We start from the raw sequence: 56,333 nt of genomic DNA, 5'->3' as shown, positions 1-56,333 counted from the left end.
CGCATCAGCCGTACCCAGTTCCAGTTCACCCTGGAGTCGCCTGACAGCCAGTTGCTGGAAACCTGGACGCCGCGTCTGGTCGAGGCGCTGCGCGAGCAGCCGGAGCTGACCGACGTGGCCAGCGACCTGCAGAACCGCGGCTTGCAGGTTTACCTGGATATCGACCGCGACGCAGCGGCGCGCTTGGGTATCAATGTCGGCACCATCGACGATGCCTTGTACGACGCCTTCGGCCAGCGCCAGATCAGCACCATCTACACCCAGGCCAGTCAGTACCGCGTGGTGCTGGAAAGCCGCGATGGCGGGCGTATCGGCCTGGCTGCCCTGCGCCAGATCCACGTCGCCACCGGCGACGGCCAGCAGGTGCCGCTGTCGTCCCTGGCGCATATCGAAGAGCGGCCCGCCAGTCTGCTGATCAACCATATCGGTCAGTTCCCGGCGGTGACGCTGTCGTTCAACCTGGCCTCTGGCGTGTCGCTGGGCGAGGCAGTGGCGGTAATCGAGCGGGTCGAGCAGGAAATCGGCCTTCCGGGTGGCATCAATACCCAGTTCCAGGGTGCTGCAGAGGCGTTCCGTGCGTCGTTGTCATCGACCTTGCTGCTGATTCTGGCGGCCATCGTCACCATGTACATCGTGCTGGGCGTGCTCTACGAGAGCTATATCCATCCGATCACCATTTTGTCCACGCTGCCGTCGGCGGGCGTTGGTGCACTGCTGGCGCTGCTGCTCACGGGCAACGACCTGGGCCTGATCGCCATCATCGGCATCATCCTGTTGATCGGCATCGTCAAGAAGAACGCGATCATGATGATCGACTTCGCCCTCGAGGCCGAGCGCAACCAGGGCATGGCGCCTGAGGCGGCGATCTATCAGGCGGCGCTGCTGCGCTTTCGGCCGATCCTGATGACCACCCTGGCGGCGCTGTTCGGTGCCATTCCGCTGATGCTCGCCTCGGGCTCCGGCGCCGAGCTGCGCCAGCCGCTGGGCCTGGTGATGGTCGGCGGCCTGCTGGTCAGCCAGGTGCTGACGCTGTTCACCACACCGGTGATCTACCTGTACTTCGATCGCCTGTCGCGCCGTTTCAGTGGGCGTAGCGCGGCAGGAGTAGCGGTATGACTGGTGTGTGGCTTTTCCTCCCCTCTCCCGCTTGCGGGAGAGGGGCCGGGGGAGAGGGCGGGTGTCGTGCTGTGCCATCGGCCCTCTCCCCAACCCTCTCCCATAAATGGGAGAGGGAGCAGGGCAATCGCGCATGAACCTCTCGGCCCCCTTCATTCGCCGTCCGGTCGCCACGCTGCTGCTGAGCCTGGCGATCATGCTGCTCGGCGGCGTCAGCTTCGGCCTGCTGCCGGTGGCGCCGCTGCCACAGATGGATTTCCCCACCATCACCGTGCAGGCCAGCCTGCCTGGCGCCAGTCCGCAGATCATGGCCTCGACCGTGGCCACGCCGCTGGAACGCTCGCTCGGCTCGATCGCCGGGGTCAGCCAGATGAACAGCCGCAGCAGCCAGGGCAGCACGCGGATCATGATCCAGTTCGACCTGGACAAGGACATCAACACCGCGGCGCGCGAGGTACAGGCGGCGATCAATGCGGCGCGCGAACTGCTGCCCAGCGGCATGCGCACCATGCCCAGCTATCGCAAGATCAACCCGTCGCAGGCACCGATCATGGTGCTGTCGCTGACCAGTGCCACGCTGAACAAGGGCCAGCTGTACGACGTGGCTTCGACCATCCTGGCGCAAAAGCTGTCCCAGGTTGGCGGTGTGGGCGAGGTGCAGGTCGGTGGTAGTTCGCTGCCGGCTGTAAGGGTTTCCCTCGAGCCGCGTCTGCTCGATCACTATGGCATTGCGCTTGACGAAGTGCGCCAGACCATCGCAGCCAGCAACGCCCTGCGTCCCAAGGGCGCGGTCGAGGACGAGCAGCGCCGCTGGCAGGTGCAGGCCAGCGACCAGCTGGCCAAGGCCGCCGATTACCTGCCGATGATCATCCGCTACCAGGACGGCGCTGCCGTGCGCCTGGGCGACGTAGCCACGGTTACCGATGGCGTCGAGGACCGCTACAACAGCGGCTTCTACAACGACAAGGAAGCGGTGCTGCTGGTGATCAATCGGCAGAGCGGGGCGAACATCCTGCAGACCATCAGCGACATCCGCGCCGAGCTGCCGGCGCTGCGTGAGGTGATTCCAGCCAGCGTCGAATTGGAAGTGGCGATGGATCGCTCGCCGGTAATCCGCGCCACCCTGCACGAGGCCGAGCAGACCCTGCTGATCGCCGTGGGCCTGGTGATTCTGGTGGTGCTGGCGTTTCTCGGGCGTTGGCGCGCAGCGCTGATTCCGGCACTGGCGGTGCCGGTGTCGCTGATCGGCAGTTTCGCCGCCATGTACCTGCTGGGTTTCTCGCTGAACAACCTGTCGCTGATGGCGCTGATCATCGCCACCGGCCTGGTGGTGGACGATGCCATCGTGGTGCTGGAGAACATCGCCCGGCACATCCATAACGGCGAGAAGCCAATGGCTGCGGCGTTCAAAGGCACGCGCGAGGTGGGCTTTACCTTACTGTCGATGAACCTGTCGCTGGTGGCGGTGTTCATCTCCATTCTGTTCATGGGTGGCATCGTCGAGCGGCTGTTTCGCGAGTTTTCCATCACCCTGGCCGTGGCGGTGGTGATTTCCCTGCTGGTGTCGTTGACGTTGACGCCGATGCTCTGCGCGCGCTGGCTCAAGGCCGAGGACGAGCAGCCGCGCGGCCGCCTGCAGCAATGGGGTGATCGCCTGCAGACGCGGGTGCTGGCCATCTACGGGCGTTCGCTGGACTGGGCACTGCGCCATTCGTTGCTGATGGTCATCAGTCTGCTGGCGACCATCGCGCTGAACGTTTATCTATTCGTCAGCATTCCAAAGACCTTCATGCCGCAACAGGACACCGGCCAACTGATCGGTTTTATCCGCGGCGACGATGGCCTGTCGTTCCAGGTCATGCAGCCGAAGATGGAGATTTTCCGCAGGGCGGTGCTGGCCGATCCGGCGGTGGACAGCGTCGCGGGCTTCATCGGCGGTTCCGGCGGCATCAACAACGCTTTCATGATCGTGCGCCTGAAGCCCATCAGCGAGCGCAGCGTGTCATCGCAACAGGTGATCAACCGCCTGCGCGCCACGGTGCCGAAGGTGCCCGGTGGGCGTATGTTCCTCATGCCGGATCAGGACCTGCAGATCGGTGGGCGCGAGGGGCGCAGTTCGGAAAACGAGTACATGCTGCTCTCGGGCGACCTCGATGCCCTGCGTGAGTGGCTGCCCAAGGTGCGTGAAGCGCTGCGCGCGTTGCCCGAACTGACCGATATCGACGCCCGCGAGAACAGTGGTGCCCAGCAGATTCGCCTGGTGGTGGATCGCGAAGCCGCGCAGCGCCTGGGTGTGGAGATGAGCATGATCACCGCGGTGCTCAACAACGCCTTCAGTCAGCGCCAGGTTTCCACCATCTATGAAGCGCTGAACCAGTACAGCGTGGTGATGGAAATCAACCCGCTCTATGCCCAGCATCCCGAGGCGCTGGACCAGATTCAGCTGATCACCGCCGATGGCGCACGGGTGCCGCTGTCCACCTTCGCCCATTGGGAGCGCAGCCTGGAGGAAGATCGAGTCAACCATCAGGGCCAGTTCGCCGCCGAGAACATCGGTTTCTCCCTGGCCGAAGGAGTCAGCCTGGATCAGGCCAGCCGCGCCATCGACAACGCCGTGGCGCGGGTCGGCCTGCCCACCGAAGTGCAGGGCATGCTGGGCGGCACCGGTGCGGCCTTCCAGCAGACCCAGGGCAATCAGCCGCTGATGATCCTGCTGGCACTGGTGGTGGTGTATATCGTGTTGGGCGTGCTCTACGAGAGCTACGTACATCCGCTGACCATCCTTTCGACCTTGCCGTCGGCCGGCGTTGGCGCCTTGCTGGCGCTGCAGCTGGTAGGCATGGAGTTCAGCCTGATCTCGCTGCTGGGCCTGTTCCTGCTGATCGGTATCGTCAAGAAGAACGCCATTTTGATGGTCGATCTGGCGCTGCAACTGGAGCGCGGTGAGCGCCTGAGTCCGCAGGAGTCCATCCGCCAGGCGTGCCTGCTGCGTTTCCGACCGATCATGATGACCACCCTGGCTGCGATCCTTGGCGCCTTGCCGCTGGTACTGGGCAGTGCCGAAGGTTCGGAGATGCGTCAACCGCTGGGTATCACCATCGTCGGTGGTCTGGTGTTGAGCCAGATGCTGACGCTCTACACCACTCCTGTGGTCTACCTCTATTTCGACCGCCTGCGCCATCGCGTCAACCGCTGGCGCGGCGTGCGCACCGATGCTTCGTTGGAAAATCCGTTATGAATCGAGCTCCTTTCGCCCGAACTCTTGTTTCCTTGCTGCTGGCCGGCGTGCTGGGCGGCTGCGCCCTGGGGCCTGACTATCAGCGCCCCGAACTGGCGGCACCTGCACAGTTCAAACAGGTCGCGGGCTGGAAAGCCGCCGCGCCGGCAGATGTTCTCGAGCGTGGCAACTGGTGGGCGCTGTACGGCGACGCCGAGCTCAACGCACTGGCCGAGCGCCTGCAGCCATCCAACCAGAACCTGGCCGCCGCCGAGGCCCAGTACCGCCAGGCAAGGGCACTGGTTCGCGGTGCGCGTGCCAGCTTCTATCCCACGCTGTCCGGCAGCGCCGGGGTGACTCGGGCCGGGCAGGGTGGCGGTGACAGCACCACCGTCAGTGGTTCTGGAGCGTCAAGCATTTCCAAGAGTTATGACCTCAGCCTCAATGCAGCCTGGGAGCTGGATCTCTGGGGCAAGCTGCGCCGGGGCCTGGAGGCCAGCCGCGCCGAATTCGAGGCCAGCGCCGCCGACCTTGCCGCTGCGCGCCTGAGCCTGCAGAGCGAACTGGTGCAGAACTACCTGCAACTGCGCATTCTCGACGAACAGAAGCGCCTGCTCGACGCGACAGTGGCCGCTTACGCGCGCTCGCTGCGCCTGACCGAGAACCAGTATCGAGCCGGCATCGTGCCCAAGTCCGACGTGACCCAGGCCACCACTCAGCTCAAGAGCACCCAGGCGCAGGCAATTGATCTCGAGTGGCAGCGCGCGCAGCTCGAACATGCCATTGCCGTGCTGGTCGGCGTCAGCCCGGCCGAACTGTCCATCGCGCCACGCGAAAGCTTGCCGGCATTGCCCCAGATGCCCATGGCGCTGCCTTCGCAGTTGCTCGAGCGCCGCCCTGACGTCGCCGCGGCCGAGCGCCGGGTGATGGCGGCCAACGCGCAGATCGGCGTAGCCGAAGCGGCGTGGTTCCCCGATCTGACGATTTCGGCGACCGGTGGTTATAGGGGCAGCAGCTTCGCCGACTGGATCGAGGTACCCAACCGCTTCTGGTCGCTGGGCCCGCAACTGGCACTGACCCTGTTCGACGGCGGTGCGCGCCGCGCGGAGGTGGAGCGCAGCGAAGCCGCCTATGATCAGACTGTGGCGCAATACCGCCAGGCGGTGCTGGACAGCTTCCGCGAAGTGGAGGACTACCTGGTGCAGCTGCGCGTGCTGGAGCAGGAGAGCGGGGTGCAGCAGGAGGCGCTGGATGCGGCGCGCGAGTCGCTGCGTCTGATCGAGAACCAGTACCGCGCCGGTACCGTCGACTACAACAGCGTGGTTACCGTGCAGGCCACCGCGCTGAACAACGAACGCACCAATCTCACCCTGCTGGGTAGCCGGCTGACTGCCAGTGTGCAGCTGATCGCTGCTCTCGGCGGCGGCTGGCAGGTGGAGCGACTACAGCAGCAGGCGCCCCAGTAGGTGAAGGAAGTAAGCAGTCGGCGTGGCGGAAAACCGCCATGCCGGCTGTGAGTCATTCGCGATGCTTGCGGTTCACCGTCTGCGCCGCCTTGATCACGTCACTGCCAATCTGCCCTTGGAACTGTTCCCATACCGGACGCATCGCATCGCGCCAGGCCTGGCGCTGCTCGGCGGTCAGGTTGATGACCTGGCTGCGACCAGAATCCACGATGCGTTGGCGGTCAGCCTGGTTGGCGGCTTCGGCCTGTTTGTTCACCGCATAGGTGACTTCATCGATGATGGCTTCCAACTCCACACGGATCTGATGCGGGATGCCGTACCAGAAGCGTGAGTTGCTCACCAGCATGTAGTCCAGCACGCCATGGTTGGTTTCGCTGATGAAAGGTTGTACTTCGTGCAATTTCTGGCTGTAGATGTTCGACCAGGGGTTCTCCGCACCTTGCACCTGGCCGCTCTGCAGCGCCTTGAACACTTCTGCGAAGGGCAGCTTCTGGGTGCTGGCGCCAACCTGGCCGAATTGCGCCTCCAGCACCGCCGAGGGCTGAATGCGGAAGCTCAGGCCATTGGCGTCACCGGGCGTATGCAGCGCACGCGTTGCGGAAAGCTGCTTCATGCCGTTGTGCCAATAGGCCAGGCCGACGATGTTCTGGTCTTCCATCGAGCGCAGCAGTTGGCGGCCTTTGGAGCGCTTCTGGAAGCGATTGACCGCTTCGATGTCGTCGAACAGAAAGGGCAGGTCGAACACTTGCAGTTGCTTGGTGTACTGCTCGAATTTGGCCAGGGAGGGTGCCAGCAGCTGCACCTCATCGTTGCGCAGTGCCTCCAGCTCGTTGGCGTCACCGTAAAGACTGGAGTTCGGGTAGACCTCGACCTTGACCTTGCCGGCCAGGCGCTCCTCGACCAGTTGCTTGAACATCAGTGCGCCCTGGCCCTTGGGCGTGCCATCGGCGACGACGTGGGAAAACTTGATCAGGATAGGTTCATCGGCCAGTGCCGTATTGGCACCAAGAGAGGCTAACGCCAAGGCGCATGCGGCCAGGGCGCGGACTGGATTGAACATACTGCTTCCTTTTCTTCTTGTCGGTTGCGACGCCTTTATGGCGGCCTCGTGTTGGTCGCTCCACTGTTCTGCTATGGGGATATAGGCAGCATCCCAGACAGTTCAGAGCTGATCCGTGCATGGCAAGGGTTATGCCAGTGTGGCGAATTTACGCCAGCCTGCCAGGGCTGGTAAAAAGCCTGTGATCTGGCGCACATGAGGTGGCGGATAACCGCCATGTGCCAGCAGCTTTACAGCGGAAAACTGCCGGTGGCGGAGCGCGGCGCGTGGCCTGTTATCCTCTGCCGGTCGAATGAAGCCAGGAGTTTTCTCATGAGTTGGTCCGCCCAGCAATATTCGCTGTTCGAACGTCAGCGTACCCGCCCGGTGCATGACCTGCTGGCGGCGGCTCCCCGCGACGGTATCGAGTTGGCCGTCGACCTGGGGTGCGGCCCCGGTAACTCCACTGCCGTGTTGCAGGCGCATGCGCCCGAGGCACGGGTGATCGGCATCGACAGCAGCGAGGACATGTTGCGTGCGGCGCGCGAACGGTTGCCGCAGGTGACTTTCCAGTTGGCGGATATCCAGCACTGGCAGGCCGAGTGCGCGCCGCAGCTGATCCTGGCCAACGCCTCGCTGCAATGGCTGCCCGATCACGCCCAGCTATACCCGAGATTGCTCGCGCAGTTGGCGCCCGGTGGCTGGTTGGCGATCCAGACGCCGGACAACCTGCAGGAACCCGCGCATCGTCTGGCCCGCGAAGTGGCGGCAAAAGGGCCGTGGGCTGAACTGATTGGTGACGTGCGTCATGCCGAGCGGCACAGTGCACAGACTTACTACGACATCCTCAGGACTCAGGCCAGTGAGCTGGATATCTGGCGTACCACCTACTTCCATGTGCTGGACGATGCGGCTGCGGTGGTGGAGTGGTTCAAATCCACTGCGTTGCTGCCATTCCTGCAGCCGTTGGATGCCGAGCAGCAGGCAGCTTTTCTTGAACGCTATCAGGCGGCGATCAGTGAAGCCTACCCGGCGCAGGTCGATGGTCGAGTATTGTTGCCGTTTCCGCGTCTGTTTTTGGTCGCTCGGCGCTAGCGCAACACGCCGTCGCGGCTAAAGCCTCTCCCAAAAGTCACCATGAATCTGTGTGGGAGGGGCTTTAGCCGCGACCCTTAAAAGAAAGCCCCCGCATCTGCGGGGGCTCTTCGTTTGCGGGGCTTCGCTTACTGCGCCAGGGCGACCAGTCCTGCCTGCTGCACCAGCTCCAGCAACGGCTGCGGGTAAACGCCGAGGAAGAAGGCGAGCAGTGCCACCACCAGCAGCATGATGCCGCCAGCACGCTGGCCCCAGTCGAAGGGCGCGTCGTGGCGATGCAGGTTGGGTTCGCGCATGAACAGGGTGACCATCACCCGCAGGTAATAGAACACGCCGATGGCGCTACCCAGCACCATGGCACCGAGCAGCCACCACAGTTGCGCCTCGACGCCGGCAGCGATCACGTAGAACTTGCCGATGAAGCCTGCGGTCAGCGGAATGCCGGCCAGCGACAGCATCATCACCGTGAGCACGGCGGTCAGGTACGGGCGGCGCCAGAACAGGCCGCGGTATTCGTACAGCGCATCGGCATCACGGCCACTGTAAGGGGTGGACATCAGGGTGATCACGCCGAAGGCGCCCAGGCTGGTCAGTACGTAGGTGGCCAGGTACACGCCGACGGCTTCCACCGCAAGCCCCTTGCTGGCGATCAGCGCCACCAACAGGTAACCGAAGTGGGCGATAGAGGAGTAACCCAGCAGGCGCTTGAGATTGTTCTGCAGCAGGGCCAGCAGGTTGCCGACGAGGATCGAGGCGATGGCGATCAGGGTCAGCAGCTCGCTCAGCCAGCCGCCGCTCATGGCCGGGGATATCTGGTACAGGCGCAGCAACACAGCGAACACCGCCACCTTGCTGGCCGTGGCCAGGAAGGCCGCCACCGGTGCAGGAGCACCTTCGTAAACGTCCGGCGTCCACAGGTGGAAGGGAACCAGCGACAGCTTGAAGGCCAGGCCAATGAGCATCATGCCGATGCCGATCTGCACCAACTGGCTGCTCTCGCGCATCAGGCTGGCGCCGATATCGGCGAAGGCCAGGTTGCCGGACTCGGCATACAGCAGCGCCATGCCGAACAACAGGAAGGCCGAACCAGCGGCCGACAGCACCATGTACTTGATGCCGGCTTCCAGCGAGCGCTTGTTGAAGAAGGCATAGGCGATCATGCCGTAGGTCGGTACCGACAGCAGTTCCAGGCCAATGAACAGGCTGGCCAGGTGCTGCGCGCTGACCAGTACCAGGCCACCAGCGGCGGACAGCAGTACCAGCAGGTACAGCTCCTCGCGGTTGCCCGGATAGCCCTTGCCCGAATCACCGCCCAGGTAAGCATGGATCAGCGTGATGCAGGCCAGGCTGGCCGCTAGTACCAGGGCCATGTAGTAGCAGGCGAAGGTGTCAATCAGCAGCAGCGGGGTAACCTCTAGCGGCGCCACCTCCAGCGTCGGAATCAGCGACAGCAGCGCCAGGTTCAGGCCCACCACCGAGAGGATGAATGTCACCGTGTGATTGCGCTTGGCAGCGATGGCCAGCATCACCACGACAGCGGCGAGGCTGGTCACCAGCAGCGGCAGCAGGGCGATCAGGTGTTGCAGGGTGAAGTCGACAGCGTGATGTTCCATGAGTCTCTAATCCTTACCCTTACCGGCCCGAGGCGAGTTGATCGAGGGCGCCAGCCATCCACTGCTGCACGCCGTGCATGCTGGCAGCGGAGGTATCGAGCACCGGTTGCGGGTAAACGCCAAGCAGAATCAGCAGCACGCCGAGGCCGAGCACCATGGCCAGCTCGCGTGGTTTGAGGCCGGGCAGGGGTGCTTCCTGTTGCACCGGGCCGAAGTAGGCGCGGTGAATCATCGCCAGGGCGTAAACCGAGCCGAGCACCAGGCCGCAGGCGGCCAGTACCACGACCCAGGGCGCAGCGGGGAAGCTGCCGATCAGGATCAGGAACTCACCGACGAAGTTGCCGGTGCCCGGCAGGCCCAGTGCGGCGGCAGCGAAGAACAGGCTGATGGCCGGCAGCCAGGGCATGCGCGCCCAGATCCCGCCCATCTGGCGCAGGTCACGGGTATGCACGCGCTCGTAGAGCTGGCCGCAGAGGATGAATAGCGCGGCGGCCGACAGGCCGTGGGCGACCATCTGTACCACCGCACCTTGCAGGGCGATCTGGCTGCCCGAATAGATGGCGATCAGCACGAAGCCCATGTGCGAGACGCTGGAGTAGGCCACCAGGCGCTTGATATCGGTCTGGGCGAACGACAGCAGCGCGCCGTAGACGATGGCGAACACACCGAGCCATTGGGCGATGGGCGCGAACTCCGCCGAGGCGTTGGGGAACAGCGGCAGGGCGAAGCGCAGCAAACCGTAGGCGGCGGTTTTCAGCAGGATACCCGCCAAGTCAACGGAGCCAGCGGTCGGCGCCTGGGCGTGGGCATCCGGTAGCCAGGAGTGCACCGGCACCACCGGAAACTTCACCGCGAAGGCGACGAAGAAACCGAGCATCAGCAGGTATTCGGTGCCCGGCGCCAGTTCGGTCTTCAGCAGGTCGGCGTAGTTGAAGCTGAGCACGCCAGTCTGGTTGAAGTGCACGAACACCAGAGCCAGGATCGACACCAGCATGATCAGGCCGCTGGCCTGGGTGAAGATGAAGAACTTGGTGGCAGCGGTGATGCGGGTGCGACCGTCGCTGCCGCTATGACCCCAGAGCGCGATGAGGAAGTACATCGGCACCAGCATCATTTCCCAGAAGAAGAAGAACAGGAACAGGTCGACGGCGAGGAACACGCCGACCACACCGCCGAGAATCCACATCAGGTTGAGGTGGAAGAAGCCGACGCGGTGCTGGATCTCGTTCCACGAACAGAGTACCGACAGCACACCGAGCAGGCCGGTAAGCACCACCATCAGCACCGACAGGCCGTCCATCGCCAGGTGGATGGTGATGCCCAGACGCGGGATCCAGTCGATGACGAACTCGTGGGCCCAGCGCGGACCGCCGTCCGGGGCAGGGGCCAGGGTGAAGTCGCCGCTGACCCACAGCCACAGGCTCAGGACGAACAGCAGACCCATGGTGATCAGGGCGATCCAGCGCGGCAGGGCGTGGCCGAAGCGCTCGCCTTGCCAGCACAGCAGGCCGCCGATGAAGGGAATCAGGATTAGCCAGGGCAGAATCATGACAGGCTGTTTTCCTTAACTCAGAAAGAGGATGGCGGCGAGCACCAGCACGGCGCCCCCGGCGATCGAAGCGGCATACCAGCGCACCTGGCCGGTTTCGCTGCGCACCAGTGCGGCGTTGCCGCCACGCGCGAGCAGCGGAATCAGGCCGATGCTGCGGTCGATGGGGTCGCGGCGCAGCAGGTGGCAGAGCGCAAGGTAGGGGCGTACGAACAGCTTGTCGTAGAGCCAATCGAAGCCCCAGGCGGCGAACCACAGGGCGCTCAATAGACGGCCTGGTGCGCTCTGCGCCACGGCAGAGGCAACGCGGCGCCGGCCGAGGAAGAGCAGGGCGGCGATGACGATACCGCTCACCGCGATCAGACCCGAGAGCAGTTCCAGGCTGTGCTTGGCCTCGCCACCGGCATGGCCGACGCTTTGCGGCAGCACTCCAGCCAGCGGCGGGGTGATCCAGGCGCCGATAAAGGTCGACAGCACGATCAGCACCATCAGCGGCAGGTTGTGGGCGATGCCATGGCCGGCATGAGCCTCGGTCTTCTGCTCGCCATGGAAGGCGATGAAGATCAGGCGGAAGGTGTAGATCGAGGTCAGGAAGGCACCGACCAGGCCAGCGTAGAGCAGCTCGCTATGGCCGCTGGCGAAGGCTTCCCAGAGGATCTCGTCCTTGGAGTAGAAGCCGGCGGTCAGCAGTGGCAGGGCGGCCAGCGCAGCGCCACCGACAACGAAGCTGGCGTAGGCCAGTGGCAGCTTCTTCCACAGACCGCCCATCTTGAAGATGTTCTGCTCGTGGTGGCAGGCGTGGATCACTGCACCGGAGGCGAGGAACAGCAGGGCTTTGAAGAAGGCGTGGGTCATCAGGTGGAAGATCGCCGCATCCCAGGCGCCAACGCCGAGGGCGAGGAACATGTAGCCGATCTGGCTCATGGTCGAGTAGGCGAGGATGCGCTTGATGTCGGTCTGCACCAGCGCGGCGAAGCCGGCCAGCACCAGAGTCACGCCGCCAACGACGCCGACCAGTTCGAGAATCTCCGGGGTCAGCAGGAACAAGCCATGGGTACGGGCGATCAGGTAGACGCCAGCGGTGACCATGGTCGCCGCGTGGATCAGCGCCGACACCGGGGTCGGGCCGGCCATGGCGTCGGCCAGCCAGGTCTGCAGCGGCAACTGGGCGGACTTGCCCACCGCGCCGCCCAGCAGCATCAGGGTGGCGACCCACAGCCAGGCGTCACCGGCCACGTACTGCTGCTGCGCCCGTACCATCAGCTCCTGGATGTTCAGGGTGTCGAGGTTGATGAACAGCAGGAACATGCCGATCATCAGGAACACATCGCCGATGCGGGTGACGATGAAGGCCTTGAGCGCCGCGTTACCGTTGGGCACGTGCTTGTAGTAGAAGCCGATCAGCAGGTACGAGCACAGGCCCACGCCTTCCCAGCCGAAGAACAGCACCAGCAGGTTATCGCCGAGCACCAGCAGCAACATGCTGAAGATGAACAGGTTGGTGTAGGCGAAGAAGCGCGAATAACCCTCTTCACCGCGCATGTACCAACTGGCGAACAGATGGATCAGAAAACCCACGCCAGTGACCACGCCGAGCATGGTGGCCGACAGACCATCCAGATGCAGGGTGAAGCTCGGCGCCAGGCCTTCGACGCTCATCCACTGCCACAGGGTCAGGCTGTAAGAGCCGCCAACCGGGACTTCAGTAAGAAAACGCGCGATCACGCAGACCGCACTGGCCGCAGCGAGGCCGATGGAGCCGACACCAATGACGGCGCTGGCGTTTTCCGAGAAGTGTCCGCGCGAGAAGGCCAGCAGCAGCCAGCCGAGCAGCGGGAAGAATAGAGTCAGGGCTAGAAGGTTCATCCGCGCATCTCGCTGGCAGCGTCGATATCCAAGGTGTTGAAGCGGCGATACAGCTGCAGCAGGATCGCCAGGCCGATGCTGGCCTCGGCGGCTGCCAGGGTGATCACCAGAATGAACATCACCTGGCCGTCAGCCGCGCCCCAGCGGGCACCAGCCACGACGAAGGCCAGTGCAGCTGCGTTCATCATGACTTCCAGGCTCATCAGGATGAACAGGATGTTGCGCCGCACCATCAGGCCGACCAGGCCGATGCAGAACAGCACGCCGGCCAGGGCCAGGCCGTGTTCGAGTGGGATGCCGGTCATACGGTAGGCTCCTTGGCGTCGTGGCGGCCCAGGTGGTAGGCAGCGACCAGTGCGGCGAGCAGCAGCATGGAGGCCAGCTCTACGGCCAGCAGATAAGGCCCGAACAGGCTGATACCGACGGCCTTGGCTTCCACTGTGGTGTGGCCGATATGGGCGTCGCTGACGTGGTTCAGCAGCACATAGAGCAACTGACCGAGCAGCAAGGTGCTGAGGATTGCCGGGCCGACCCAGATACCGGGCGTCAGCCACTTGCGCTCCTGCTCGGCAGCCGCCGGGCCAAGGTTGAGCATCATCACCACGAAGACGAACAGCACCATGATGGCGCCGGCGTAGACGATGATTTCCAGCGCCCCGGCAAAGGGTGCGCCAAGGGCGAAGAACACCATCGACACCGCCAAGAGCGAGACGATGAGGTAGAGCAGGGCATGCACCGGGTTGGTATTGGTGACCACCCCGACCGTTGCTGCCACCGCCACACCGGCGGCGAAGTAGAACGCGAATTCCATCAGAAGCTCCTCAAGGCAGCAGGCTCTTCACGTTGATCGGCTCGGCCTCGTTCTGCGCGGCGCCCTTGGGCTTGCCGGCGATGGCCATACCGGCAACGCGGTAGAAGTTGTAGTCCGGGTTCTTCCCGGGGCCGCTGATCAGCAGGTCTTCCTTCTCGTACACCAGATCCTGGCGCTTGAACTCGCCCATCTCGAAGTCGGGGGTGAGCTGGATCGCGGTGGTCGGGCAGGCTTCCTCGCACAGGCCGCAGAAAATGCAGCGCGAGAAGTTGATGCGGAAGAACTCCGGGTACCAGCGCCCGTCATCGGTCTCGGCCTTCTGCAGCGAGATGCAGCCCACCGGGCAGGCCACGGCGCACAGGTTGCAGGCGACGCAGCGTTCCTCGCCGTCGGGGTCGCGGGTCAGGACGATGCGGCCACGGTAGCGCGGCGGCAGGTAGACCGGTTCTTCCGGGTATTGCAGGGTGTCGCGCTTGCGAAAGCCATGGCTGAATACCATGACCAGGCTGCGCAGTTGGGTGCCGGTACCGACCAGCACGTCCCAGATGTACTTGAACATGGTTCTCTCCTTACTGGGCCGTGGCCAGCACGACGGCGCCGGTCACCAGCAGGTTGATCAGGGTCAGCGGCAGGCAGAACTTCCAGCTGAAGGCCATGACCTGGTCATAGCGCGGGCGTGGGATCGACGCGCGCAGCAGGATGAAGATCATGATGAAGAAGGCCGTTTTCAGCGCGAACCAGAAGAACGGAATCTGCGGCAGGATGCCGAATGGGCCGTGCCAGCCACCGAAGAACAGGGTTACCAGCAGTGCCGACACGGTGACGATGGCCACGTACTCGCCAACGAAGAACATGCCCCATTTCATCCCGGCGTATTCGATGTGGTAACCGTCGGCCAGCTCCTGCTCGGCTTCCGGCTGGTCGAACGGGTGACGGTGGGTCACGGCGACAGCAGCGATGAAGAAGGTACAGAAACCGAAGAACTGCGGAATGATGAACCACAGGTTCTGCGCCTGGTAGTCGACGATGTCGCGCATGTTGAACGAGCCAACCTGCGCCACTACGCCCATCAGCGCCAGGGCCAGGAACACTTCGTAAGACACCGTTTGCGCCGAAGCACGCAGGGCACCGAGCAGGGCGAACTTGTTGTTGCTCGACCAGCCGGCGAACAGCACCGCGTAGACCGACAAACCCGCCATGGCGAAGAAGAACAGGATGCCGATGTTCAGATCCGCCACGCCCCAGGTCGGGGTGATGGGGATGATGGCGAAGGCCATCAGCATCGCCGAAAAGGCGATCATCGGTGCCAGGATGAAAATGAACTCGTCGGCGAACGGCGGCGTCCAGTCCTCCTTGAAGAACATCTTGATCATGTCGGCGGCGATCTGAAACATGCCGAACGGCCCCACACGGTTGGGGCCGTAACGATCCTGCCACCAGCCGAGCAGACGGCGCTCGATGAAGCTCAGCAGCGCGCCGCAGACCACCACCACCAGCAGGATGACGATGGCCTTGAGTACAGCGATGACGATCTCGATCAGTTCGGGCGTCAACCAATTCATTGCGCGGCCTCCTGCAACAGGGTCACGCTGGCACCGGCGACTGCTGCCGGAATGCCCGGCAAGCCAACCGGCAGACCGACCAGACCGACTGCCAGATCATCACGCACCTGCAGCGGCAGGCGCAGTGCCTGGCCGTTGACGCGCAGCGCCAGCAGCGCGCCGTCGCTCACACCCAGACGGGCCGCTTCATCGCGGGCCAGGGCCACATAGGGCTCGGGCATGCGTTCCTGGATCGGCTTGGCGCGCGCGGAGTTTTCCTCGCTGCCGAACAGGTGGTGCAGTGGCGCCACCTGCCAGGTGCCGGCTGCCGGGTTGAACGCAGCATTGACGGCGAACCAGGGTAGGGCGTTGCCGGCGGCTTCGAGCAGGCGCACGCCGGGGTCGCCGGCACGCAGATGACCACCGACCTCGTCCTGGAACTTGTTCCAGGCTTGCGGCGAGTTCCAGCCCGGCGACCAGGCGAACGGAATCTGCTGCCGATCTTCCTTGCTGCCGGCGTAGCCTTCCATGGAGAAGGCGAAGGCGGTGTCCTGATCCTGCGGCTGACGCGGCTCGTGCACGCTGATATTGGCGCGCATGGCGGTACGACCACTGTAGCGGTGCGGTTCGCGGGCGAGCTTGAGGCCTTTGATGCGGAACGAGGCGCTAGGCGCGGCGTCCTTGATCCCGGCCAGCAGCGGGTTGCTGGCGGCGCAGGCCTCGGTGACCTGATCCAGTTGCGTCCAGTCCACGGCCTTGCCCTGCAGGGTGCTGTGCAGCGCGTGCAGCCAGCGCCAGCCTTCGCGGATCAGAATATTGCTGTCGTAGTAGCTCGGCTCATAGACCTGGAAGAAGCGCTGGGCGCGGCCTTCGAGGCTGACCAGGGTGCCGTCGCCTTCGGCGAAGCTCGCCGCCGGCAGCAGCAGATGGGCGCGCTCGCTGGTGGCGGTGCGCTGGTGATCGGCGACGATCACCACCTGCGCGGCGCTGAGCGCTGCATCGACCTTGGCTGCATCGGCGCGGCGGTACAGATCGTTCTCCAGCACGATGACGGCATCGGCCTGGCCGCCACTCAAGGCTTCCAGCGCGGCATCGACGGACTCGCCGCCCTGCTCTTTATCCAGAAGCAGTGCCAGGCCCAGGCTGTTGGCTTCCGGTACCACCAGGCTCAGCGAGCCGTTCTTCTCGCGGTTCTTCAGCGCGCTGGCGATATTGGCAGCAGCTTCGATCAGGGCTTTGTCGCCCAGCGAGGCGCCGGAGACGATCAGCGGGCGTTGGGCTGCCAGCAGGGCCTCGGCGATGCGCTGTACCAGCGCCTGCGCCTCGGCTTCCAGGCCGTCGACGGCCGGTGCGCTCGGGTCGATGGCATGAGCCACGGCGAAACCGATGCGAGCCAGATCGGCCGGCGCGGCGTGCACGCTTTCGGCCGCCACGTCGTCCAAACGGGTTTCACCGACGCTGGCGATAAACAGCGGGTGACGAGCATGCTGCGCAACGTTCTGCACGGCCGCCATGTGCCAATCCTGAATCCGCGCACCGGCAGCGATCTCGGTGGCCTTGCCCTTGACCGCCTGGCGCAGGGCCAGGGCCATGCGTGCGGCGGTCTGGGTCAGGTCTTCGCCGAGGACGAAGATGGCGTCGTGCAGCTCGACATCGCGCAGGGTCGGCGTTGGCAGCGGGCCGTTCTGCAGGATGTCGCGGATCAGGCGGATATTGGTCAGCTCGCCAGCGGCGATGCCGCTATAGAAGTTATTGGCACCCACCAGTTCGCGCAGGGCGAAGTTGGCTTCGAGGCTGGCGCGCGGCGAGCCAATGCCGATCACGCGCTTGCCCTTGAGCAGCTCGGCGGCCTTGTCCAGCGCGGCATCGATGCCGATGGCCTGGCCAGCCAGCAACGGCTGACGCGGGCGATCCGCATTGTTGACGTAGCCATAGCCGAAGCGGCCACGGTCGCAGAGGAAGTACTGGTTCACCGAGCCGTTAAAGCGGTTCTCGATGCGGCGCAGCTCGCCGTAGCGCTCACCGGGGCTGATGTTGCAGCCGCTGGAGCAGCCATGGCAGATGCTTGGGGCGAATTGCATGTCCCACTTGCGGTTGTAGCGCTCGGAGTGGGTCTTGTCGGTGAACACGCCGGTAGGGCAGACCTCGACCAGGTTGCCGGAGAACTCGCTTTCCAGCGTGCCGTCCTCGACGCGGCCGAAGTACACGTTGTCATGCGCGCCGTAGACGCCGAGGTCGGTGCCGCCGGCGTAGTCCTTGTAGTAGCGCACGCAGCGATAGCAGGCGATGCAGCGGTTCATCTCGTGGGAAATGAACGGGCCGAGTTCCTGGTTCTGGTGGGTGCGTTTGGTAAAGCGGTAGCGGCGGGCGTTGTGCCCGGTCATTACCGTCATGTCCTGCAGGTGGCAGTGGCCACCTTCCTCGCACACCGGGCAGTCGTGCGGGTGGTTGGTCATCAGCCATTCGACGACGCTGGCGCGGAACGCCTTGGACTCCTCGTCGTCGATGCTGATCCAGGTGTTGTCGGTGGCAGGCGTCATGCAGGACATGACGATACGACCACGGGTGTCGTTCTCGTCGTTGTACTGCTTGACCGCGCACTGGCGGCACGCCCCGACGCTGCCAAGCGCCGGGTGCCAGCAGAAGTAGGGGATGTCGAGTCCGAGGGACAGGCAGGCCTGCAGGAGGTTGTCTGCTCCATCGACTTCGAAATCTTTGCCGTCTACGTGGATAGTGGCCATTTCTTTAAGTCTTCGTTTACCCGCTGGTTAAAGCGGCTGGCTAAGGGAATTCGTCTGTTCAGTTCGCGGTTGCCGGCGTGCGGGGCGTACTCGCCACCTGGGCCACACCAGCCTCGAACTCTTCACGGAAATACTTGATGGCACTGCCCAACGGCTCCACGGCGCCTGGCGCATGCGCGCAGAAGGTCTTGCCCGGGCCGAGGAAGTTGACCAGGCCGAGCAGGGTCTGGATGTCTTCGGCGGTACCTTGCTTGCGTTCCAGGGCGCGGAGGATCTTCACGCTCCACGGCAGGCCGTCGCGGCACGGCGTGCACCAGCCACAGGACTCGCGGGCGAAGAACTCTTCCATGTTGCGCAGCAGGGAAACCATGTTGATCGAGTCGTCGACCGCCAGCGCCAGGCCGGTGCCCATGCGCGTGCCGACCTTGGCGATACCGCCGGCGTACATCTGCGCCTCCAGATGCTCGGGCAGCAGGAATCCGGTACCGGCGCCGCCGGGCTGCCAGCATTTGAGCGTGTAGCCATCGCGCATGCCGCCGGCGTAATCCTCGAACAGCTCGCGCGCCGTGACGCCGAACGGCAGTTCCCACAGGCCGGGGTTCTTCACCTTGCCGGAGAAGCCCATCAGCTTGGTGCCGTGGTCTTCGCTGCCCGGACGGGCGAGGCCCTTGTACCACTCGACGCCCTGGCCAATGATGGCCGGCACGTTGCACAGGGTTTCCACGTTATTCACGCAGGTGGGCTTGCCCCACACGCCGACAGCAGCGGGGAAGGGCGGCTTGGCGCGAGGGTTGGCGCGGCGGCCTTCCAGCGAGTTGATCAGCGCGGTTTCTTCGCCGCAGATGTAGCGCCCAGCGCCTGTGTGGACGAACAGCTCGAAATCGAAGCCGCTGCCAAAGATGTTCTTGCCCAGCAGGCCGGCAGCCTTGGCTTCATCGATGGCGCGGTTGAGGTTGGCCGCGGCATCGACGTATTCGCCGCGCAGGAAGATGTAGCCGCGATAAGCCTTGAGCGCGCGCGCGGAGATCAGCATGCCTTCCACCAGCAGGTGGGGTAGCTGTTCCATGAGCATTCGGTCTTTCCAGGTGTTGGGCTCCATTTCGTCCGCGTTGCACAGCAGGTAGCGGATGTTCATGGATTCGTCAGCCGGCATCAGGCCCCACTTCACCCCCGTGGGGAAGCCTGCACCACCGCGCCCCTTGAGGCCGGATTCCTTGACCGTCTGCACGATGTCGGCCTGGGCCATCTCGGTCAGTGCCTTGCGTGCGGCCGTGTAGCCGTTCTTCTGCTGGTATTCCTCCAGCCATACCGGCTGGGCGTCGTCACGCAGGCGCCAGGTCAGCGGATGGGTTTCTTCGCTACGAGTGATGCGGTTGGCTGGGCCGATGGAGGTCAGCGTTTTCATTTGTAGGCCTCCAGCAGCTTGGCGACGCCGTCAGGTTGAACATCGCCGAAGGTGTCGTCGTCGATCATCACCGCCGGAGCCTTGTCGCAGTTGCCCAGGCAGCACACCGGCAACAGGGTGAAACGCTCATCGCTGGTGGTCTGGCCAAGGCCGATGCCGAGCTGCTTCTGCATTTCACTGACCACCGATTCATGGCCGCCGATGTAGCAGGTCATGCTGTCGCACACGCGAATCACGTGGCGGCCCACCGGCTGACGGAATATCTGGCTATAGAAGGTGGCCACGCCCTCGACGTCGCTGGCGGGAATGCCGAGGATCGCGCCAATGGCGTCAGCAGCGCCGTCCGGCACCCAGCCGCGCTGCTTCTGCACGATCTTCAGCGCCTCGATGCTGGCGGCGCGCGGGTCTTCGTAGTGATGCATCTCGTGCTCGATGGCCGAGCGCTCGGTTTCGCTGAGGGTGAAACGGTCGGTCTGAATTAGCGTATTCATGATCAGCGGTCCACGTCGGCCATGACGAAGTCGATACTGCCCAGATAGGCGATCAGATCCGCCACCATGCTGCCGCGAATCACCGAAGGGATCTGCTGCAGGTGGGCGAAGCTGGGGGTGCGAATCCGGGTGCGGTAGCTCATGGTGCTGCCGTCGCTCGTCAGGTAGTAGCTGTTGATGCCCTTGGTCGCCTCGATCATCTGGAAGGCTTCGTTGGCCGGCATGACCGGGCCCCAGGAAACCTGCAGGAAGTGGGTGATCAGGGTTTCGATGTGCTGCAGCGTGCGTTCTTTCGGCGGCGGCGTGGTCAGCGGGTGATCGGCCTTGTACGGGCCTTCCGGCATGTTCTTCAGGCACTGGTCGATGATGCGGATGCTCTGGCGCATCTCCTCTACGCGCACCATGCAGCGGTCGTAGGCGTCACCATTGGCCGCCAGCGGTACCTCAAACTCGAAGTGCTCGTAGCCGGAATAGGGGCGAGCCTTGCGCAGGTCGAAGTCGCAACCGGTGGCGCGCAGGCCGGCACCGGTGGTGCCCCATTCCAGCGCTTCCTTGGTGTTGTACTGCGCTACACCGATGGTACGGGCCTTGAGGATGCTGTTCTTCAGCGCCGCTTTTTCGTATTCGTCGAGGCGCTTGGGCAGCCAGTCGACGAATTCCTTGACCAGCTTGTCCCAACCGCGCGGCAGGTCATGGGCGACGCCGCCGATGCGGTACCAGGCCGGGTGCAGGCGGAAGCCGGTGATGGCTTCGATCACCTTGTAGGCGCGCTGGCGGTCGGTGAAGGTGAAGAACACCGGGGTCATGGCGCCGACGTCCTGGATATAGGTGCCGAGGAACAGCAGGTGACTGGTGATGCGGAAGAACTCGGCCATCATCACGCGAATGAAGTCGACACGGGCCGGCACCTTGATGCCGGCGAGTTTCTCCACCGAGAGCACGTAGGGCAGGTTGTTCATCACCCCGCCGAGGTAGTCGATGCGATCGGTGTAGGGGATGAAGCTATGCCAGCTCTGCCGTTCGGCCATCTTCTCGGCACCACGGTGGTGGTAGCCGATCTCCGGCACGCAATCGACGATCTCTTCGCCGTCGAGCTGCAGGATGATACGGAATGCGCCGTGGGCGGACGGGTGGTTGGGGCCGAGGTTGAGGAACATGTAGTCCTCGTGCTCACCGCCGCGTTTCATGCCCCAGTCTTCGGGGCGGAAGCGCGCTGCCTCTTCCTCAAGCTGCTGCTTGGCCAGGGTCAGGCTGAACGGATCGAATTCGGTGGCGCGCGCCGGGTAGTCCTTGCGCAGCGGGTGACCTTCCCAGGTCGGCGGCATCATGATGCGGCTCAGGTGCGGGTGGCCGGTGAAGGTGATGCCGTACAGATCCCAGACTTCGCGCTCGTACCAGTTGGCGTTGGGCCAGATACCGGTGGCGGTGGGCAGGTTGAGGTCGCGCTCGGACAAGGCGACCTTGATCATCACGTCACTATTACGCTCCAGCGACATCAGGTGATAGAACACCGTGAAGTCGGCGTCCGGCAGGCCGCGACGCTGGGTACGCAGGCGTTCGTCGACGCCGTGCAGGTCATAGAGCATCACGTAGGGACGCGGCAGGTTGCGCAGGCAGGTGAGCACTTCGATAAGGCGCTCACGGGCGACCCAGAGAACCGGCATGCCGGTGCGGGTCGCTTGCAGGGTGAAACTGTCGTCGCCAAAGCGGGCGCGCAGTTCGGCGACGACGTCCTGGTCGTCAGCCTTGTAAGGCGGTATGGACACAACGGTGTCTTGAGTCATGGTCTCGGTCGCTGTCGATCAACGTAGAAAGTGGGCATGACGCTCGCGCAGGCAAGCATCGGCTCAGACTTCGTCGGGGCTACGCAGGTTGGTAACGGCGATTCGCTGCTCGCGTCGCTGTTCCTTCTGCGAAGGCATTTCGGCACGGTAGATGCCTTGATCGCCAACGACCCAGGATAGCGGGCGGCGCTCCTGGCCGATGGATTCCTGCAGCAGCATCAAGCCTTGCAGGAACGCCTCGGGGCGGGGCGGGCAGCCGGGAATGTAGACGTCCACGGGGAGGAACTTGTCCACGCCCTGAACGACCGAGTAGATGTCGTACATGCCGCCGGAGTTGGCGCATGAACCCATGGAGATGACCCACTTGGGCTCCAGCATCTGCTCGTAGAGACGCTGGATGACCGGCGCCATCTTGATGAAGCAGGTGCCGGCGATGACCATGAAGTCGGCCTGGCGGGGTGATGCGCGAATGACTTCCGCACCGAAACGCGCCACGTCATGCGGGGCGGTGAAGGCGGTGGTCATTTCCACATAGCAGCAGGACAGGCCGAAGTTGTACGGCCACAAGGAATTCTTGCGCCCCCAGTTGACCGCGCCGTTAAGCACGTCCGAGAGCTTGCCCATGTAGATGTTCTTGTGAACCTGATCCTCTAGCAGCGGGTCGGAGACGACCTCCCGCTGGCCGATCGGATACGCCTCGTTGGGCGCATTCGGGTCGACCCGAGTAAGTTTGTATTGCATCGCCAAAGCCTCATTGTTTTAGCTTCGCCTGCCGTTCACGACGTCCCTGCGGCGCCCAATCGAGCGCGCCGATACGCCAAAGATAGACAAGACCTGCCAACAGAATTGCTATGAAAACTGTAGCTTCGATCAGGCCCGCCCAGCCGCTTTCGCGCACCGAGACTGCCCAAGCGAAGAGATAGAGGGCTTCAACGTCGAAGATCACGAAGAGCATCGCGACCAGATAGAACTTGGCTGACAGGCGCAGGCGCGCGCTGCCGGTGGGAAGCATGCCCGACTCGAAGGGTTCGTTCTTGCTGCGCCCCCAGGCCTTGCTGCCGAGCAGGCTGGAAAGACCGAGCATGAAGGCGATGAGCCCGCAGACACCCAGCAAGAAAACAGCGAAAGCCCAGTTCTGGGACATGGTCGTTACCGCATCAGGCATGCCGGTACTCCTTGAATTAAGGAACGGCTTTTAATCTATTTAGCGACCAGACACCGTCGAGGGCGTTGGCGCGAAGTGTGTATACAATACTATGTGCAGGCCAATTGTAAGTAAATTTTTCGGAGAAAATTATTCCTGAAATTCGATCATTTCTGATTGATTTGTCGCATCGGTGTAATTCTGAAGCGAGCCGTGTGGGCTGGCGTTTCAGGACTATAGCTGATGACTCTGCTCTGGCAATTTCAAGGCGCATTCATCCGGCTAATTTGCCTCATTTCGCAGCGTAATTGCCCTCGGCGAGATGAGCAATTCGCTGCCACTTTGGTGTTAAGGCGAAAGCAGCAGAGCGTGCCGTTAAATTCCTACAGCGCATAATTCACAGGCTTACATATCACCAAATGTTATTCATGCTGGTGTGCCGCACACCGGATCTTGTACTAGCGTGCATGAATCGCCGTGGGGCGATGCCTTTCTGATTGAGCAGTACCCGCCATCCGCTGGGTCTGCGCAGTCGCCCCTGCCTGGGTATGCCGATCCTTCGCATGCATAACAACATGAGGGGTTTGCCATGCCTGTCGTCCGCGCCTTGCTACGCGACATTCCAGCCATTCTCCTGCTGCTCCTGAGCGCGCCTGCCAGCGCGGAATTGGCTGACCGCAACAAACCCTTCAATCTGCTTTATTACCTGCTGGACCAGATGCTCTGAACAGGGGTGGAACCAGCGCGGCGACAACTGGGGTTGTCGCCGCGATCAGCCATTGGGTGCTTGTCGGTAATTGAGCTCGCGGGCCTCTTGCAGGCGTTGTCGTAGATATTGGTCGCGTGTGAGTCCATCGGGGATGTTCTGCAGTTCGAGCACCTCCTCGACGATGCGTTATTCCTCGGCCTGTAGCGCTCGAAGTTGGGGTCAGGCTGCTGCTCCAGCCTGGCTTCGCGCTTTGAGCTGATGACCTGATAGCGTTTGATCAGCGCTTCGGCGCGTGTTTTTCTGCTCAGCTTCGTCCTCGCTGACGGCCTTGATCAGGGCAATCTGTAGCAGCAGGGTCTCGCTCAATGCAAGCTCGCCTCGCTGCTCCATTGCATCGAGCCCTTTGCTCAGGTCCTCCGCCTGTGCTTCGCGCTTTTCGGCGTCGAGCTGTTTGGCGTGCTCGATGAAGTCTCTATAGCGCTGATGAAATCCCAGGCGTTGTTCCTGTTGCTGGATTTCCGGGTGGGCCAGCAGTTGCAGCTGCTCCGTGCTGAGGGGCGACGATGCAGGCGTCGGGCTGGCTTGCGCGGCTTGAGGCGTCGGCAGCTGCCCAATAGCAGGGCGTAACGAGGCGAGGGCATAGGCAGGTTCCAGGAGGCGTCATTTGAGCCTAGGAGCTGAAAGACTGGTTTGCCTGGACAATAAATGCAGACGAAAAAAGCCCCGGCAAGCCGGGGCAGATTAGGCAAACAGGCTGCTGCGGATGCGTGCTCCGCAGCAGGTGAACCGTACTTAGTGGAACTGGTTCATGGTGTTGTCTTTACCGCTCGCCTTCAGAGCAGCTTCGCCAGCGAAGTACTCCTTGTGGTTGTCGCCGATGTCGGAGCCAGCCATGTTCTGGTGCTTGACGCAGGCGATACCCTGACGCAGTTCCTGACGCTGAACACCTTTCACGTAGGCCAGCATGCCCTGGTCGGCGAAGTAGCCCTTGGCCAGGTTGTCGGTGGACAGAGCCGCAGTGTGGTAGGTCGGCAGGGTGATCAGGTGGTGGAAGATGCCGGCGTGGGCAGAACCATCGCGCTGGAAGGTACGGATCTTCTCGTCGGCGATCTGAGCCAGCTCGGTCTCGTCGTACTCGACGCTCATCAGCTTGGCGCGGTCGTAGGCGGAAACATCCTTGCCTTCGGCAACCATGGCGTCGAACACCTGCTGACGGAAGTTCAGCGTCCAGTTGAAGGACGGGCTGTTGTTGTAAACCAGCTTGGCATTCGGGATGACTTCGCGGATGCGGTCAACCATGGCCTTGATCTGGCCAACGTGCGGCTTCTCGGTTTCGATCCACAGCAGGTCGGCGCCGTTCTGCAGGCTAGTGATGCAGTCCAGTACGCAGCGGTCTTCGCCAGTGCCAGCACGGAACTGGAACAGGTTGGACGGAAGGCGCTTCGGACGCAGCAGTTTGCCGCCGCGGTTGATTACGACATCGCCGTTGCCCAGGTCGGCAGCGGACACTTCTTCGCAATCGAGGAAGCTGTTGTACAGGTCGCCCAGGTCGCCCGGCTCTTTGGTCACGGCGATCTGCTTGGTCAGGCCTGCACCCAGGGAGTCGGTACGAGCGACGATCACGCCGTTGTCGATGCCCAGTTCGAGGAAGGCGTAGCGAACGGCAGCGATCTTGGCGAGGAAGTCGGCGTGAGGAACGGTCACTTTACCGTCCTGGTGGCCGCACTGCTTCTCGTCGGAAACCTGGTTCTCGATCTGGATGCAGCAGGCACCGGCTTCGATCATGCGCTTGGCCAGCAGGTAGGTGGCTTCCGGGTTACCGAAACCCGCATCAATGTCGGCGATGATCGGGACAATGTGCGTTTCGTAGTTGTCGATCTGGTTCTGGATCTCGGCAGCCTTGGCGTGGTCGCCAGCATCACGAGCGGCGTCCAGCGCGGTGAACAGCAGGTCCAGTTCACGGCTGTCGGCCTGGCGCAGGAAGGTGTACAGCTCTTCGATCAGGTCGGAGACGGCAGTCTTCTCGTGCATCGACTGATCCGGCAGCGGGCCGAAGTCGGAGCGCAGAGCAGCAACCATCCAGCCGGACAGGTAGAGGTAGCGCTTGTTGGTGGTCTTCAGGTGCTTCTTGATCGAGATCAGCTTCTGCTGACCGATGAAGCCGTGCCAGCAGCCCAGGGACTGGGTGTAGACGGAGGAGTCTGCGTCGTACTCTTCCATGTCCTTGCGCATGATGTCAGCGGTGTACTGAGCGATTTCCAGACCGGTCTTGAAGCGGTTCTGAGCGCGCATACGGGCGACGGACTCGGGGTTGATAGCGCTCCAGCTGCTGCCGAACTTCTCTTTCAGAGCGGCTACAGCCTTGATGTCGTTTTGATATGCGGACATGGTCAATCCTTCAAAAAATGTGTTGGTTGAGCACCGACTACCCACGCAATGCGTGCACGGATGCAGCGGCTGCGGGAGGCTTCCACTTTGACGGCGAGAATACGGCTGGGGCGAGGATTGACCGCGAGGAGGGGGATGTGGCGAGCATTTCGAGAACGTCGCGTTTGCCGGTTGGCTCGTGGAAACCTTGGGCACCTGCTGGGTTTTCGATCTGTCTGACGCTAAACGCTTCCCCGTCCCTCAGGACAACTTCGTTCCAGTCGCAACCTCGTCGTACGGCCTTGTGGGCTGTTGGGACACGGACCGTCGCGAAGTACTTCGCGGGCGGTCTGGAGATCCTTTTCAGGACCCCTGGCTAGCGGGAGCGAGGCCATCATGCCTCTGGGAAAATGCTTCGTCAAACGTTTTGTAGTGGTTTTTTAAAACTACTACATATTCAGTCGGCGACTGCCTGGTCACGCTGTGCGGCCCATGGGGTGGGCGTTTCAGACATTTCGCGGGTTGCGTGAGTTGTCTATGGTTCTTGCGAGGGAAAGGGATGCGACTTTGGTCGGGGGTGTCAGTCGATCGCTTCGACCTTAAGGCGCAGCGACATGTCCTCGCGGCCCTGGGTGGTGTGTCGACGCAACACGTCACGGCTGCTGGAGCTGGTTTCCTCGCTGACGCCGCCCAGGGTAATCCACTCGCCGAGACGACCGCTGACGCGCGTGTCGGTGCTTTGCACGTCGATCACGCCGGCGCGGCTGTTGCTGACGCGATCGCGCTGGCTGTTGATGGCAACGTGGACGAGTTCGCCAGAGAGGCTGGCTGTCACGTAGAAACCCCGAGTCACGTCGCGATACTGGGTGTCCTGGTAAACCTGGCCGTACGGGCCGGTACTGGTGGTGGTCAGCGGCACGCTCTGACCGACCTGAATCAGTGCCGGATAGCCTTCGGTTGCCTGTACCTGCTGGGTGCCGCCACCACGGCTGTCGGTGCTGCGGCGGATGATGCGCACCTGGTCGCGACCGTTCACTTCGCCACGGCCGACCTGAACCTCGGCATTGCCGGAGCTGAGGGTGCCGTCGACGCGATAGCCGCGGTCGTTCTGGTAATTGCTGTCAGCGCTTTCGACGGTGATCAGCAGGCGCCGCGGGCGGGTGTCGAGTTGCTGCAGCAGCACGCGCACCTCGCCGATCTTGGCCGGTGATGCATTGACGATCAGTTGGTTGCCATAAGCGCTGACCTTGCCCTCGTTGCCGAGCATCGATTGCACCACGCCGAGTACGTCGTCGGCGGTGCGGTAATTCAGCGGGATTACCTCGGTAGCCGCTTGCAGTGGCAGGCATAGGCCGAGAAGCAGGGCGGCGAACAGCGTGCGCAGGGTCATAGCAGAAAGCTCCGCAGGTCAGGGTCGGTGATGCTGGTGTCCCAGGCCTGGTCGAACTGGGCCTGGCGTTGGCGCACGCGCGCCGGGTCGTTGTACAGCGCGTAGCCGGATTGTTGATCGAGTTCAGGCCGCAGGAACATGCCTCTGTCATCGGCAATCAGGTAGGCCAGCTCCTCGTTGGCGTAGTCCGGATGAAGCTTGCGGATATGCAGGTTGGAGGACAATCGGCGTGACAGAGCGAGCAGACGATGGCCTTCCTTCACGGCGCGAGTTGGGTCGCGTAGCAGGATACGCAGGCGCGCTCGTGGGCTGCTCAGCAAGAACCGGGTGCACGCCTGCTGCACACTGCTGTGGTGATAGAGCCAGGGCTCCAGGTCATCGCTGTACAGGCACAGGCTGCGCTGGGCCTGTTGGATCAACGCCAGGATGTGGGCGCGAGCCTGCTGTGGCTGGCTGAAGCGCTCCAGGCGCTCGTGCTGGCCGAGTGTGAACGGGGCCGGCTCCCATTGCGCCGCATCTGGCGTGACGGGGGCGGGGTTGTGCACGACAAAACGCCCCGGCGACTCGAATTCGATGGCCGCCAGCTCAACGGGATCTGGCGTATCGATTGGTTCGACCGGGGCGTCTTTGTCGTTCATTTCGGCCTCTACTGGCTGGTGCGCACCATATCCACGTGCGGTATGCCGGCGTCGAGGTACTCGTCGCTGACAATCCTGAAGCCTAGCCTTTCATAGAACGGTGTCGCGTGCACCTGAGCGGTGAGCATTTGCTGATGCAGGCCGCGTTTTTCCGCTTCGGCGATCACCGCCTGCATCAGTTTCTCGCCGACCTTGAGGCCGCGCCAGTCCTTGAGCACCGACACGCGACCGATATGGCCGTCGGGTAGCAGACGTGCGGTGCCAACCGGGTAATCGCCTTCCTCGGCGAGAAAATGCACGGCGTCGGTATCTTCGGCGTCCCACTCCAGTTCCGGCGGCACCGATTGCTCGGCGACGAAAACGCTGTCGCGGATACGACGAAGCTCGGCATTGTCCCTATGCCAGTCCGCGACACGGACAGTGATCTCACTCATCGGCAAATCCCAGGCTGCCTTGTTTGACCAGTTCCCACAGCAGAGTACGCCCCTCGTCGTCGGCCAGCCAGGCGCCGAGGTTTTCCACATGTAACGCATCGGCGCTGCAGATCAGCTTCAGCAGCTCACGCAGGCGGGCCGAAACCAGGCGGCTCTGGCCGCTGGCGAACAGCACCAGGTCTTCACCGACTTCCGACCAGGCCATACGTGCGCTGGGGTTGCGGATCAGGATCGCGCCATCTTCCAGGGCGCCGAGGAAGTCTTCTTCCTCGATCTCGATGCCGGCGACCAGCTCGGGGTACTTGGGCTCGGTCATGAACTGGCCGAACCAGGTCATCAGCAGGCGTTCGTCACTCATGTGCTCGTTGAGCAGCGCCTTGAGGCGCTCCAGGGCGTCGCGCTGGATCTGGTTGGGGTCCTCGCTCGGCTGGATGTCGGCATCGCTGTAACGCTCTTCGTCGGGCAGGAACTGGCCGAGAAAATCAGTGAAATGGGTCAGTACTTCGGCGGCGCTCGGCGCGCGGAAGCCCACGGAATAGGTCATGCAATCATCCTCAGCGGTGCCACAGTGGGCGAGGCGTGGCGGCAGGTAGAGCATGTCGCCGGGTGCCAGCACCCATTCATCGGTTGGTTCGAATTGAGCCAGGATCTTCAGATCGGCGTGGGGGAGCAGCGGGCTGTCGGAATCGCACATCTGGCCAACTTGCCAGCGGCGATGACCGTGCGCCTGCAGCAGGAATACGTCGTAGTTGTCGAAATGCGGGCCGACGCCGCCGCCGGGCGCGGCGAAGCTGATCATCAGATCGTCGATGCGCCATTTGGGCAGGAACTTGAAGTCTTCCAGCAGCTCCGCCACTTCCGGCACGAACTGGTCGACGGCCTGCACCAGCAGCGTCCAGTCGCGCTCGGGCAGGTCCTGGAAGGTGTCCTCATTGAACGGGCCGCGCTGCAGCTCCCAGGGGCGTTCGCCGTGCTCGATCACCAGGCGCGATTCGACTTCTTCTTCCAGTGCCAGACCGGCCAGTTCGTCGGGGCTGATCGGGCTTTCGAAGCCCGGGATCGCCTGGCGCACCAGCAGCGGCTTCTTCTGCCAGTAGTCACGCAGGAATTCACGGGCTGTGAGGCCACCCAGCAATTGCAGCGGAGTATCAGGATTCATCAGTAAGCCCTTGAAATAGATAAAAACCTTAAAACAAAAACGCCCGGCTCAGCCGGGCGTCCTCGAGGCTGATCGCGCTTAGATCCGCTTGGCCTGGGCCACGGCGTTACCGATGTAGCGCGCCGGAGTCAGTTGCTTGAGCTCTTCCTTGGCGGCGGTCGGCATGTCCAGGCCGTCAATAAAGGCCAGCAGGGCCTCGGGGCTGATGCCCTTGCCGCGGGTCAGCTCCTTGAGCTTCTCGTACGGGTTCTCGATGGCGTAGCGACGCATGACGGTCTGGATCGGCTCGGCGAGCACTTCCCAGCAGGCATCCAGGTCTTCAGCAATTTTCTGAGCATTGAGCTCCAACTTGCTGATTCCCTTGAGGCTGGCTTCGTAAGCGATGACGCTGTGAGCGAAGCCGACACCCAGGTTACGCAGCACGGTGGAGTCGGTCAGGTCACGCTGCCAGCGGGAGATCGGCAGTTTGCTGGCCAGGTGCTGGAAGATTGCGTTGGCGATGCCCAGGTTGCCTTCGGAGTTTTCGAAGTCGATCGGGTTGACCTTGTGCGGCATGGTCGAGGAGCCGATCTCGCCAGCCACGGTCTTCTGCTTGAAGTAACCGAGGGAGATGTAGCCCCAGACGTCGCGGTCGAAGTCGATCAGGATGGTGTTGAAGCGAGCGATGGCGTCGAACAGCTCGGCGATGTAGTCGTGCGGCTCGATCTGGGTGGTGTAGGGGTTCCAGGTCAGGCCCAGGTCACCTTCGATGAACTGACGCGCGTTGGCTTCCCAGTCGATGCTCGGGTAGGCCGACAGGTGGGCGTTGTAGTTGCCCACGGCGCCGTTGATCTTGCCCAGCAGCGGCACGGCGGCAACCTGAGCGATCTGGCGCTCCAGGCGGTAGACGACGTTGGCCAGTTCCTTGCCCAGGGTGGTCGGCGAAGCCGGCTGGCCATGGGTGCGCGATAGCATCGGCACGTCAGCGAACTTCACTGCCAGTTCACGAATGGCGTCTGCCAGTTGTTTCATCAGCGGCAGCAGCACGCTGTCACGGCCTTCACGCAGCATCAGGGCGTGGGACAGGTTGTTGATGTCCTCGCTGGTGCAGGCGAAGTGGATGAACTCGCTGACCTTGTCCAGCTCCGGCAGCTTGGCAGCCTGTTCCTTGAGCAGGTACTCCACGGCCTTGACGTCGTGGTTGGTGGTGCGCTCGATTTCCTTGACGCGCTCGGCGTGCTCGACGGCGAAGTTCTCGGCCAGCTCGTTGAGCAGGGCGTTGGCTTCGGCGGAGAAGGGCGCGACTTCCGGGATGCCCTCGTGGGCGGCCAGGCGCTGCAGCCAGCGCACTTCGACCAGTACGCGGCTACGGATCAGACCGTATTCGCTGAAGATAGGGCGCAGGGCGCTGGTTTTGCCGGCGTAGCGGCCGTCGACGGGGGAAACCGCGGTGAGCGAGGAAAGCTGCATGTAGGCGTTCTCGAGCTGTCGGGCTGATAAGCCATCCGGGGTCGCTGCGCGTCGTGCCTGCTTCAGTGAAGCGGGCGCTAGCTCAGGTGCCTGGACGACCTCTGGCGAAAAGGGCGCATATCATACATGAAAACCGGCGCGTGGCCGCCTATGTCCTGCGTCGTGCGACCGATAACAGACTGGCGGCAAAGATCAGCGCTGCGCCGAGCAGTGACAGGGAGTCTGGCGTCTCGCCCCAGAGCAGCCAGGCGATGATGCCGGCGAAGACGATGGCCAGGTAGGCGACCGGCCCTATCAGCCCCGGCGGCGCCAGGCCGTAGGCGCGCGACATGATCACCTGGCTGGCGGTGGCCAGCAGGCCGATGCCCAGCAGCCAGCTCAGTTGCGTGGTATCCAGTGGTTGCCAGCTCCAGGTCAGTGGGATGGCGGAGAACAGTGCACTGAACAGCGAGAAATAGAAGACGATGCGCGTGGCCGGTTCGCTGTCGCTCATTTCGCGGATGGAGACGAAGGCGAAGGCCGCCAGCAGGCTGGCGGCCAGGCCAAACAGGGCGGGCCCCTCGAACAGGGCGGTGCTGGGTTTGGCCACCAGCAGCACGCCGCACAAACCGATCAGGCTGCTGACCAGCATGCGTCGAGTCAGCGGCTCCTTCAGCCAGATATGTGCGATCAGCGGGGTGAACACCGGCGCCGAGTAGGTGAACAGCATGGCGTCGGCTAACGGCAGGTGGGCGATGGCGTAGAAGAAGCAGTACATCGCCGCCAGGCCGTAGGTGGTGCGCCACAGATGGGATTTCAGGCGGGTCGTGCGTAGCGGGCGAACGCCACGCACCAGCAGCAGGGGCAGGAAGAACAACACGCCGACCAGGTTGCGGAAGAACACCACCGACTCGTTGTTGACGCTGCTGGATATCTCGCGGATGCCGACGCCGGTAAAAGCGAACAGCAGCGCCGAGAGCGCCAGCAGCAGGGCACCCTGTAGGGGTTTTACGCTGCGGCTGGCGGATTCCATGGTCAGTTTCGCGTCAGTTCGTAGAGTTCTTTGAGCAGTTTGCTGCGGCTGAACACCAACTGCCAGCGGTGGCCGCCGAGCTGGCGCCACAGGCGCGCCGAGCGAATGCCAGCGAGAAGCAGGGCGCGGATCTTCGCGGCGTTGTTCGGTTGCTGCAGGAAGCGCATGTCGCCATGCACCTGAATGCGCTGGCGGAAGGTGCTGATGGTGTCTTGGTACAGGCCGCCGCACGCAGCGATGACGTTGTCATGGACCAGGCCGAAATGCTCGACCTGTTGCTGGATCTGGTCGAGGCGACTGCCCATCACCTGCAGCATGTCGCTACGCTTGTCCAGCTGGCGTTCCAGACCGACCATCGCCAGTGCATAGCGCAGCGGCTCGCGCTGCAGGGCGGATGGATTGCGCTCCAGCGAGCTGATCAGTGCGCGATAACCGTCGCGCAGGTTGAGGTCGTCACCGCCGTAGACGTCCAGCGTGCTTTTCGGGTCGCGTACCAGCAGGCTGCCGAGCATGCAGCCCATCGAGGCTTCGCTGACCTGGCCGGTGCGGGCGATCTTGTCGGCCAGCACTGCTGCTTCGAATACGGCGCCGAGGGCGACCAGTTGCTCCTGCAGCGGACTCATTGGGCGTCCTCGTACCAGGCTTCTGCGGTTTCGATAACGCCACCACCCAGGCACACCTCGCCGTCATAGAACACCACGGACTGACCCGGAGTGACGGCGCGCTGCGGCTCGTCGAACACGGCGCGATAGCCGGTCTCGGTCTTCTCCAGGGTGCAGCGCTGGTCGTTCTGGCGGTAGCGCACCTTGGCGGTCAGGCGGCGCGGGCTGCTCAAGTCCACTGGGTTGACCCAGTAGATATCGGAGGCGAGCAGGGCGCGGGAGAACAGCCAGGGGTGTTCGTTGCCCTGGCCGACGATCAGTACATTGCGCGTCAGGTCCTTGCGCAGCACGTACCAGGGGTCGTCGCTGGCGTCCTTGAGACCCCCGATGCCAAGACCCTGGCGCTGGCCGATGGTGTGGTACATCAGGCCATGATGACGACCGATGATCTGGCCCTCGGTGGTCTCGATGTCACCTGGCTGAGCCGGCAGGTACTGCTTGAGAAAATCACTGAAGCGACGCTCACCGATGAAGCAGATGCCGGTGGAGTCCTTCTTCTTCGCCGTGGCCAGCTCGTACTTCTCGGCGATGGCGCGTACCTGCGGCTTTTCCAGCTCGCCAACCGGGAACAGGGTCTTGGCGATCTGCTCGCCGCCGACGGCGTGCAGGAAATAGCTCTGGTCCTTGTTCGGGTCGAGCCCCTTGAGCAGTTCGGTACGGCCATCGATATCGCGGCGACGCACGTAGTGACCGGTGGCGATCAGGTCGGCACCGAGCGACAGGGCGTAGTCGAGAAAGGCTTTGAACTTGATTTCGCGGTTGCACAGGATGTCCGGGTTCGGCGTACGCCCGGCCTTGTATTCGGCCAGGAAGTGCTCGAACACGTTGTCCCAGTATTCGGCGGCGAAGTTGGCGGTGTGCAGCTTGATGCCGATGCGGTCGCATACGGCCTGGGCGTCGGCCAGGTCATCCATGGCGGTGCAGTATTCGGTGCCGTCGTCTTCGTCCCAGTTCTTCATGAACAGGCCTTCGACCTGGTAACCCTGCTCCATCAGCAGCAGGGCGGAAACGGACGAGTCGACGCCGCCGGACATGCCGACGATCACGCGTTGGGTGCTAGGTGCTTGCATGGGAGTCTGCGAGTGAAGCCTGAAAAGCTGCCGAGTCTACCAGAAAGCCTGCCGCCCGTAGGGCGTACTCGGCTTTGGCTTCCTGCGTCGCTCTACCTCCTGCATCCATGCAGTCGTCGCGAAGCAGTACGCCGTAGGGTGTTTGTGGCGCTTTACAGCGATGGACTGTCCGCTTGGCTACGAGCGGCCAGCGTTCCGCTCTTCATTGTCTGGACGCGGCGAGCACGACAACCCCGGATTTCATCCGGGCCAGACTTTAGTTGCGCACCAGTTCCAGTGGCCCGCTGATACCGGCCAAATAATCGTCAACACACTGCAAAACCAGCTCACTGCGCCAGCGCTCGGGTTGTGCGGCCAGCTCGTCACGGGTCAGCCAGGTGATGCTGCTGATGTCACTATCCAGCTCGCGCTCGGGGTCATGGCTTACGGGGCGGGCGCTGAAGCACACGCGTTGATAGGTCACGCCGTTGCTCGGTGCGGTGTAGAGATAGATGCCGAGCAGGGCGGTCAGCTCCACGTTCCATCCGGTCTCCTCGAGTGTTTCCCGTACTGCGGCTTCACGCAGCGACTCGTTGGCTTCCAGATGTCCGGCTGGTTGGTTGAGGACCATACGACCAGCCTTGAACTCTTCGACGAAGAGGAAACGGCCATCATCTTCGATCACCGTGGCCACGGTGATATGGGGTTGCCAGTCCATTTTCGGTGCTCCAAAAAACGATCAGCGTGCAGAATTCTGTAGGAGCGAGCTCTGCTCGCGAAAAAGCTTCGCGAGCAGAGCTCGCTCCTACAAAGATTGTCCAGATCTATAAATAAAGAACCCCGGCGCAAGGCCGGGGTTCTTGTTACGCTGAAGCCTTATCAGGCATTCAGTGCAGCCAGAGCGGCGTTGAAGGTAGCGCTGGGGCGCATCACCTTGCTTGTCAGCTCGGGGTTGGAACGGTAGTAGCCACCGATCTCAGCCGGCTTGCCTTGCACGGCAGCCAGTTCGGCAACGATGGTCGCTTCCTGCTCGGTCAATTGCTTGGCCAGCGGCGCGAAGTGAGCCTTCAGCTCGGCATCGTCGTTCTGCTCGGCCAGGGCTTGAGCCCAGTACAGCGCCAGGTAGAAGTGGCTGCCACGGTTGTCGATCTCGCCGACCTTGCGCGCCGGGGACTTGTTGTTGTCCAGCAGCTTGCCGGTAGCCTGGTCCAGGGTCTTGCCCAGTACCTTGGCCTTGGCGTTGTTGGTCTTGATGCCGGTTTCTTCCAGCGATACGGCCAGGGCCAGGAACTCGCCCAGGGAATCCCAGCGCAGGTAGTTCTCTTCGACCAGCTGTTGTACGTGCTTGGGCGCAGAACCGCCGGCGCCGGTTTCGTACATGCCGCCGCCCGCCATCAGCGGAACGATAGACAGCATCTTGGCCGAAGTACCCAGCTCCATGATCGGGAACAGGTCTGTCAGGTAGTCACGCAGCACGTTACCGGTGACCGAGATGGTGTCCTGGCCGCGGATCATGCGCTCCATGGAGACGCGGATGGCCTCGTTGTAGCCCATCATGCGGATGTCCAGGCCAGTCAGGTCGTGGTCCTTGAGGTACAGCTCGACTTTCTTCTGCAGCTCGCGATCATGGGCGCGCTCCGGGTCCAGCCAGAAGATGGCCGGGGTATCGGATTGACGGGCACGGGTAACGGCCAGCTTGACCCAGTCGCGGATCGGGGCGTCCTTGGTCTGGCAGGCGCGCCAGATATCGCCCGCTTCGACTTCGTGCTGCATCAGCACGGTGCCATCGGCAGCTACGACGCGCATGGTGCCGTCGGCGGTCATTTCGAAGGTCTTGTCGTGGGAGCCGTATTCTTCGGCTTTCTGCGCCATCAGGCCAACGTTCGGCACGCTGCCCATGGTGGTCGGGTCGAACGCACCGTTGGTTTTGCAGAAGTTGATCATTTCCTGATAGATGCGAGCGTAGGTGCTCTCAGGCATTACAGCCTTGGTGTCTTTCTGCTTACCATCCTTGCCCCACATCTGGCCGGAGTTGCGGATCATCGCAGGCATAGAGGCGTCGACGATGACGTCGCTCGGGATGTGCAGGTTGGTAATGCCCTTGACCGAATCGACCATGGCCATTTCAGGGCGATGAGCGTAGACCTCGTGGATGTCATGCAGGATTTCTTCCTGCTGCGAGGCTGGCAGCGACTTGATCTTGTCGTAGACGCTGCTGATACCGTTGTTCGGGTTGACGCCCAGTTCCTTGAACAGGTCGCCGTATTTGTCGAACACGTCTTTGTAGTAAACGCTGACAGCGTGGCCGAAGACGATCGGGTGGGAGACCTTCATCATGGTCGCCTTGACGTGCAGGGACCACATCACGCCGGTTTCCTTGCAGTCCTGCAGAGTCTTCTCGAAGAAGTCACGCAGCTTGCGGCAACTCATGAACATGCTGTCGAACACTTCGCCTTCCTGCAGGGCGAGTTGTTTCTTGACCTCGACCTTGCCGTCCTTACCGACAAATTCGATGCGCACATCACCGGCCTTGGCCATGGTGATCGACTGCTCGCTGGAGAAGAAGTCGCCGCCGCGCATGTAGTCGGCGTGGGACTGCGAGGCCATGCTCCACTTGCCCATGCTGTGCGGGTGCTTGCGGGCATAGGCTTTTACCGCGGCCGGAGCACGGCGGTCGGAGTTGCCTTCGCGCAGAACCGGGTTGACGGCGCTACCCAGGATCTTGGCGTAGCGGGCGCGAACTTCCTTGTCTTCTTCGCTTTGCGGGTCTTCCGGGAAATCGGGAATGCCGTAGCCCTGAGCCTGCAGCTCGGCGATGGCGGCCTTGAGCTGAGGTACGGAGGCGCTGATGTTCGGCAGCTTGATGATGTTGGCATCGGCTTGCAGAGTCAGTTCGGCCAGTTTGGCCAGGTCGTCATCGATGCGTTTGTCGGCGTCCAGGCGGTCGGCAAAGCTTGCCAGGATCCGTCCAGCAAGAGAGATGTCGCGGGTTTCAACGGAGATGTCAGCCGATGCGGCAAAGGCTTCTACAATGGGCAGAAGCGAATAGGTAGCAAGGGCCGGGGCTTCGTCGGTGAAGGTGTAGATGATCTTCGAAGGGGTGGACATTTAGGGTTAACTCTCTTCTTTGCTGAGCGCGCATAGAAACTCGACCTGCACTGGTAGGCGCCTGGGCCCCATGGTGGCGGGGCCGGGTCGAGGACTCGCCGCGGTGATGTTGGATGCACCCGTAGAGTGTCGAGCAGTTCGAGCCGGCAGACAGTGGTTGCCGTTTACCGGTTTCAAGAGGTTGCTGCCTGGTTCCAGACAGGTCACCCCTTATGACTCGTTAGTCACCTAAGCAGTATACCACTGCGGCACCTCGCCGCAGAATGCCCAGTTGAATAAGACCTTTGCACATGTGTCTGTGGTTCGTGGTTTGCGCTACTCTCGGGAGTGCACACTGTCTAACCACAAGATGGAGTCCAGCATGGGATACCAAAAGATCCAGGTGCCAGCCAGCGGTGACAAAATCACCGTCAACGCCGATATGTCGCTGAATGTTCCAGACAATCCGATCATCCCGTTCATCGAGGGTGATGGTATTGGTGTCGATATTTCCCCGGTGATGATCAAGGTGGTCGACGCTGCGGTGGCGAAGGCCTACGGCGGCGCCCGCAAGATCTCCTGGATGGAGGTTTATGCCGGCGAGAAAGCCACTCAGGTTTACGATCAGGACACCTGGCTGCCGAAAGAAACCCTCGAGGCCGTGCGTGATTACGTAGTCTCGATCAAAGGCCCGCTGACCACGCCCGTTGGTGGCGGCATTCGTTCGCTCAACGTGGCCCTGCGCCAGGAACTCGACCTTTATGTCTGCCTGCGCCCGGTACGCTGGTTCGAAGGCGTGCCCAGCCCGGTCAAGAAACCGGGTGACGTGGACATGGTGATCTTCCGCGAGAACTCTGAGGACATCTACGCCGGCGTCGAGTGGAAGGCTGGCAGCCCCGAAGCCGAGAAGGTCATCAAGTTCCTCACCGAGGAAATGGGCGTCAAGAAGATCCGCTTCACCGACATGTGCGGCATCGGCATCAAGCCGGTTTCCGAAGCTGGCACCAAGCGCCTTGTGCGCAAGGCGCTGCAGTACGCCGTGGACAACGATCGCAGTTCGGTAACCCTGGTGCACAAAGGCAACATCATGAAGTTCACCGAAGGTGCCTTCAAAGAGTGGGGTTACGAAATTGCACGTGACGAATTCGGTGCCGAGTTGCTCGATGGCGGCCCTTGGATGCAGTTCAAGAACCCGCGTAGCGGCAAGAGTATCGTGGTCAAGGACGTGATTGCCGACGCCATGCTGCAGCAGATCCTGCTGCGTCCGGCCGAATATGACGTGATCGCCACGCTCAACCTCAATGGCGACTATCTGTCCGACGCCCTGGCGGCCGAAGTCGGTGGCATCGGTATCGCGCCGGGTGCCAACCTTTCCGACTCCGTGGCGATGTTCGAGGCGACTCACGGCACGGCGCCGAAATACGCCGGCCAGGACAAGGTCAATCCGGGCTCGGTCATTCTCTCGGCCGAGATGATGTTGCGTCACATGGGCTGGGCCGAGGCGGCCGATCTGATCATCAAGGGCACCAACGGCGCCATCGCTGCGAAGACCGTGACCTATGACTTCGAACGTCTGATGGAGGGTGCGAAGTTGATGTCGTGCTCCGAGTTCGGCGATGCGATGATCAGCCATATGTAGGCTGATTAAGGTGTGAAAAAAGGCCGGTCAAATGACCGGCCTTTTCGTGTTCAGCACATCCATGTGCTTCGTATTCGATGAAGCTGTGGGTTAGGATGCTCAGGCTTCGGCAGTACTCGCGATACTCTGCGTCTGGGTGGCTGCCACGGGGGCATCCTGAGTGGCGCTGGCTGCGCTGATATTGACCGCATGCAGTCCTTTGGGGCCTTGCACGATCTCGAAGCGGACCGACTGACCGGCCTTGAGCGTTTTATAGCCGTCCATCTGGATGGCCGAGTAGTGGGCGAACAGGTCCTCATCTCGGCCGTCGGCCAGGATGAATCCATAGCCTTTGGCGTTGTTGAACCACTTGACCTTACCGCTGAGCATGCTGATATCCCTCTGCAAAGGACTCCATCTCTGGAGTATCATCCACTTCATTCCGCGCGATAACCGACCAGGCTGGGCGAAGGCGTGGAATCCCTGATACCCACCAGTGGGTATTCATTTGTTGTAACACCCTTTTGCCGTTAGTCAAGGCTATACGGCGGATGGCTGAGAACTCAGTCAAACTCCCTCTAGCATCCCCGTTCGCCCAGCCCTGAACCTCTGATTTCAGCATGCATGCAAGTAGCCAGATTCGACTAACATTCAATCAGGATCACCCGGCAGAGCATGAGGATGACTCCTCTGGTATTGCTGTTCAGGAATCCAAGCCAGCATTGCAGGCACCACCGATGTACAAGGTGGTCTTATTCAATGACGACTACACCCCGATGGATTTTGTCGTTGAAGTGCTCGAAACGTTTTTCGGCATGAACCGGGAGCTGGCAACCAAGATCATGCTCGCCGTCCATACAGAAGGGCGTGCGGTATGTGGTGTGTACACCCGCGATATTGCGGAGACCAAGGCAATGCAGGTCAACCAGTACGCGCGAGAGAGCCAGCATCCGCTACTCTGTGAAATAGAGAAGGACGGTTAACGCCGGCCACTTGGGTATGAGGTGAAGCTATGTTGAATCGAGAGCTCGAAGTCACCCTCAATCTGGCTTTCAAGGAGGCCCGTGCCAAGCGTCATGAGTTCATGACGGTCGAGCATCTGCTGCTCGCCTTGCTGGACAACGAGGCAGCCGCCAGTGTGTTGCGGGCCTGTGGGGCCAACCTCGACAAGCTACGCCACGATTTGCAGGAGTTCATTGACTCCACCACGCCATTGATTCCTCAGCACGATGAAGACCGCGAAACCCAGCCAACCCTGGGTTTCCAGCGTGTTCTGCAACGCGCGGTGTTCCATGTGCAGAGTTCCGGCAAGCGTGAAGTGACCGGCGCCAACGTGCTGGTCGCGATCTTCAGCGAGCAGGAAAGCCAGGCCGTGTTCCTGCTCAAACAGCAGAGTGTGGCCCGCATCGATGTGGTCAACTACATCGCCCATGGCATCTCCAAGGTGCCGGGGCACGGTGATCACCACGAGAACGATCAGGAGATGCAGGATGAGGAGGGCGGCGAGTCCTCTACCTCCAGCAATCCATTGGATGCCTACGCCAGCAATCTCAATGAGCTGGCCCGCCAGGGGCGTATCGACCCGTTGGTCGGGCGTGAGCATGAAGTCGAGCGCGTTGCGCAGATCCTTGCGCGTCGGCGCAAGAACAATCCACTGCTGGTGGGCGAGGCCGGTGTCGGCAAGACCGCCATCGCCGAAGGTCTGGCCAAGCGTATCGTTGACGAGCAGGTGCCTGATCTGCTGGCCGACAGCGTGGTGTATTCGCTGGATCTCGGTGCGCTGCTGGCCGGCACCAAGTATCGCGGCGACTTCGAGAAGCGCTTCAAGGCGCTGCTCAATGAGCTGCGCAAGCGTCCACATGCCATCCTTTTCATCGACGAGATCCACACCATCATTGGTGCGGGCGCGGCGTCGGGCGGGGTCATGGATGCGTCCAACCTGCTCAAGCCGGTGCTGTCGTCGGGTGAGATTCGCTGCATCGGCTCCACCACCTTCCAGGAATTTCGCGGTATCTTCGAGAAGGACCGCGCGCTGGCGCGACGCTTCCAGAAGGTCGACGTGGTCGAGCCTTCGGTAGAGGACACTGTCGGCATTCTCAAGGGGCTCAAGGCGCGCTTCGAGCAGCATCACCACATCGAGTACAGCGAGGAGGCCCTGCGTGCAGCGGCCGAGCTGGCCGCGCGCTACATCAATGACCGGCACATGCCGGACAAGGCCATCGACGTGATCGACGAGGCGGGTGCCTACCAGCGTCTGCAGCCGGAAGACAAGCGGGTGTCGCGTATCGAGGTCGCCCAGGTCGAAGACATCGTCGCCAAGATCGCGCGGATTCCGCCAAAACACGTATCGAGTTCCGACAAGGAGCTGCTGCGTAATCTGGAGCGTGACCTGAAACTCACCGTTTTCGGTCAGGATGCCGCCATCGATTCGCTCTCCACCGCCATCAAGCTGTCGCGTGCCGGTCTCAAGGCGCCGGACAAGCCGGTCGGCTCCTTCCTGTTCGCCGGCCCCACGGGCGTGGGCAAGACCGAAGCAGCGCGGCAGTTGGCCAAGGCCATGGGCATCGAGCTGGTGCGTTTCGACATGTCTGAGTACATGGAGCGCCATACTGTGTCGCGCCTGATCGGTGCGCCGCCCGGTTATGTCGGTTTCGACCAGGGTGGCCTGCTCACCGAGGCGATCACCAAGCAGCCGCACTGCGTGCTGTTGCTCGATGAGATCGAGAAGGCGCATCCGGAAGTCTTCAACCTGCTGCTGCAGGTGATGGACCACGGCACGCTGACCGACAACAACGGGCGCAAGGCGGATTTCCGCAACGTGATCCTGATCATGACCACCAACGCCGGTGCGGAAACCGCCTCGCGTGCCTCGATCGGTTTCACCCAGCAGGATCATTCCACCGATGCCATGGAAGTCATCAAGAAGAGCTTCACGCCGGAGTTCCGCAACCGCCTGGATACCATCATCCAGTTCGGTCGCCTGAGCCACGAGACCATCAAGAGCATCGTCGACAAGTTCCTCACCGAACTGCAGGCGCAGCTGGAAGACAAGCGTGTCACGCTGGAAGTCAGCGATGCGGCGCGCAGCTGGCTGGCCGAGCGCGGTTACGATGTGATGATGGGCGCGCGGCCGATGGCGCGTTTGATCCAGGACAAGATCAAGCGTCCGCTGGCAGAGGAAATCCTCTTCGGCGAGCTGGCCGAGCATGGCGGCGTGGTACACGTCGACATCAAGGATGGCGAGCCCAGCTTCGAGTTCGAGACGGCGGCGGAGGTCGCCTGATCGAATGGCCTCACGCTCAGCGAAAGCCCTGGCGGCTTTTGCTGAGCCAGCGAAAACGCCCGGCATAAGCCGGGCGTTTTCGTTTGGTGCTTGGCTTAACGGGCGCGGTAGGTGATGCGACCTTTGCTCAAGTCATAAGGTGTCAGCTCAACACGCACCTTGTCACCAGTGAGAATGCGGATGTAGTTCTTGCGCATCTTGCCGGAGATGTGCGCGGTAACGACGTGCCCGTTTTCCAACTCCACGCGGAACATGGTGTTGGGCAGGGTGTCGACGACAGTGCCTTCCATTTCGAAGCTGTCTTCTTTCGACATGCAGTAAAGCCCTCGGTATCCAGGAAATGGCCCGGTGCAACTGGCGCCAGGCAAAAGCGGCGTGCATTGTGCCCGAAAACAGGGGGCTGCGCCAAGTGGCTTGGATTGTCGAGCGTTTGGATGGCTGGCAGAGCGGCTAGGTAAGCAGCGTCCAGCGCTGATTGACGAAAAGTTCGATGGGGCGATACTGGGTCTTGTAGTTCATCTTGCGGCAGTTCTTGATCCAGTAGCCGAGATAGACGGCCTCCAGCCCCAGACGCGAGGTTTCGCCGATTTGCCAGAGGATGGCGAATCGGCCAAGGCTGCGGCGCTCTTCAGACGGATCGTAGAAGGTGTAGACGGCCGACAGGCCATTCGGCAGAACGTCGGTGACAGCGATGGCGACCAGCTTGTCTTGCAGGCGGAACTCATAGAAGCGCGAAAAAGGCAGATCGCGAATCAGAAAGGTCGAGAACTGCTCGCGGCTCGGCGGGTACATGTCGCCGTCGGCGTGGCGCTGCTCGATGTAGCGTACATAGAGCGCGTAATACTCTTCAGTGAATACCGGGCGCACGCAGCGAACGACGATGTCCTGATTGCGCTTGATGATGCGCCGCTGCTGGCGATTTGCCGTAAAGCGCGTGGCCGGGATGCGTGCCGGGATGCAGGCTGTGCACTGCTGGCAGTGGGGCCGATAGAGGTGGTCACCGCTGCGACGAAAACCCAGTTCCGACAGCTCGGCATAGACCTGCACGTCCATGGGCTGGCTGGGGTCGAGAAACAGGGTGGTGGCCTGTTCTTCCGGCAGATAGCTGCATGGATGAGGTTGAGTGGCATAGAACTTCAGGCGGGCCAGCTCGGTCATGGCGTCGTCTCGCAAAAGCCTGACTAAGAGTGTACGCCAGGCTTGGCCGCTCGACTAGGCGAGCCAGTCCGCTGTGGCTGGCAGATCGAGGTGGTGCTGCAGGTACTCGGCGAATGTCGCACGCGGTATGGCTCTTGCACCGAAGCTGTGCAGGTGCTGCGTGGGCATCTGGCAATCGATGAGCACGAAGCCCCATGCGCACAGCTTGCCGACGAGGGTAGCGAATCCGACCTTGGAAGCGTTGTCGGCACGGCTGAACATGGATTCGCCGAAGAACAGTTGGCCCATAGCCAGGCCGTATAGCCCGCCGACCAGCTCGCCCTCGTTCCAGACTTCCACGGAATGGGCGATGCCGCGCTGGTGCAGTTGCAGGTAAGCGTCCTGCATGCCGCGAGTGATCCAGGTGCCATCGGCGTAGGCGCGTGGCTCGGCGCAAGCTTTTATCACGGCCGCAAAATCCTGGTCGAAGGTGACGCTGTAGCGATTTTGTCTCAGTAGCTTGGCCAGGCTGCGAGAAACGTGCAGCTCTTCGGGGAACAGTACCGTGCGTGGATCGGGTGACCACCAGAGGATCGGCTGGCCATCATCGAACCAGGGGAAGCAGCCGTGGCGGTAGGCGCTGATCAGTCGGTCGGCACTCAGGTCGCCGCCAGCGGCGAGCAGGCCATTGGGTTCGCGCATGGCTTTTGCCAGTGGCGGGAACTGCAGTGAGTCACGTTGCAGCCAGGTCAGCATGTGCGCTTGTCCAGCGGAGGAGGGGAGGGCGAGCGATGGTGCTCGCCCTTGTGCCATCAGTTGCCGTCGAGGAATTTCTCGACATCCAGTGCTGCCATGCAGCCTGCGCCGGCCGAGGTGATGGCCTGGCGGTAGACGTGATCGGCCACGTCGCCAGCGGCGAATACACCCTCGATGCTGGTGGCGGTGGCATTGCCTTCGCTGCCGCCTTTGATCTTCAGGTAGCCGTCATGCATGTCCAGCTGGCCGACGAACAGCTCGGTATTGGGCTTGTGGCCGATGGCGATGAACACGCCGGCCAGTGCCAGTTCTTTGCTGCTGCCATCGACGGTGCTTTTCAGGCGTACGCCGGTCACGCCAGTCTGGTCGCCCAGTACTTCGTCCAGGGTGTGGTTCCAGTGCAGGCGCATGTTGCCGTTCTCGACCTTGTCGAACAGCTTGTTCTGCAGGATCTTCTCCGAGCGCAGTTTGTCGCGGCGGTGCACCAGGTGCACTTCCTTGGCGATGTTGGACAGGTACAGCGCTTCTTCCACGGCGGTGTTGCCGCCGCCGATCACAGCAACCACCTGGTTGCGGTAGAAGAAACCGTCGCAGGTCGCGCAGGCGGAAACGCCCTTGCCGGCGAACGCTTCTTCGGATGGCAGGCCAAGGTACTGGGCGCTGGCGCCGGTGGCGATGATCAGGGCATCGCAGCTATAGGTGCCGCTGTCACCCTTGAGGACGAAGGGGCGGCTCTGCAACTCGGCGGTGTGGATGTGGTCGTAAACGATCTCGGTGTCGAAACGCTCGGCGTGCTTTTGCATGCGTTCCATCAGTGCCGGGCCGGTGAGGCCTTCGACGTCACCCGGCCAGTTGTCCACTTCGGTGGTGGTGGTGAGCTGACCGCCAGGCTGGATGCCGGTGATGACCACGGGCTTGAGGTTGGCGCGCGCGGCATAAACGGCGGCGCTGTAACCGGCAGGGCCGGAACCCAGGATGATCAGGCGGGAATGCTTGACTTCGCTCATAAAAAAACCCCATAAGCCTTTGTCACAAAAGAGAATGCGTGCTCCAATTGAGCCGCATGGAAGCTGCTGGCGGCTATGCTACACCGAAGCGGGGTGGGTGCGGGAGCTTGGCAATTGGCCTGGGCGTCAGGCTGGCCCTACAATAGGCCGCTTCTGCGGTTAACCATCAGATGGACGCGCCAAGGGCGCAGGAAATGGCTGTTTTGAAGAATTCCACCACCCAGATTATCGACTGGCGTCAGAAGCTTCAGTATCGACTGAAGGAAGGCGCATTGATCGCCCTGGGCGCGATGTGCCTGTACCTGCTGATGGCACTGTTGACCTATAACGCCGCCGATCCGGCGTGGGACAACAGTGTGCAGGTCGAGCGCGTCATCAACGCCGGCGGCAGCATTGGCGCCTGGCTCTCCAGTGCACTGTTCGGCGCGCTGGGTTACTTCGCCTACATCTTCCCACTCCTGCTGGCAGCCAAGACCTGGCAGGTGTTCCGCACGCGCAATCAACCCTGGCACTGGAACGGCTGGCTGTTTTCCTGGCACAGCATCGGCCTGGTCTTCCTGATTCTTTCCGGCGCTGCGCTGGGCGACATTCATTTCGCAGCGGCCGCTGGCATGCAGGGCTCCGGTGGCGGCATGCTCGGCGCCAGCCTGGGTGATCTGGCCGTACATGCGCTGAACGTGCAGGGCAGCACGTTGATATTCCTGGCGTTGTTCCTGTTCGGTTTGACCGTTTTCACCGATCTGTCCTGGTTCCGCGTAATGGACCTGACCGGCAAGATCACCCTCGACCTGATCGAGCTGATTCATGGCGCCATCACTGGCTGGTGGAATGCCCGTAGCGAACGCAAGCAGATGAAGATTCAACTGCGCGAGCTGGACGAGCGGGTCACCGAGGTAGCTGCACCAGTGGTGTCGGACCGTCGCGAGCAAGCCAAGGTCAAGGAGCGCCTGCTCGAGCGCGAGGAGTCGCTGAGCAAGCACATGAGCGAGCGCGAAAAGCGCCCTGCGCCGGTTATCGCGCCGCCGCCCGTGGCCAAGGCGCCGGAACCGAGCAAGCGCGTGCAGAAGGAAAAGCAGGCACCGCTGTTCGTCGACAGCGCGGTGGAAGGCACCTTGCCGCCGATTTCCCTGCTCGATCCGGCGGAAGCCAAGAAGGTTGAGTATTCGCCTGAGTCGCTCAAGGGCGTCGGCCATCTGCTGGAAATCAAGCTCAAGGAGTTCGGCGTCGAGGTCGCGGTGGATTCGATCCATCCCGGCCCGGTGATCACCCGCTACGAAATCCAGCCGGCCGCCGGGGTCAAGGTCAGTCGTATCGCCAACCTGGCCAAGGATCTGGCGCGTTCGCTGGCCGTGACCAGCGTGCGGGTGGTGGAAGTCATTCCCGGCAAGACCACCGTCGGTATCGAGATTCCCAACGAGAATCGCCAGATCGTGCGTTTCTCCGAAGTGCTGTCGACCCCCGAATATGACGAGGCCAAGTCGCCGGTCACCCTTGCACTGGGGCACGACATCGGTGGCAAACCGGTGATCACCGATCTGGCCAAGATGCCGCACCTGCTGGTGGCTGGCACCACTGGTTCCGGTAAGTCGGTGGGTGTGAACGCGATGATTCTGTCGATTCTGTTCAAGTCCAGCCCGGAAGACGCCAAGCTGATCATGATCGACCCGAAAATGCTCGAGTTGTCGATCTACGAGGGCATTCCGCATCTGCTGTGCCCGGTGGTCACCGACATGAAAGAGGCGGCCAACGCCCTGCGCTGGAGCGTCGCCGAGATGGAGCGTCGCTACAAGCTGATGTCGAAGATGGGCGTGCGCAACCTGGCGGGCTTCAACCGCAAGGTCAAGGATGCCATCGAGGCGGGCGAGCCATTGGCTGACCCGCTGTTCCGTCGCGAAAGCATGGAAGACGAAGCGCCGCTGCTCAAACCCCTGCCGACCATCGTGGTGGTGGTCGACGAATTCGCCGACATGATGATGATCGTCGGCAAGAAGGTCGAAGAGCTGATCGCGCGTATCGCTCAGAAGGCACGTGCGGCCGGTATTCACCTGATTCTCGCCACCCAGCGCCCCTCGGTGGACGTGATCACTGGCCTGATCAAAGCCAACATCCCGACCCGTATGGCGTTCCAGGTCTCCAGCAAGATCGATTCGCGCACCATCATCGACCAGGGTGGCGCCGAGCAGTTGCTGGGGCACGGTGACATGCTCTACATGCCGCCCGGCACCAGCTTGCCCATTCGTGTTCACGGTGCCTTCGTCTCTGACGATGAAGTGCATCGCGTGGTCGAGGCCTGGAAGCTGCGTGGTGCGCCGGATTACAACGAAGACATCCTCGCCGGCGCCGAAGAAGGTGGCAGCGGCTTCGAGGGCAGCAGCGGTGGTGAAGGTGGCGAGGGCAGCGAGGAAGATCCGCTGTACGACGAAGCCGTCAACTTCGTTCTGGAAAGCCGCCGTGCGTCGATTTCCGCGGTGCAGCGCAAGCTGAAGATCGGCTACAACCGCGCTGCGCGAATGATCGAGGCGATGGAGATGGCCGGCGTGGTCAGCTCGATGAATACCAACGGATCACGCGAGGTGCTCGCGCCCGGTTCATCTCGTGACTGAGTGTTGCGTCTCGCGGACAAACCACTGAATTAGCGGTCTACAAGACTTCACGGTAGCCAAGCGCTGCCGAGCAATGCGAGGTGCGGAGTCGCCTCGCCATTCTCATAGGACTCAAGGGGTTTATATGCGTGTTATTCGCCTGCTGATGCTGGCTGCTCTGAGCTTTACCCTGCTGACTGCCCAGGCTGATGAAGAAGCGGCCACCAAGCGCCTGAGCGACCTGCTCAGCCAGGCGCAGACCATCAGTGCACGCTTTTCTCAGCTGACCCTCGACGCCAGCGGCACTCAGTTGCAGGAAACCGCCGGGGAAATGCTGCTCAAACGTCCGGGTATGTTCCGCTGGCACACCGACCAGCCGATGGAGCAACTGCTGGTGTCCAACGGTGAAAAAGTCTGGCTGTATGACCCGGATCTTGAGCAGGTCACCATTCAGACCCTCGATCAACGCCTGACTCACACCCCGGCACTGTTGCTGTCCGGTGATGTGTCGCAGATTCGCGAGAACTTCGAGATCGACTACAAGGAAGGCGGCAGCGTGGTCGACTTCATTCTCAAACCCAAGGCCAAGGACAGCCTGTTCGACAGCCTGCGCCTGTCGTTCCGCAATCGTGTGCTCAACGACATGCAGTTGATCGACAGCATCGGTCAGCGCACCAACATCCTGTTTCTCAATGTGAAGATGAACGAGCCGGTGGATAACGCCCAGTTCACCTTCGACATTCCGCAAGGCGTGGACGTCATCCAGGAGTAAGGTGTGGATCTGTTCGGCCGCCAACCTGTCGCGCAGCCCCTGGCTGCGCGTTTGCGTGCAACCAGCCTGGACGAATATGTCGGGCAGGAGCATGTGCTGGCGCCGGGCAAGCCGCTGCGTGAGGCGCTGGAGCAGGGCGCTTTGCACTCGATGATCTTCTGGGGGCCACCAGGGGTGGGCAAGACCACCCTGGCGCGGCTGCTGGCCAAGGTCACCGACGCCCATTTCGAGACCATCTCCGCGGTGCTGTCCGGGGTCAAGGAGATCCGCCAGGCCGTCGAGGTGGCTCAGCAGCATGCGGCGCAGTACGGCCGTCGTACCATCCTCTTCGTCGACGAAGTGCACCGCTTCAACAAGAGCCAGCAAGATGCGTTTCTGCCCTATGTGGAAGATGGCACGCTGATCTTCATCGGTGCCACCACCGAGAACCCCTCGTTCGAACTGAACAATGCGCTGCTGTCGCGTGCGCGCGTTTATGTGCTCAAGAGCCTCGACGAGGCGGCGATGCGCAAGCTGGTCAATCGTGCGCTGAGCGACCCCAAAGGCTTGGGTGATCGCCATCTCAGCCTGCCGGACGAGGCCTTTCAGATTCTTCTGGCCGCTGCCGATGGCGATGGCCGCCGCCTGCTCAACTTTCTCGAGAATGCTGCCGATCTGGCGGAAGACGACGGCGAAATCGGCGTCGAACTACTGCAGAACCTGCTGGGCGACAGTCGACGCCGCTTCGACAAAGGCGGCGAGGCCTTCTACGACCAGATTTCAGCGCTGCACAAGTCGGTACGTGGCTCCAGCCCGGACGGCGCGCTGTACTGGTACGCGCGTATGCTCGACGGCGGCTGCGACCCGCTGTACATCGCCCGTCGCGTGGTGCGCATGGCCAGTGAGGATATCGGCAACGCCGACCCGCGCGCGCTGACCCTGTGCCTCAATGCCTGGGATGTGCAGGAGCGCCTGGGCAGCCCGGAAGGCGAGCTGGCCGTGGCCCAGGCCATCGTTTATCTGGCCTGTGCGCCAAAAAGCAATGCGGTCTATACGGCTTTCAAGGCGGCCATGCGTGATGCCGCCGAGCAGGGTTCGCAGGAGGTGCCGCTGCACCTGCGCAATGCGCCTACTAAGCTGATGAAGCAACTCGGCTACGGCGATGAATACCGCTACGCCCATGACGAGCCCGATGCCTATGCAGCGGGCGAGGATTACTTCCCCGAAAATCTGCAGCCGCGTCAGTATTACGATCCGGTGCCACGTGGCCTGGAGTTGAAGATTCGCGACAAGCTACAACATCTGCGGAGTCAGGACGCCAATAGTCCGAGGCAGAGGAGAAAATGATGATTCGTGTAGCACTTGCCGTCGCTGTAGGGGGCGCGGCTGGTTCGGTCATGCGCTTTTTGGTTGCCAGTTGGGTAGCGGGCAACTGGCCCCGGCATTTCTACCTGGGCACCTTTGCGGTAAACGTCGTCGGCTGTCTGCTGATTGGTCTGCTGTCAGGCTTGTTCCTGACCCGTACCGATCTGCCGCTGGAGCTGCGTACAGGGCTGATTACTGGCGTTCTGGGTGGCTTCACCACTTTTTCGTCTTTCAGCCTGGAAATCATGAAACTGATGGAGGGCGGTCGCGCGCCCGAGGCCTTCGGTTACCTGGCATTCAGTATCATTGGCGGTCTGCTGGCCGCCTGGGTCGGTCTGAGCCTGGCTCGATTGGCATCCTGACCCGCTAAAGCTTTAAACTCGGCAACCCGCGTCACGCTGGTGGCCGCAACCTTTTTCGTCGATGTATTGAGACCTGAACATGCTCGATTCCAAACTTGTCCGCACGCAACTCACCGAAATCGCCGAGCGCCTCGCCACTCGTGGCTTCGCCCTTGACGTCGCCCGCTTCGAGGCCCTGGAGAGTCAGCGCAAGTCGGTGCAGGTACGCACCGAGCAACTGCAGGCCGAGCGCAACAGCCGTTCCAAGTCCATCGGCCAGGCCAAGGCGCGTGGCGAAGATATCGCGCCGCTGCTGGCGGAAGTCGACCAGATGGGCAGCGACCTGGAAGCCGGCAAGCGTGAGCTGGACGCTATCCAGAGCGAGCTGGACAACCTGCTGCTTAACATCCCCAACCTGCCGCACGAGTCCGTGCCGGTGGGCGCCGATGAAGACGGCAACGTCGAGGTGGCACGCTGGGGTACGCCGCGTAGCTTCGATTTCGAGATCAAGGATCACGTTGCCCTCGGCGAGCAGCACGGCTGGCTGGACTTCGAGACCGCTGCCAAGCTCTCCGGCGCGCGTTTCGCCTTGCTGCGCGGTCCCATCGCGCGCCTGCATCGCGCCCTGGCGCAGTTCATGATCAACCTGCATACCGGCGAGCACGGTTATGAAGAGGCTTACACGCCTTACCTGGTGCAGGCCCCGGCGCTGCAGGGCACCGGTCAGCTGCCGAAGTTCGAGGAAGACCTGTTCAAGATCGCCCGTGAAGACCAGGCTGATCTGTACCTGATCCCGACTGCCGAAGTGTCGCTGACCAATATCGTCGCGGGCGAAATTCTCGATGCCAAACAGTTGCCGCTGAAGTTCGTCGCCCACACACCGTGCTTCCGCAGCGAAGCGGGCGCCTCGGGCCGCGATACCCGTGGGATGATCCGCCAGCACCAGTTCGACAAGGTCGAGATGGTGCAGATCGTCGAACCGTCCAAGTCCTTCGAAGCGCTTGAAGGCATGACTGCCAACGCCGAGCGTGTGCTGCAACTGCTGGAGCTGCCGTATCGCAAGCTGGCCCTGTGTACCGGCGACATGGGCTTCTCTGCGGTGAAGACCTATGACCTGGAAGTGTGGGTGCCGAGCCAGGACAAGTACCGCGAGATTTCTTCCTGCTCCAACTGCGGCGACTTCCAGGCGCGCCGCATGCAGGCACGCTACCGCAACCCGGAAACCAACAAGCCGGAGCTGGTGCACACCCTCAATGGCTCCGGCCTGGCAGTCGGTCGCACCCTGGTGGCAGTGCTGGAGAACTACCAGCAGGCCGATGGCAGCATTCGTGTTCCCGAGGTGCTGAAGCCCTATATGGGCGGCATCGAAGCGATCGGCTGATAGGCCATCGCGACGCAAAAAACGGGGCGTTAGCAACTGCCCCGTTTCAATGGAGGTAGGGTGCGCCATGCGCACCAGGGCCTTACACCGTAGTTTGGTGCGCGCAGCGCCCCCTACGACCGACCTCTGATGAGGCTGATCTGATGCAATTCCTTCCGCTGTTCCACAAACTGCAGGATCGCCCGGTGCTGGTGATCGGCGGTGGTGAAGTTGCGCTGCGCAAGGCGCGTCTGTTGAGCGACGCCGGCGCTAGCCTGCGTGTGGTCGCCCCGGAGATCCGCAGTGAGTTGCAGGCGCTGGCCGGCGCTGACGGCATCTTCCTGCGCGGCTATGCGAGCAGTGATCTGCAGGGCGTTGCCCTGGTCATCGCCGCCACCGATGACGTGCCGCTCAACGCGCAGATTTCAGCCGACGCCCAGTCGTTAGGTATTCCCGTCAACGTGGTGGATGCGCCGGCGCTGTGCAGCGTAATCTTTCCCGCCATCGTCGATCGCTCGCCGCTGATCGTCGCGGTCAGCAGTGGCGGCGATGCGCCGGTGCTGGCGCGATTGATCCGCGCCAAGATCGAGACCTGGATTCCGGCCACCTACGGCCAGCTGGCCAACCTGGGTAAGCGTTTCCGTGAGCAGGTCAAGCAGCTGTTCCCCGACGTGCAACAGCGCCGCGTGTTCTGGGAGGACGTGTTTCAAGGGCAGATCGCCGAGAGCGTGTTTGCCGGCAAGCCGGAGGAGGCCGAGCGTCTGCTCGAGGCACGCGTGGCCGGTGCTGCGCCGCGCGCTTTGGGCGAGGTGTATCTGGTCGGCGCCGGGCCGGGCGATCCCGATCTCCTGACCTTCCGCGCCCTGCGCTTGATGCAGCAGGCAGACGTCGTGCTGTACGACCGCCTGGTGGCGCCCGCCATCATCGAGCTGTGCCGGCGTGATGCCGAGCGCATCTATGTCGGCAAGCGCCGCGCCGATCACGCGATGCCGCAGGAGCAGATCAACAAGTTGCTGATCGACCTGGCTCGTCAAGGCAAGCGCGTGCTGCGCCTGAAAGGCGGCGATCCGTTCATCTTCGGTCGTGGTGGTGAGGAGATCGAGCAGCTGGCTGCCGAGGACATTCCCTTCCAGGTCGTCCCGGGCATCACCGCGGCTTCAGGCTGTGCGGCCTATGCCGGCATCCCGCTGACCCATCGCGACCATGCGCAGTCAGTGCGTTTCGTTACCGGGCATCTCAAGGATGGCAGCAGCAACTTGCCGTGGCAGGACCTGGTCGCGCCGGGGCAAACCCTGGTGTTCTACATGGGCTTGGTCGGCTTGCCGGGTATCTGCGAACAACTGATTGCGCACGGCCGTTCAGGCGCCACGCCTGCGGCATTGGTGCAGCAGGGCACCACGCAGAATCAGCGAGTCTTCACTGGCACGCTGGAAACCCTGCCGGAGCTTGTCGCCGAACACGAAGTGCACGCCCCCACGCTGGTGATAGTCGGGGAGGTGGTCACCCTGCGTGACAAGCTGGCCTGGTTCGAAGGCGCTCAGAACAGCATCTGACGCCCAGCGACTGAAGCCTCGTTGTCGAGGCTTCAGTCACCAGCCATCGCGTTTCTAACGCTGGAACACTCCTTTGCCTGACAGGCGCTGGCGATCATGTGCGCGAGTGAAATCTTGCTGCGGCCCTTTGGGTATCACGCCAGTCGGGTTGATGGTGGCGTGGCTGGCGTAGTAATGCGACTTGATATGGGTGAAGTCCACCGTCTCGGCGATGCCTGGCCACTGGTACAGCTCGCGTAGCCAGTTGGACAGGTTCGGGTAGTCCTCGATGCGTCGCAGGTTGCACTTGAAATGCCCGTGATAGACAGCATCGAAGCGAATCAGCGTGGTGAACAGGCGAATGTCCGCCTCGGTCAGGTATTCGCCGGCCAGGTAGCGGTTTTCGCCCAGCAGTGCTTCCAGCTCGTCGAGCATGGCGAACAGTTCGTCGAAGGCCTCTTCGTAGGCTTCCTGCGTGGTGGCGAAGCCTGCCCGGTAAACGCCGTTGTTCACGGCCGGGTAGATGCGCTCGTTGAGTAGGTCAATGCGCTCACGTAGCGGTTCGGGGTAGAAGTCCAGGCCGTTGCCGGTCAGGCCGTCGAACGCGCTGTTGAACATGCGGATGATTTCAGCCGACTCGTTACTGACGATGCCGCCGGTCTGCTTGTCCCACAGCACGGGTACGGTAACGCGGCCGGTGTAATGACTGTCATCGGCGGTGTAGCGCTGATGCATGTAGCCCAGGTTGTCGAGGTGGTCACCGCTGGAGCCGAACTCGCGGTCGAAGGTCCAGCCCTGTTCGCGCATCAGCCAGCTCACCACGGAGACATCGATCAGCGATTCGAGGCCTTTGAGTTTGCGCAGGATCAGGGTGCGATGAGCCCAGGGGCAGGCCAGCGATACATAGAGGTGATAACGCCCGGCCTCGGCCTTGAAGCCGTCGCTGCCGCTCGGCCCTGCGCTACCGTCGGTGGTTACCCAGTTACGGCGTTGCGCGCTTTCGCGCTGGAAGCGGCCACTGTCGCCGGTGTCGTACCATTGGTCATGCCAGCGGCCGTCGATCAACAAGCCCATAACGTGTGCCTCCGTTTTGAATGAATCTGGAGTCTAACGTGATGAAGTCGATTGAAAGGTGGAAAAAGCTGGCTTAAGCAATCGATTGATTAGATTGAAAGCGTGCATCCCAGCGCTGCTGGGCCTGCAGGAATGCCGCTTCACGATCCAGGCCCAACCCGCGTAGTGCGACGGCCATGGTGGCGATAACCGCCAGTCGACCGTAAGCGTCATCGTGCTCGCCGCGCCAGAAAGCGCCCAGCACGGCCGGGTCGAGTCGCTCGGGTTTGACATGGCGCTGCGCTGACAGCGCCGGCCATTCTTCGTCCCAGTCTTCACCATCGAGCGTGCCATGCAGGTGGCAGGCACCGTCTGGATTGACCTCGATTTCGCCGCCTTCGCCCTTGATGACGATGGCGTGATCACCCAGCAGTCGACTGGCCTCGCGATGCACGGCCTGGTAGCCGGGATGGAAGATGCTCTGCAGCCCACAGCGGGCACCGAGCGGGTTGATCACTCGCGCCAGGGAATGGATAGGCGAGCGCAGGCCCAGGGTGTTGCGCAGATCGATCATGCGCTGGAGCGCCGGCATCCAGTCGCCCAGGTAGCTGTATGCCAGGTTGTGTTGGTCGAGCGCCGCCTCCACTGCTTGCCAGTCCTTGCAGCAGGGGATGCCCAGTTGTTCCAGCAGTTGTTCGGTATACATGCGCCCTGCGGTATGCGCACCACCGCCATGCATGAAGATGCGTACACCGCTGGCGGCCAGAGCTTTGGCTGCCAGCAGATACCACGGCAGATGACGTTTCTTGCCGGCATAGCTGGGCCAGTCCAGGTCGACCTGCATATTTGGGGCGGCGAGCCGTGGGCGAATGGCTTCGGTGAAGCCGGCGAGCTCTTCGGCGCTTTCTTCCTTGTGCCGCAGCAGCATCAGGAAGGCGCCGAGCTGGGTGTCCTCGATCTTGCCATCAAGCAGCAGGCCCATGGCTTCGCGGGCCTCATCGCGCGTCAGGCCGCGGGCGCCGCGCTTGCCCTTGCCGAGAATACGCACGAACTGGGCGAAGGGATGTTCGGCGGGGGTGATCAGGTTCATAGGCAATTGGTCGGTTTCGGCAGGCCAGCGAGCTTGGCGGCGAGTTTGGCGGGTGTGCCCTTGAACAGGCGATTGAGGTGCAGGCTGTTGCCTTTCTCCGTGCCGAGCTTCAGAGCAGCGTACTTGATCAGCGGACGGTTGGCGGGCGACAGCTGAAACTCCGCGTAGAAGGCACGCAGCAGGTCGAGAATTTCCCAGTGATCGTCACTCAGTTGCAACTCTTCCGCTGCGGCTAGCGCCTCGGCTACGGGGTGTGACCAATCCTGCAGGTCGATCAGGTAGCCGTCCTTGTCCAGGGCAATGTCACGTCCGCCGACGTTAAGCGTACTCATAGCCAGCTATTGACCTTGGCGTAGCGGGTGCACAGCTCGACGAATTCCGGATAGTCGACGGCCTGAGCGCGCTCGGGCGCCTGTAGCGCGCGGGCGGCCAGGTCTTCGTCCAGGGCGTAGAGCGAGACACTGGCAGGCATCAGCTGCAACGCTTGCAGATTGGTCGTGCCGGGCTGCAATGCATAGACCGCATCGCCGGTGAGCAGCAGGGCGTCGCCTGCGCCCAGCAAGCGCAGGCAACTGGCGAGGCGGCTATCGGTGAACGGCGAATGGGAGAGAATGTGCAGGGTGGCCATCAGAGGGTGATCACCTGATCGTAGCGGTCGAGAAGGGCGGTCAGCGCGCTGTCGTCGAGTCGCTGCACCGCCAGGTTCAGTTCGCGGTCGCCAAGGCCGCGCTCGCTCAGGCTGCGCTGGCTGGCGTACAGCGCCTCGACACCGAACATCGGCAGCGCCTGCAGGTTGGCGCCGAGGTCTTTCTGTTGCAGCTGGCCGGATTGCTGTCCAGCGCTGAGCTGAAACACGCCGTCATCGAGAAACAGCATGCCGATGGGCAGATCGAAGGCGCCGCCGGCCAGGGCGATATCCAGCGCCTCACGCGCACCAGGGCCGCTCCAGGGTGCCTGGCGGCTTATGATCAACAGCGACTTGCTCATTCACTGACCTCCGAAGCAGACCAGGCGGTCGGCCTGTTGCGCGGCCTCATGCAGCTGGCCCAGGCCGGACAGCTCCCACGGTGCTTCCAGGTTGGCAGCCGACCTGGCGTAGCGCTGCGCTTCTTCGGCGTTGAGTACACCACGGCGCAGGGCTGCGGCGATGCAGACCACCGCGTCAAGCCCGTTGGCGGTCACGAATTCGCGCCATTCCCTGGGCAGATCCAACTCGTCCTGTGGGCTGACCACGTTGCTGGCGGCGCTGTGCACACCGTCCTGATAGAAGAACAGGCGAACGATTTCGTGGCCGCCGGCCAATGTCGCCTGGGCGAAGCGCAATGCGCGACGCGACGCGGGCTGGTGGGGGGCGGCGAACAGGGCGATGGCAAACTTCATGGGGCGTCCGACGAGGCAAAACTGGGCCAATGATAAGGCCAGGGTGCCTGGCAAACAAAGAATCACGAAACAGACGCGCAAGAAAAAGCCCGCCGAACAGACTGTGTGAAAACCTAGCAGTCTGAGTGCAAGGTGAAGACAATGCCTCCATCAGTCGATGGGGGCATTGTCGTTTATGGGCTATATCCAAGGTGAAGATCGGCAACAAAGCAGCCTGTTTCCGCCGACATTGGAAGAGCTGGTT

Annotated in this window: 51 protein-coding genes (1 of these 51 running past the window's edge); 14 read left to right on the top strand and 37 right to left on the bottom strand. The window is 62.4% G+C overall.

Annotated features, from left to right (window positions below):
• The 3 genes from ACNFCJ_RS18985 to ACNFCJ_RS18975 form a co-directional block, all read left to right on the top strand.
• Window positions 1-1,116, top strand: the end of a protein-coding gene (locus tag ACNFCJ_RS18985) for an MdtB/MuxB family multidrug efflux RND transporter permease subunit (RefSeq protein ID WP_416773036.1). 1,977 nt of this gene lie to the left of the window's left edge; the window shows 1,116 of its 3,093 coding nt (coding positions 1,978-3,093); its start codon lies beyond the left edge, outside the window; the stop codon is at window positions 1,114-1,116.
• A gap of 133 nt (window positions 1,117-1,249) precedes the next feature.
• A complete protein-coding gene (locus ACNFCJ_RS18980) occupies window positions 1,250-4,354 on the top strand; it encodes a multidrug efflux RND transporter permease subunit (RefSeq protein WP_416773034.1) in 3,105 nt (1,034 codons plus the stop codon).
• Window positions 4,351-5,799 carry an efflux transporter outer membrane subunit gene (locus ACNFCJ_RS18975; RefSeq protein WP_416773032.1) on the top strand — a complete coding sequence of 483 codons (1,449 nt, stop codon included), beginning with the start codon at window positions 4,351-4,353 and terminating at the stop codon, window positions 5,797-5,799. Before ACNFCJ_RS18980 ends, ACNFCJ_RS18975 begins: the two co-directional genes overlap by 4 nt.
• Window positions 5,800-5,851: 52 nt before the next feature.
• On the opposite strand, the gene ACNFCJ_RS18970 is transcribed toward ACNFCJ_RS18975, so the two are convergent.
• Window positions 5,852-6,859 carry a TRAP transporter substrate-binding protein gene (locus ACNFCJ_RS18970; protein ID WP_256836962.1) on the bottom strand — a complete coding sequence of 336 codons (1,008 nt, stop codon included), beginning with the start codon at window positions 6,857-6,859 and terminating at the stop codon, window positions 5,852-5,854.
• A 312-nt stretch (window positions 6,860-7,171) separates the two neighbouring features.
• Between ACNFCJ_RS18970 and tam the strand changes: the two genes are divergently transcribed.
• Window positions 7,172-7,933: a trans-aconitate 2-methyltransferase gene (tam, locus tag ACNFCJ_RS18965; protein WP_416773029.1), complete on the top strand. Its 762-nt coding sequence runs from the start codon at window positions 7,172-7,174 to the stop codon at window positions 7,931-7,933.
• A 128-nt stretch (window positions 7,934-8,061) separates the two neighbouring features.
• Here the strand turns inward: tam and nuoN are convergent, their stop codons facing one another.
• The 13 genes from nuoN to ACNFCJ_RS18900 form a co-directional block, all read right to left on the bottom strand.
• Complete coding sequence (gene nuoN, locus ACNFCJ_RS18960; RefSeq protein WP_416773027.1) at window positions 8,062-9,546, bottom strand: NADH-quinone oxidoreductase subunit NuoN; 1,485 nt, start codon at window positions 9,544-9,546, stop codon at window positions 8,062-8,064.
• A gap of 19 nt (window positions 9,547-9,565) precedes the next feature.
• The gene (nuoM, locus tag ACNFCJ_RS18955) at window positions 9,566-11,095 is read right to left on the bottom strand and encodes an NADH-quinone oxidoreductase subunit M (RefSeq protein WP_416773026.1); all 1,530 of its coding nucleotides are present in this window, start codon (window positions 11,093-11,095) and stop codon (window positions 9,566-9,568) included.
• Between the two features lie 15 nt (window positions 11,096-11,110).
• Window positions 11,111-12,961: an NADH-quinone oxidoreductase subunit L gene (gene nuoL, locus ACNFCJ_RS18950; protein WP_416773024.1), complete on the bottom strand. Its 1,851-nt coding sequence runs from the start codon at window positions 12,959-12,961 to the stop codon at window positions 11,111-11,113.
• Window positions 12,958-13,266, bottom strand: a complete 309-nt coding sequence (gene nuoK, locus ACNFCJ_RS18945; protein ID WP_003460477.1) for an NADH-quinone oxidoreductase subunit NuoK — start codon at window positions 13,264-13,266, stop codon at window positions 12,958-12,960. Before nuoK ends, nuoL begins: the two co-directional genes overlap by 4 nt.
• Complete coding sequence (gene nuoJ / locus ACNFCJ_RS18940) at window positions 13,263-13,772, bottom strand: NADH-quinone oxidoreductase subunit J (protein ID WP_416773022.1); 510 nt, start codon at window positions 13,770-13,772, stop codon at window positions 13,263-13,265. The genes nuoK and nuoJ overlap by 4 nt, the downstream gene beginning before the upstream one ends.
• 10 nt (window positions 13,773-13,782) lie before the next feature.
• Window positions 13,783-14,331 carry an NADH-quinone oxidoreductase subunit NuoI gene (nuoI, locus tag ACNFCJ_RS18935; protein ID WP_041979355.1) on the bottom strand — a complete coding sequence of 183 codons (549 nt, stop codon included), beginning with the start codon at window positions 14,329-14,331 and terminating at the stop codon, window positions 13,783-13,785.
• A gap of 10 nt (window positions 14,332-14,341) precedes the next feature.
• Window positions 14,342-15,334: an NADH-quinone oxidoreductase subunit NuoH gene (gene nuoH, locus ACNFCJ_RS18930; RefSeq protein ID WP_416773020.1), complete on the bottom strand. Its 993-nt coding sequence runs from the start codon at window positions 15,332-15,334 to the stop codon at window positions 14,342-14,344.
• Complete coding sequence (gene nuoG, locus ACNFCJ_RS18925) at window positions 15,331-18,054, bottom strand: NADH-quinone oxidoreductase subunit NuoG (protein WP_416773019.1); 2,724 nt, start codon at window positions 18,052-18,054, stop codon at window positions 15,331-15,333. Before nuoG ends, nuoH begins: the two co-directional genes overlap by 4 nt.
• A gap of 58 nt (window positions 18,055-18,112) precedes the next feature.
• Window positions 18,113-19,459: an NADH-quinone oxidoreductase subunit NuoF gene (gene nuoF / locus ACNFCJ_RS18920; protein WP_416773017.1), complete on the bottom strand. Its 1,347-nt coding sequence runs from the start codon at window positions 19,457-19,459 to the stop codon at window positions 18,113-18,115.
• Window positions 19,456-19,950, bottom strand: a complete 495-nt coding sequence (nuoE, locus tag ACNFCJ_RS18915) for an NADH-quinone oxidoreductase subunit NuoE (protein WP_416773015.1) — start codon at window positions 19,948-19,950, stop codon at window positions 19,456-19,458. Before nuoE ends, nuoF begins: the two co-directional genes overlap by 4 nt.
• A gap of 2 nt (window positions 19,951-19,952) precedes the next feature.
• Window positions 19,953-21,734, bottom strand: coding sequence for an NADH-quinone oxidoreductase subunit C/D (gene nuoC, locus ACNFCJ_RS18910; RefSeq protein WP_181564471.1), 1,782 nt, complete (start codon window positions 21,732-21,734; stop codon window positions 19,953-19,955).
• Between the two features lie 63 nt (window positions 21,735-21,797).
• Window positions 21,798-22,475 (bottom strand): NuoB/complex I 20 kDa subunit family protein, encoded by a 678-nt coding sequence (locus ACNFCJ_RS18905; RefSeq protein WP_013715478.1) that lies wholly within the window; start codon window positions 22,473-22,475, stop codon window positions 21,798-21,800.
• Window positions 22,476-22,485: 10 nt separating this feature from the next.
• Window positions 22,486-22,899 (bottom strand): NADH-quinone oxidoreductase subunit A, encoded by a 414-nt coding sequence (locus ACNFCJ_RS18900; protein ID WP_024308132.1) that lies wholly within the window; start codon window positions 22,897-22,899, stop codon window positions 22,486-22,488.
• A gap of 568 nt (window positions 22,900-23,467) precedes the next feature.
• On the opposite strand from ACNFCJ_RS18900, the gene ACNFCJ_RS18895 reads away from it, so the two are divergent.
• The gene (locus ACNFCJ_RS18895; RefSeq protein ID WP_416773013.1) at window positions 23,468-23,605 is read left to right on the top strand and encodes a hypothetical protein; all 138 of its coding nucleotides are present in this window, start codon (window positions 23,468-23,470) and stop codon (window positions 23,603-23,605) included.
• 201 nt (window positions 23,606-23,806) lie between these two features.
• On the opposite strand, the gene ACNFCJ_RS18890 is transcribed toward ACNFCJ_RS18895, so the two are convergent.
• From ACNFCJ_RS18890 to ACNFCJ_RS18835, 12 genes are all read right to left on the bottom strand, one after another.
• Window positions 23,807-23,953 carry a hypothetical protein gene (locus ACNFCJ_RS18890; protein WP_416773012.1) on the bottom strand — a complete coding sequence of 49 codons (147 nt, stop codon included), beginning with the start codon at window positions 23,951-23,953 and terminating at the stop codon, window positions 23,807-23,809.
• 426 nt (window positions 23,954-24,379) lie between these two features.
• A complete protein-coding gene (locus tag ACNFCJ_RS18885) occupies window positions 24,380-25,975 on the bottom strand; it encodes an isocitrate lyase (RefSeq protein ID WP_416773011.1) in 1,596 nt (531 codons plus the stop codon).
• 559 nt (window positions 25,976-26,534) lie between these two features.
• Window positions 26,535-27,344: a secretin N-terminal domain-containing protein gene (locus ACNFCJ_RS18880; protein WP_416773010.1), complete on the bottom strand. Its 810-nt coding sequence runs from the start codon at window positions 27,342-27,344 to the stop codon at window positions 26,535-26,537.
• Complete coding sequence (locus ACNFCJ_RS18875) at window positions 27,341-27,982, bottom strand: histone acetyltransferase HPA2 (protein ID WP_416773008.1); 642 nt, start codon at window positions 27,980-27,982, stop codon at window positions 27,341-27,343. Before ACNFCJ_RS18875 ends, ACNFCJ_RS18880 begins: the two co-directional genes overlap by 4 nt.
• Before the next feature lie 8 nt (window positions 27,983-27,990).
• Window positions 27,991-28,416, bottom strand: coding sequence for a GNAT family N-acetyltransferase (locus ACNFCJ_RS18870; protein WP_036999437.1), 426 nt, complete (start codon window positions 28,414-28,416; stop codon window positions 27,991-27,993).
• Window positions 28,409-29,575 carry a JmjC domain-containing protein gene (locus ACNFCJ_RS18865; protein ID WP_416773006.1) on the bottom strand — a complete coding sequence of 389 codons (1,167 nt, stop codon included), beginning with the start codon at window positions 29,573-29,575 and terminating at the stop codon, window positions 28,409-28,411. The genes ACNFCJ_RS18870 and ACNFCJ_RS18865 overlap by 8 nt, the downstream gene beginning before the upstream one ends.
• A 78-nt stretch (window positions 29,576-29,653) precedes the next feature.
• Window positions 29,654-31,024, bottom strand: coding sequence for an adenylosuccinate lyase (purB, locus tag ACNFCJ_RS18860; protein ID WP_416773005.1), 1,371 nt, complete (start codon window positions 31,022-31,024; stop codon window positions 29,654-29,656).
• A gap of 148 nt (window positions 31,025-31,172) precedes the next feature.
• Window positions 31,173-32,036: a DMT family transporter gene (locus ACNFCJ_RS18855; protein ID WP_416773003.1), complete on the bottom strand. Its 864-nt coding sequence runs from the start codon at window positions 32,034-32,036 to the stop codon at window positions 31,173-31,175.
• Between the two features lie 2 nt (window positions 32,037-32,038).
• Window positions 32,039-32,659: a high frequency lysogenization protein HflD gene (gene hflD / locus ACNFCJ_RS18850; RefSeq protein WP_125835023.1), complete on the bottom strand. Its 621-nt coding sequence runs from the start codon at window positions 32,657-32,659 to the stop codon at window positions 32,039-32,041.
• Window positions 32,656-33,768: a tRNA 2-thiouridine(34) synthase MnmA gene (gene mnmA / locus ACNFCJ_RS18845; protein ID WP_416773002.1), complete on the bottom strand. Its 1,113-nt coding sequence runs from the start codon at window positions 33,766-33,768 to the stop codon at window positions 32,656-32,658. Before mnmA ends, hflD begins: the two co-directional genes overlap by 4 nt.
• Window positions 33,769-34,024: 256 nt before the next feature.
• On the bottom strand, window positions 34,025-34,465 hold the full coding sequence (locus ACNFCJ_RS18840; RefSeq protein WP_343350189.1) for an NUDIX hydrolase: 441 nt from the start codon (window positions 34,463-34,465) through the stop codon (window positions 34,025-34,027).
• 161 nt (window positions 34,466-34,626) lie between these two features.
• Complete coding sequence (locus ACNFCJ_RS18835; protein ID WP_143503827.1) at window positions 34,627-36,855, bottom strand: NADP-dependent isocitrate dehydrogenase; 2,229 nt, start codon at window positions 36,853-36,855, stop codon at window positions 34,627-34,629.
• A 361-nt stretch (window positions 36,856-37,216) separates the two neighbouring features.
• Between ACNFCJ_RS18835 and icd the strand changes: the two genes are divergently transcribed.
• Window positions 37,217-38,473, top strand: coding sequence for an NADP-dependent isocitrate dehydrogenase (gene icd, locus ACNFCJ_RS18830; RefSeq protein WP_416773000.1), 1,257 nt, complete (start codon window positions 37,217-37,219; stop codon window positions 38,471-38,473).
• A 99-nt stretch (window positions 38,474-38,572) separates the two neighbouring features.
• On the opposite strand, the gene cspD is transcribed toward icd, so the two are convergent.
• Window positions 38,573-38,842 carry a cold shock domain-containing protein CspD gene (gene cspD, locus ACNFCJ_RS18825; protein ID WP_416772999.1) on the bottom strand — a complete coding sequence of 90 codons (270 nt, stop codon included), beginning with the start codon at window positions 38,840-38,842 and terminating at the stop codon, window positions 38,573-38,575.
• A gap of 230 nt (window positions 38,843-39,072) precedes the next feature.
• Between cspD and clpS the strand changes: the two genes are divergently transcribed.
• Both clpS and clpA read left to right on the top strand, forming a co-directional pair.
• Window positions 39,073-39,435: an ATP-dependent Clp protease adapter ClpS gene (gene clpS, locus ACNFCJ_RS18820; protein ID WP_003460431.1), complete on the top strand. Its 363-nt coding sequence runs from the start codon at window positions 39,073-39,075 to the stop codon at window positions 39,433-39,435.
• A 29-nt stretch (window positions 39,436-39,464) separates the two neighbouring features.
• Entirely contained in the window at window positions 39,465-41,735 is a 2,271-nt protein-coding gene (gene clpA, locus ACNFCJ_RS18815) for an ATP-dependent Clp protease ATP-binding subunit ClpA (RefSeq protein ID WP_416772998.1), read from the top strand.
• A gap of 95 nt (window positions 41,736-41,830) precedes the next feature.
• On the opposite strand, the gene infA is transcribed toward clpA, so the two are convergent.
• The 4 genes from infA to trxB form a co-directional block, all read right to left on the bottom strand.
• Window positions 41,831-42,049 carry a translation initiation factor IF-1 gene (gene infA / locus ACNFCJ_RS18810; protein ID WP_002553999.1) on the bottom strand — a complete coding sequence of 73 codons (219 nt, stop codon included), beginning with the start codon at window positions 42,047-42,049 and terminating at the stop codon, window positions 41,831-41,833.
• Between the two features lie 136 nt (window positions 42,050-42,185).
• Complete coding sequence (locus tag ACNFCJ_RS18805; protein WP_416772996.1) at window positions 42,186-42,893, bottom strand: arginyltransferase; 708 nt, start codon at window positions 42,891-42,893, stop codon at window positions 42,186-42,188.
• 54 nt (window positions 42,894-42,947) lie between these two features.
• Window positions 42,948-43,628, bottom strand: coding sequence for a leucyl/phenylalanyl-tRNA--protein transferase (aat, locus tag ACNFCJ_RS18800; RefSeq protein WP_416772994.1), 681 nt, complete (start codon window positions 43,626-43,628; stop codon window positions 42,948-42,950).
• Between the two features lie 56 nt (window positions 43,629-43,684).
• Window positions 43,685-44,635, bottom strand: a complete 951-nt coding sequence (gene trxB / locus ACNFCJ_RS18795) for a thioredoxin-disulfide reductase (RefSeq protein ID WP_416772992.1) — start codon at window positions 44,633-44,635, stop codon at window positions 43,685-43,687.
• Between the two features lie 194 nt (window positions 44,636-44,829).
• Here trxB and ftsK point away from each other — a divergent pair, with 194 nt between their 5' ends.
• The 6 genes from ftsK (at window position 44,830) to cysG (ending at window position 52,587) form a co-directional block, all read left to right on the top strand.
• Window positions 44,830-47,238, top strand: a complete 2,409-nt coding sequence (ftsK, locus tag ACNFCJ_RS18790; RefSeq protein WP_416772991.1) for a DNA translocase FtsK — start codon at window positions 44,830-44,832, stop codon at window positions 47,236-47,238.
• Between the two features lie 124 nt (window positions 47,239-47,362).
• A complete protein-coding gene (gene lolA, locus ACNFCJ_RS18785; protein WP_106732219.1) occupies window positions 47,363-47,989 on the top strand; it encodes an outer membrane lipoprotein chaperone LolA in 627 nt (208 codons plus the stop codon).
• A 3-nt stretch (window positions 47,990-47,992) separates the two neighbouring features.
• A complete protein-coding gene (locus ACNFCJ_RS18780; protein WP_099523960.1) occupies window positions 47,993-49,315 on the top strand; it encodes a replication-associated recombination protein A in 1,323 nt (440 codons plus the stop codon).
• Entirely contained in the window at window positions 49,315-49,695 is a 381-nt protein-coding gene (gene crcB, locus ACNFCJ_RS18775) for a fluoride efflux transporter CrcB (protein ID WP_416772988.1), read from the top strand. The genes ACNFCJ_RS18780 and crcB overlap by 1 nt, the downstream gene beginning before the upstream one ends.
• Before the next feature lie 79 nt (window positions 49,696-49,774).
• The gene (serS, locus tag ACNFCJ_RS18770; protein ID WP_416772987.1) at window positions 49,775-51,055 is read left to right on the top strand and encodes a serine--tRNA ligase; all 1,281 of its coding nucleotides are present in this window, start codon (window positions 49,775-49,777) and stop codon (window positions 51,053-51,055) included.
• Between the two features lie 143 nt (window positions 51,056-51,198).
• Window positions 51,199-52,587 carry a siroheme synthase CysG gene (gene cysG, locus ACNFCJ_RS18765; RefSeq protein WP_416772985.1) on the top strand — a complete coding sequence of 463 codons (1,389 nt, stop codon included), beginning with the start codon at window positions 51,199-51,201 and terminating at the stop codon, window positions 52,585-52,587.
• A gap of 54 nt (window positions 52,588-52,641) precedes the next feature.
• Here the strand turns inward: cysG and ACNFCJ_RS18760 are convergent, their stop codons facing one another.
• The 6 genes from ACNFCJ_RS18760 to tusD all read right to left on the bottom strand — a co-directional run bounded on the left by ACNFCJ_RS18760 (window position 52,642) and on the right by tusD (window position 56,089).
• Complete coding sequence (locus ACNFCJ_RS18760) at window positions 52,642-53,640, bottom strand: glutathione S-transferase family protein (protein ID WP_416772984.1); 999 nt, start codon at window positions 53,638-53,640, stop codon at window positions 52,642-52,644.
• Window positions 53,641-53,713: 73 nt separating this feature from the next.
• Complete coding sequence (locus ACNFCJ_RS18755; RefSeq protein ID WP_416772982.1) at window positions 53,714-54,709, bottom strand: glycosyl transferase family protein; 996 nt, start codon at window positions 54,707-54,709, stop codon at window positions 53,714-53,716.
• Window positions 54,706-55,041, bottom strand: a complete 336-nt coding sequence (locus ACNFCJ_RS18750) for a TusE/DsrC/DsvC family sulfur relay protein (protein WP_143503814.1) — start codon at window positions 55,039-55,041, stop codon at window positions 54,706-54,708. The genes ACNFCJ_RS18755 and ACNFCJ_RS18750 overlap by 4 nt, the downstream gene beginning before the upstream one ends.
• Window positions 55,038-55,337, bottom strand: a complete 300-nt coding sequence (gene tusB / locus ACNFCJ_RS18745) for a sulfurtransferase complex subunit TusB (protein ID WP_125879234.1) — start codon at window positions 55,335-55,337, stop codon at window positions 55,038-55,040. The genes ACNFCJ_RS18750 and tusB overlap by 4 nt, the downstream gene beginning before the upstream one ends.
• On the bottom strand, window positions 55,337-55,696 hold the full coding sequence (tusC, locus tag ACNFCJ_RS18740; protein WP_179576634.1) for a sulfurtransferase complex subunit TusC: 360 nt from the start codon (window positions 55,694-55,696) through the stop codon (window positions 55,337-55,339). Before tusC ends, tusB begins: the two co-directional genes overlap by 1 nt.
• Window positions 55,697-56,089 (bottom strand): sulfurtransferase complex subunit TusD, encoded by a 393-nt coding sequence (tusD, locus tag ACNFCJ_RS18735; protein WP_106732228.1) that lies wholly within the window; start codon window positions 56,087-56,089, stop codon window positions 55,697-55,699.
• Between the last annotated feature and the right edge of the window lie 244 nt (window positions 56,090-56,333).

The sequence above is a fragment of the Pseudomonas sp. NY15364 genome, assembly GCF_048068235.1.
Lineage (GTDB): Bacteria > Pseudomonadota > Gammaproteobacteria > Pseudomonadales > Pseudomonadaceae > Aquipseudomonas > Aquipseudomonas mendocina_D.
The sequence above is the reverse complement of the archived record's forward strand: the minus strand, read 5'-3'. Positions and strand labels throughout refer to the sequence as shown.

Bases quoted from the DNA above. Each gene is read 5' to 3' on its own strand.
- ACNFCJ_RS18980 (WP_416773034.1), top strand. From the start codon at position 1,250: ATGAACCTCTCGGCCCCCTTCATTCGCCGTCCGGTCGCCACGCTGCTG.
- ACNFCJ_RS18975 (WP_416773032.1), top strand. From the start codon at position 4,351: ATGAATCGAGCTCCTTTCGCCCGAACTCTTGTTTCCTTGCTGCTGGCC.
- ACNFCJ_RS18970 (WP_256836962.1), bottom strand. From the start codon at position 6,859: ATGTTCAATCCAGTCCGCGCCCTGGCCGCATGCGCCTTGGCGTTAGCC.
- tam (WP_416773029.1), top strand. From the start codon at position 7,172: ATGAGTTGGTCCGCCCAGCAATATTCGCTGTTCGAACGTCAGCGTACC.
- nuoN (WP_416773027.1), bottom strand. From the start codon at position 9,546: ATGGAACATCACGCTGTCGACTTCACCCTGCAACACCTGATCGCCCTG.
- nuoM (WP_416773026.1), bottom strand. From the start codon at position 11,095: ATGATTCTGCCCTGGCTAATCCTGATTCCCTTCATCGGCGGCCTGCTG.
- nuoL (WP_416773024.1), bottom strand. From the start codon at position 12,961: ATGAACCTTCTAGCCCTGACTCTATTCTTCCCGCTGCTCGGCTGGCTG.
- nuoK (WP_003460477.1), bottom strand. From the start codon at position 13,266: ATGACCGGCATCCCACTCGAACACGGCCTGGCCCTGGCCGGCGTGCTG.
- nuoJ (WP_416773022.1), bottom strand. From the start codon at position 13,772: ATGGAATTCGCGTTCTACTTCGCCGCCGGTGTGGCGGTGGCAGCAACG.
- nuoI (WP_041979355.1), bottom strand. From the start codon at position 14,331: ATGTTCAAGTACATCTGGGACGTGCTGGTCGGTACCGGCACCCAACTG.
- nuoH (WP_416773020.1), bottom strand. From the start codon at position 15,334: ATGAATTGGTTGACGCCCGAACTGATCGAGATCGTCATCGCTGTACTC.
- nuoG (WP_416773019.1), bottom strand. From the start codon at position 18,054: ATGGCCACTATCCACGTAGACGGCAAAGATTTCGAAGTCGATGGAGCA.
- nuoF (WP_416773017.1), bottom strand. From the start codon at position 19,459: ATGAAAACGCTGACCTCCATCGGCCCAGCCAACCGCATCACTCGTAGC.
- nuoE (WP_416773015.1), bottom strand. From the start codon at position 19,950: ATGAATACGCTAATTCAGACCGACCGTTTCACCCTCAGCGAAACCGAG.
- nuoC (WP_181564471.1), bottom strand. From the start codon at position 21,734: ATGACTCAAGACACCGTTGTGTCCATACCGCCTTACAAGGCTGACGAC.
- ACNFCJ_RS18905 (WP_013715478.1), bottom strand. From the start codon at position 22,475: ATGCAATACAAACTTACTCGGGTCGACCCGAATGCGCCCAACGAGGCG.
- ACNFCJ_RS18900 (WP_024308132.1), bottom strand. From the start codon at position 22,899: ATGCCTGATGCGGTAACGACCATGTCCCAGAACTGGGCTTTCGCTGTT.
- ACNFCJ_RS18895 (WP_416773013.1), top strand. From the start codon at position 23,468: ATGCCTGTCGTCCGCGCCTTGCTACGCGACATTCCAGCCATTCTCCTG.
- ACNFCJ_RS18885 (WP_416773011.1), bottom strand. From the start codon at position 25,975: ATGTCCGCATATCAAAACGACATCAAGGCTGTAGCCGCTCTGAAAGAG.
- ACNFCJ_RS18880 (WP_416773010.1), bottom strand. From the start codon at position 27,344: ATGACCCTGCGCACGCTGTTCGCCGCCCTGCTTCTCGGCCTATGCCTG.
- ACNFCJ_RS18875 (WP_416773008.1), bottom strand. From the start codon at position 27,982: ATGAACGACAAAGACGCCCCGGTCGAACCAATCGATACGCCAGATCCC.
- ACNFCJ_RS18870 (WP_036999437.1), bottom strand. From the start codon at position 28,416: ATGAGTGAGATCACTGTCCGTGTCGCGGACTGGCATAGGGACAATGCC.
- ACNFCJ_RS18865 (WP_416773006.1), bottom strand. From the start codon at position 29,575: ATGAATCCTGATACTCCGCTGCAATTGCTGGGTGGCCTCACAGCCCGT.
- purB (WP_416773005.1), bottom strand. From the start codon at position 31,024: ATGCAGCTTTCCTCGCTCACCGCGGTTTCCCCCGTCGACGGCCGCTAC.
- ACNFCJ_RS18855 (WP_416773003.1), bottom strand. From the start codon at position 32,036: ATGGAATCCGCCAGCCGCAGCGTAAAACCCCTACAGGGTGCCCTGCTG.
- hflD (WP_125835023.1), bottom strand. From the start codon at position 32,659: ATGAGTCCGCTGCAGGAGCAACTGGTCGCCCTCGGCGCCGTATTCGAA.
- mnmA (WP_416773002.1), bottom strand. From the start codon at position 33,768: ATGCAAGCACCTAGCACCCAACGCGTGATCGTCGGCATGTCCGGCGGC.
- ACNFCJ_RS18840 (WP_343350189.1), bottom strand. From the start codon at position 34,465: ATGGACTGGCAACCCCATATCACCGTGGCCACGGTGATCGAAGATGAT.
- ACNFCJ_RS18835 (WP_143503827.1), bottom strand. From the start codon at position 36,855: ATGTCCACCCCTTCGAAGATCATCTACACCTTCACCGACGAAGCCCCG.
- icd (WP_416773000.1), top strand. From the start codon at position 37,217: ATGGGATACCAAAAGATCCAGGTGCCAGCCAGCGGTGACAAAATCACC.
- cspD (WP_416772999.1), bottom strand. From the start codon at position 38,842: ATGCTCAGCGGTAAGGTCAAGTGGTTCAACAACGCCAAAGGCTATGGA.
- clpS (WP_003460431.1), top strand. From the start codon at position 39,073: ATGCATGCAAGTAGCCAGATTCGACTAACATTCAATCAGGATCACCCG.
- clpA (WP_416772998.1), top strand. From the start codon at position 39,465: ATGTTGAATCGAGAGCTCGAAGTCACCCTCAATCTGGCTTTCAAGGAG.
- infA (WP_002553999.1), bottom strand. From the start codon at position 42,049: ATGTCGAAAGAAGACAGCTTCGAAATGGAAGGCACTGTCGTCGACACC.
- ACNFCJ_RS18805 (WP_416772996.1), bottom strand. From the start codon at position 42,893: ATGACCGAGCTGGCCCGCCTGAAGTTCTATGCCACTCAACCTCATCCA.
- aat (WP_416772994.1), bottom strand. From the start codon at position 43,628: ATGCTGACCTGGCTGCAACGTGACTCACTGCAGTTCCCGCCACTGGCA.
- trxB (WP_416772992.1), bottom strand. From the start codon at position 44,635: ATGAGCGAAGTCAAGCATTCCCGCCTGATCATCCTGGGTTCCGGCCCT.
- ftsK (WP_416772991.1), top strand. From the start codon at position 44,830: ATGGCTGTTTTGAAGAATTCCACCACCCAGATTATCGACTGGCGTCAG.
- lolA (WP_106732219.1), top strand. From the start codon at position 47,363: ATGCGTGTTATTCGCCTGCTGATGCTGGCTGCTCTGAGCTTTACCCTG.
- crcB (WP_416772988.1), top strand. From the start codon at position 49,315: ATGATTCGTGTAGCACTTGCCGTCGCTGTAGGGGGCGCGGCTGGTTCG.
- serS (WP_416772987.1), top strand. From the start codon at position 49,775: ATGCTCGATTCCAAACTTGTCCGCACGCAACTCACCGAAATCGCCGAG.
- cysG (WP_416772985.1), top strand. From the start codon at position 51,199: ATGCAATTCCTTCCGCTGTTCCACAAACTGCAGGATCGCCCGGTGCTG.
- ACNFCJ_RS18760 (WP_416772984.1), bottom strand. From the start codon at position 53,640: ATGGGCTTGTTGATCGACGGCCGCTGGCATGACCAATGGTACGACACC.
- ACNFCJ_RS18755 (WP_416772982.1), bottom strand. From the start codon at position 54,709: ATGAACCTGATCACCCCCGCCGAACATCCCTTCGCCCAGTTCGTGCGT.
- ACNFCJ_RS18750 (WP_143503814.1), bottom strand. From the start codon at position 55,041: ATGAGTACGCTTAACGTCGGCGGACGTGACATTGCCCTGGACAAGGAC.
- tusB (WP_125879234.1), bottom strand. From the start codon at position 55,337: ATGGCCACCCTGCACATTCTCTCCCATTCGCCGTTCACCGATAGCCGC.
- tusC (WP_179576634.1), bottom strand. From the start codon at position 55,696: ATGAGCAAGTCGCTGTTGATCATAAGCCGCCAGGCACCCTGGAGCGGC.
- tusD (WP_106732228.1), bottom strand. From the start codon at position 56,089: ATGAAGTTTGCCATCGCCCTGTTCGCCGCCCCCCACCAGCCCGCGTCG.